Here is a 57351-nt window from a genome sequence, read left to right on the forward strand (position 1 = left end):
GTGTGTGGGGGTTTTTTTTGGCCCCCCCCAAACCCGCCTCTTGTGTGTGCCCCCCCGGGGGGCGGCGGCGGCGCTCCCGCGCCCCCGCCCCTCGGTCGTATTCGGTTGTGCGGCAGGTCAGACGCGGGCTCTGATCCACTTGTAGACGACCAGCACAACGATGGCGCCGATGATGGCGCCGAGGAAGGTGTGCTGGACCGGTGGATGGACGCTGAACTTGTGCGGGGCGAAGACCAGACTGCCCAGGGTGCCGCCGACGTAACCGCCGATGATGCCGAGAACGGCGGTCCAGATGATGCCGAAATCCTCCTTGCCCGGAACCAGAAGGCGGGCGATCGCGCCCGCGATGAGGCCGATGATGATCATCGTGATGATGCCCATGGCATGCTCCTTGCCTCGAGGTGGCGCATTCGAAGGTAGCAGGGCCGACGCCCGAAATGAGCGTGTCGCAATACACCGGCGTGCGCGTTTCGTCCCGTGGGCGGCGGCCGGACCGGCGTTCTCGGGCAGCGAAACCCTCGTCGACGCCAGGTTTTCCGGGCCATGATGGAGGCCGACGACGTCATGACGGCAGTGGCTCCTGCACGACGGCAGCGTGGCCGCGCGACGAGTCCGCCGATTCCGAAAGGCATGCGCATGAGTGCGAATGCGCCCGAAACTCCCTCTCTCACCGGCCGGGGCGCCCTGGCCCGGACCATCGCCGCCCGCGGCGGACTGGCGGCCCCGGAGTCGCCGTTCGTCATCGAACACCGCGAAGCGCTCATCTACATGCTCTGCCAGGCCGCCGAACTCGAACACGGCATCATGTGCCAGTACCTGTTCGCGGCTTTCTCGCTCAAGACCTCCGCCGCGGAGGGCCTGAGCGCCGCCGAGGTCGAGAAGGTCACGCGCTGGCGGAAACTGGTGTCGCACGTGGCCACCCAGGAGATGCTGCACCTGTCGCTGGTGCACAACCTGCTCTCCGCCATCGGCGCGGCGCCCCACATGACCCGGCCCAACCTGCCCTTGCCCGCCGCCCACTATCCGGCCGGGGTGCAGCTGGCGCTGCTGCCGTTCGGGGAGCAGGCGCTGCGGCACTTCATGTTCCTGGAACGCCCGGAGGGCATGGCCCTCGACGACGCCGAGGGCATCGCCATGGCCGGGCGCGCCGCCGCGCACATGGAGCAGGGCGAGATCGTGCCGCGAGTGCAGGACTTCGCCACCGTCGGCCACCTGTACCGCTCCATCGAACACGGCATCGAGCATCTGGCCGAGAAGTACGGCGAGCGCTGGCTGTTCGTCGGACCCCGCCGCGCCCAGGCCACCGAAAAGCATTTCCGCTGGCCGGAATTGGTGGCGGTGACCGATCTGGCCTCGGCCAAGCGGGCCATCGACACCATTCTCGAACAGGGCGAGGGCGCGCGCGGCGACTGGCGCGACGCCCACTTCGGCCAGTTCGTCAAGATCCTCGACGAGTACGAGCAGTGCCTGCGCGAGAACCCCGACTTCGACCCGGTGCGGCCGGTGCTGGCCGCCAATGTCCGTGCGCCCGAACGCGATATCCCGGTCCCGCTGATCAGTGACCCGGGCACCGCGCGCGTCACCGACCTGTTCAATGTCGGCTACGAGATCCTGCTGCAGATCTTCGAGCGGTTCTTCGCGCACACCGAGGAGACCGACGCCCAGCTGCAAACCCTCGCCGACGCCACGGTCTCGCTCATGTTCGGCGTCATCCGCCCCCTCGGCGAACTCATCACCACCCTGCCCGCCGGCCCGGACCACCCCGGCCGCACCGTAGGCCCCAGCTTCGAATTGTTTTATGAGACCGACTATTTGATGCCCCACCGGGAGGCGGCGTGGACGCTGCTGACCGAGCGTCTCGGTGAGGCGGTCGTGCTCAGCGAGGCCATTCGCGCCGATATTCCCGGGGCGGTGGGGGACGGGCTGGTCCCGGTGGCCAAGGCTTTCCGGGATATCCGGGACACGCTCGCTGCGCACTTCCCGAGTTGGAACGCCCACGCGCAGCCCGAGATCCTGGGCATCGATCCCGCCGTACAGGCCGCGGCACGCCAGCGGGCCGACGAATTCGCCGGGCGGGTGGCCGGAATCGGGGTCGGCGGGGAGCTTGCCGAGCTGTTCCACGCGGTGTACGCCCTGAGCCGGGAGCCTGCTCCGGCGATCGTGCTGCCGCGATTGGCCGACAGCGTGCTGCGTCCCTTGTCGGAGGCGCTGATTCGCCACGGCCTCGGCCCGAGCACGGCAGGTCTCGACGGTGCGGCGGAGCCAGTATCGAGCGATGGGGCGGAGCCAGTATCGAGCGATGCGGTTGGGACGGTGTCGAGCGATGCGGTGGAGACGGTGTCGAGCGATGGGGTGGAGACGGTGTCGAGCGATGGGGTGGAGACGGTGTCGAGCGATGGGGCGGGGACGGTGTCGAGCGATGGGGCGGGGACGGTGTCGAGCGATGGGGCGGAGCCAGTATCGAGCGATGCGGTGGGGACGGTGTCGAGCGATGGGATAGACGGGGCATCGCGCGACGCGGTGGAAACGGCACCCGGAAGCGTGACCCATGTCGGCGCAAGCGTGACTCATGTCGGCGCGGCTGCGGGTACAAGCGCTGAGCCCGAGCCTGATTCAGGGGTGGCGAAGCGGCTGCGCGCGCTGGCCCTCTCGGCGACCCGGTCGCGGGTCGGGGCCGACCTGCCGGAGCTCCTCGAGGCCACGGCTGCCCTCCAGGATCTCGCCTGCGCCGTCGCCGCCGTCGGCGAACGACCAAGGTTGCGTGCGGAATTCGCGCAACTGCAGTCCGGGTTGCCCCGCTCGATCCGTACGGCGAAGAACGGCCCTTACCTGGCCACGAACGCGACTCTGGTCGATCACCTCGGTCTTCCCATCGAGCTCGGCCCGACGGCCGCGCTGTGCCGGTGCGGCGCGTCCGCGCTCAAACCGCTGTGCGACGGCAGCCACACGCGCATCGGCTTCAATGACGCGAAAGATCCGGCGCGGGTGGCGGACCGGCGTGACACCTATGCGGGGCCGCAGGTCACCGTCTTCGACAATCGCGGCATCTGTCAGCACTCCGGACTCTGCACCGACCGCCTCGCCACGGTATTCCGCACCGGCGCTGAGCCTTTCGTCGCGCCGAACGGCGGCCGCATGGATGAGATCGTGCGTGCCGTGCGCGCCTGTCCGTCGGGCGCGCTCGGCATGGCCTTCGACGGTGTCGAGGCGCGCGAGGTCACCGATTGGCACGGCACCCGCGAGCCGGTCGTCGAGGTGACCGAGGACGGGCCCTACCGGATTCGCGGCGGGATCCCGCTGACCGGCCCCGAAGGGGGCGATATCGACCGTGCCGCAGGCGCTTCCGCCGAGCACTACGCGCTGTGCCGGTGCGGGAAGTCCCGCAACAAACCGTTCTGCAGCGGCATGCACTGGTATGCCGGCTTCCGGGATCCGGTGCCCGGTCCCGGCCAGGAGCCGACGCTGTTCGAATGGGCGGGCGGCTATCCGGCACTGCGGCGGATGACCGCGCTGCTCTACGAACAGCTGATCCCGGACGATACGGTCCTGGCAGCGGCTTTCAGCGATCCGGACACCGATTACGCACGCCGGGAGGCGGATTGGCTGGCGGTCGCGTTCGGCGCGCCCCGGGAGTCGGACGAACCGCGGTCCAGGCCCGACCTGACCGAGGAGCAGCAGCAGCGCTGGGGACAGCTGATCCTGCGCGCCGCACGCGAGTCCGGACTCCCAGACGATCCCGAATTCCGTTCCGCCTTCGCCGCTTTCGTGGCTTGGGCGGTCACCGCCGAAGGTCACGCGCCCGACTGGGATTGGGGCCCGGCCGGACCGCCGTCCTACGTGGCGCCGCAGCCGTCCGCCGAATCATCCGATCCCGCCCTGCCCCGACCCGAGGCGGCCGTCGGCTTCGCCGCCCACATCAAACCCCTGTTCCGGGACAAGGATCAGCGCTCCATGAGCTTCGTCTTCGACCTGTGGTCCCTCGACGACGTCACCAAGCACGCCGCCGAGATCCTCGACCGCCTGGCCGCCGGCACCATGCCCTGCGACGGCGCCTGGTCGACGGAGAAGGTGGACGTCTTCAGGAGGTGGACCGAGTCCGGCATGCGCCCGTGACCCGCCCGGGCCGCGATCACCGAGTCGTGATCGTGCGGCCCGGACGGCCGTCCGCGCGCCGAATCCCGGCTCAGCCCACGTGGATCGGCATGGCGGCGATGTCGTTCTGGGTCATGACCGGAAGGTTGACGATCTCCTCGACCGGGGTGGCCAGCCGCAGCTCCGGGAAGCGGTCGAACAGGGCGGGCAGCGCGATGCCCGCTTCGAGGCGGGCCAGCGCCGCGCCCGGGCAGATGTGCGGGCCGTATCCGAAGGAGATATTGCGGTGCGCGCTCGGCCGGGTGATGTCGAAATCGTCGGCGTCCTCGCCGAAGACCGCGGTGTCGCGGCCGATGGCACGGTAGGACATGACCACGCCCTCCCCCTGCTCGATCACGGTGTCGCCGACGGTGATGTCCGCGGTGGCGAAGCGCATGAGCAGATGGGTGACCGGGCCGTCCCAGCGCAGCGTCTCCTCGATCACCTGCTTCCACTCCACCTCCTCCGAGCGCACCCGGGCCAGCTGTTCGGGCCGGGTCAGCAAGGCCCGCACCGCATTCAGGATCAGGCTCACGGTGGTCTCGTGCCCGGCGGCGACGAGTGCCTTCAGGTTGCCGACCACCTCCTCCTCGGTGAGCGGCTCGCCGCCCTCGTCGGCCAGGATCAGCGCGCTGGTGAGGTCGTCGCCGGGCTCGGCGGTCTTGCGGCGGACCATCTCGGTGAAGTAGACGTCCATGTCCTCGATGATCTGCAGCCGCTCGTCCTGCGGGGTGACCATGGAGAAGAACTTCTTGTACCAGTCCAGCAGCATCGGGTGGTCCGCGCGCGGCACCCCCATGAGCTCGGAGATCACCCGCATGGGCAGCGGATAGGCGACGACCTGCTTGAGATCCACCGCCGCGCCGTCGTGACCCGCCTCGTCCAGATCGTCGAGCAGCTCCTTGGTGAGCCGTTCGATGGTGGGGCGCAAGGCCTCCAGGCGGCGCGGGGTCAGCGCCTGGGTGGTCTTGATGCGCAGGCGGCGGTGCTCCGGGCCGTCCACGGTGAACATGGAGCGGCCGGCGTCGATCATGCCGATCAGCGGCCACTGCCGGGTGACGACGCCGTCGCGCCACAGCTTCCAGGCATTGATGTCCTTGACCAGTCTGGTGTCGGTGAGCAGCTGGCGGGCGATGGTGTGGTCGGTGATCGTCCAGGCGGGGGCGCCGAGCAGATCGATCCGGGTAACCGCCCCGGCGGCGCGCAGGCGGGTGGTCTCGCCGGCGAGATCACCGACCATCGGATCTATCGAAATCGCATGCGGGCAGGGGGAACTCACTGGAAACCTCCGAGAGCGCGAACAGGAGTGAAAACAACAGGAAGGGAAGTCATTCCGCGCAGGAACGGCGACGGCCGCCGCACCAGGTTCTGCGCGGGCACCGCCAGATCGATGTCCGGCAGCCGGTCCAACAACACCTCGATGCCGGTGCGCGCCACCACCTCCGCGATCTGCTGCGCCGGGAACGGGCAGCGGTACTCGCCGTGGCTGAACGCGAAGTGCGCGTTGTTGCCGGTGTGGGTGGCGGCCTCGCCGACCGCCTGGCGCACGTGCGGATCGGTGTTCGCGGCGGCCAGCCCGAGCAGCAGCAGGTCGCCCGCGCGAATCGTCCGGTCCGCCAGGCGCGTATCGCGCGCGGCCCAGCGCCCGGCCAGGATCGAGGTGGGGGACTCCTCCCACAGCACCTCGTTCATCGCCTGATCCACACTGCGCCGCCCGCCGCCCAGCGCGGCCGCGAACCGGTCGTCGGTGAGCATCAGGCGCACCGAATTGACCAGCCAGTCCGCGGTCGGCAGGTGTCCCGCGGCCGTCACGGCCATCAGGTCGTTGACGTACTCCTCGTCGGTGAACGGCGCCGGGAAGGCCAGCATGCGCGAGACCAGATCATCGCCCGGCGCGGTCTTCTTCACCGCCAGCAGATGCTGGATGTACTGCATGAACTGCAGGTGCGCCGCCTGCGCGTCCGCGCCGCCGTCGGCCATCACCTTCATGGCCCGCGCCAGCCCGGGGCCCTCGGCGTCGGGAATGCCCAGCAGCCAGGCCAGGACGAGCACGGGCAGTGGCTCGGCGAACTCGCCCACCAGATCGGCCTGGCCGCGACCGCAGAAGGAGTCGATCAGCCGATCGGCCAAACCCTCACAGACCCGGCGCAATTCGAAGGGATCCACCGATTCCAGCGCGGGCTCGACCATGGCCAGGTGCCGCCGATGCTCCGCGCCCGCCGTGAAATAGATCGACGGCATGGGCGAGCCGACCATGGGCAGCAGCGGCCAGTCCGGCGGGATGTTCGGCCACTGATTCCACAGTCCGACATCGCGGGGGAACAGTTCGGGAGAGCTGGTGACCTGGTGCATCTCCCGATACCCCAGCACCAGCCAGGCCGGAATCCCGCCGGGCAGCTCGACCGCGGCCACCGGTCCGTGGTCGCGGCGCATCTCCCGGTAGAGCGAATGCGGGTCGGTGTGGAAGCGGGGGCCGCTCAACGGCACCACGCCGGGCTCGTGGGGCACGGGGCAGGAACCCGGCGCGGGCGATGTCATGCGGGATTCCTCCACAGCGCGGTCTCCGGGTGAGAGAGGTATTCGACGAGGGCGATCAGGACGTTCTTGCAGGAGTCGCGGTCGCGGGCGTCGCAGTCGAGCAGCGGGATGTGCGGGTCCAGATCCAGCGCCTCGCGCACCGCGGGCAGGGCCGGGCCGGGTCCGAAGTTGTTGCACGCCACGATGAACGGGGTGCGCTGGTGCTCGAGCCGGTCGATGGCGTACCAGGAGTCCGCGATCCGCCGCTGATCCACCAGCACGATGGCGCCCAGCGCGCCCGCGAACAGGCGGTCCCACAGGAACCAGAAGCGTTCCTGGCCGGGCGCGCCGAACAGGTACAGCACGTGCTCGGTGTCGATGGTGATGCGGCCGAAGTCGAAAGCCACCGTGGTGGTGGTCTTTCCGGGCACGCCCGCGAGATCGTCGACGCCCTGGCCGGCCTGGGTCATGGTGGCCTCGGTGTCCAGCGGGCGGATCTCGCTGATCGAGCGGACCATGGTGGTCTTGCCGACGCCGAAGCCGCCCACGATCACGATCTTCAGGCCCTGCCGGGCATCGGCGTGCAGCGGGGCGTCGGCGCGGGCCGGACGCGGGTCCTCGGTGCCGGCGCACCGGATGTCAGAGCTTACGGAGTCCAACGAGCACCTTTTCCAGCATGTCGGTATCGGGCAGCGAATTCCATTGCCGCGCGGCATGATCCGGATGACGCACCGTGATCTTGCCGGCGTGCAGCAGGTCCGACAGCAGGACGACGGTGATGCCGACCGGCAGCCGCAGCTCGGCCGCGATCTCCACCACCGCGGTCGGCGCGCGGCACATGTCGAGGATGGCGGCATGCTCGGACTGCATGCCGCGCACCGGATCGCATTCGCTGACCACCAGGGTCACCAGATCGAACGCGTCCGAATCCGGTTGGCTGCGACCGCCGGTCAGCGTGTACAGCCGATCCGGATCCTCGTCTGGCCTGGTCACGACACGCTCGCCCCCGGCACCCGCGGGGCAGCGGCCAGATGCTCGCCGAGTTGCTCGACCAGCTCGCGCATCGTGTGGCCGACCAGCCCGGCATCGGCGTCCTCCGCGGCCACCACCGCGATGTGCGCCCCCACCCCGGCCTCGACGATGAACAGGATGCCCCCGTAGAACTCGGTCATCGACTGGCGCACCCCGCCCCGCCCGTCCCCGAACTCCACCGAGGCACCGTGCGAAAGACTCTGGATCCCAGCGGCGATCGCCGCCAGCTGATCGGCGCTGTCGTTCCCCAGCCCGGCCGTATGACAGATCTTCAACCCGTCGCCGGACAGCAGTAGCGCATGGCGCGCCCGCGGCGTACGCGCCAGCAACTGCTCCAGCAGCCAACCCAGATGTGTGGCGGACGGTGTCATCGATCGGTCTCCGATGGGGACGTAGGGGCGGGGAACGAGTTCGCGGTGAAGGCGCGTTGGAAGGCAGCCATGGCCGAGGGCGCGGACGGCGCGCGTGGCGCCTCGGGCTGCGCCGGGCCCGACAGGCCGTCCGGGTGGACGGCGGCCAGCGTGCTGCCGCGACGACGCTTCGGCAGGCCGCTGGAAGTCGCTGTGTGCTGGTCGATTTCGGGCTGGGCCGGAAGAAGGTCCTGGACGGTGGAGGCGAAGGCGGGTTTCGGCGGCGGTGCCGTATCGGGCGCGGTGGGGACATCCGTCGCCGGGGTGCCGGGGTGCGGACGGGTGGTGACCGGGGTGAGGCGGCCGAAGGTGCCGGATTGGCGTTCCAGGCGGGTGGTGAGTTCACGGGGGATGACGACGACCACGGCGGTGCCGCCGATGGCGGAGGGGCGGTAGCTGACGGTGAGGTCGTGTTTGCGGGCCAGGTGACCGACCACGGCCAGGCCGAGGCGGGTGCCGGAAAGGGTGGAGAGGTCGGAGCCGGCGCGGGGGCCGGAGACGGCGGATTCGGCTCGCCGGAGAGCCGATTCGCTCATGACGAGACCGGAGTCCTCGATGGTGATCACCACACCGGCGGGGACCTCGGCGGCGTAGACGTGGACCTCGGTGGTGGGCGGGGAGAAGTTGCAGGCGTTGTCGAGCAGCTCGGCCAGGGCGTGCATGACGCCCTCCGCGGCATGGCCCGCGATGGCGATCTCGGTGATCGCGCGCAGGCGCACGCGCTGGTAGCCCGCGACCCGGCCCATGGCGCCGCGCAGGATCGATTCCATGGCAATGGGTTTCGCCCACCGGCGGCCCGAGCGCGCACCGCTGAGTACCGCGATGCTGTCGGCCAGCCGGCCCGCCTGCGCGGTCCGGTGGTCCAGTTCCAGCAGGTCGGCCAGCACCTTCGGGTCGGCGTGCCGGTGCTCCATCTCGCGCAACTCCGCCAGCATGCTGGTGCTCATGGCCTGCATGCGGCCCGCCGCGCCGGCGAACGCGGCCATCGCGGCGGCGCGGCGGCCCTCGCTCTCCTTGGCCGCCCGGGCCTCGGCCGCGACCTGTTCGCGGATGCCGTGAATTCTGGCCTCGGACTCGGTTATTCGCGCCTGAGCGGCGGAAACAGTCGCGGCCACATGGGCATCGGCCTGCGCGGTGTAGGCCAGCGCCTCCTGCCGCACCGCCTGCACCCGGCCCCGGTAGTAGGCGGCGGCCGTGAGGGCGGCGGTCAGCAACAGCGCCGCCACGCCCGCGCCGATGGCCAGCGGTACCCGGAAATCGTTGGGGGAGTAGAAGACCGCGACCGCCACCGCGGCCGCACCGAGCGCCAGCGATCCCGCCAGTGTGGACAGGGGCGGTCGCTGTCGCAGGACGGGTTGCTGCTCCCCGCCCGGCGGATTCACTGATTCCGACACGCTGCGCACTTCCGAACCGACGTCCACCAGGGCGAATACCCCGGTGCCCCCAACCGCACCCGCATGCGGGACCAGTGCCAAATGCCCGGACCGGCAAGCGGATTCGGATCTGCCGGACGCAGCATAAGCGCACCGGGCGGGCCGCGCTACCCGAGCGCGAACCCGCTGGCGATCACGAGTCCTGGTGAGCGGGAAGGCGGTTCAGACGCGGGCGAAGACCTGCGGGCGCGTACTCAGGTACCCGTAGCCCAGCACCGCCACCAGATACAGCAGCAACGCCGCCGCGGGCAGCACCAGCCCGATCGCCGCGATCAGGTCGAAGCCCACGAAGCCGATCACCGCCTGCCGGCCCTCTCGCCGCGCGTAGTCGGCATCGTAGCCCGGCTCGAACAGATCCGGGTTGCGGCGCAGGGCAATCCACATCACATACCAGGCCGCCGCCTGCACCGCACCCGCCAGCCCGTAGAAGGCCGTCGCCACCTTGGCATTCCAGCCCCCGTCCTCCAGATGATGGGCCAGCACGGTCGTCGGGAACGGCAGGAACGCCACCGCCAGGAGCAACAGCAGATTGCCGCAGTGCAGCAGTCCGTCCATCCGCCGGACCCGGCCGAAGAAGCGGTGATGGCACAGCCAGATCACACCGATGGTGAGAAACGATCCGGCATAGGCGAGGTAGCTGGGCCACAGCCCGGTCAGCTCATGCCACAGCGAGCCGTCATCGGTCTCCGGAATGCGAATCTCGAGTACGAGCAGGGTGATCGCGATGGCCATGACGCCATCGCTGAAGGCTTCCACGCGGGTGGTATCGGAAAGCCGCGATTCGGGGTACTGCATGCGGTCATTATCGAGTGAGCGTGCCGGGTTCGATGTTGCGACAGCAGCGCGGCCATCAGGGGCACGACGGTGTTCGCCGGAACGGCCTCACGCAGTTGCCATGTGGTGCGCTGCGGGATGGCGTTGCCCGATCCGGCGCGCTGCGCCTCGGCCTCGGTGATGATCCCGCCACCGCTCGATTCTCGCACGCGCTCACCCCGGCTCCGGGACATGACGCAGCCCCGGTTTCGGTATGCCTATGAATCACCCACTGTTCGCCCAGAGCGGAATCGCGGCCCGCGCACTTGACCTCAATATAAGTAGAGGTTTGATGCTGGAGTCATCGACATCCCGTCGAAAGCGAAAGGGAGGCAACGAGATGCGTGTAGTGCAGGCCGAGGAGTTCGGTGGACCCGAGGTGCTGACCGTGCGGCAGGTCGCGGATCCGGTCGCCGGTCCGGGTGAAGTGGTGGTGCGGGTCGCGGCCGCCGACGTCATGTTCCTCGACACGACATTGCGCAGCGGGTGGGCACGCGACTTCTTCCCCGTCGAGCCCCCGTTCGTACCGGGCGGCGCGGTCACGGGCACGGTCGAATCGGTCGGGCCCGACGTGGACCCCGGGTGGGTCGGCAAGCGGGTCGCCACCCCGACGGCGGCCAGCGGTATCGGTGGCGGCCTGCCCGTCGGCGGTTATGCCGAACTGGCATTGGCCAAGGCCGGCACCCTGGCCGTCATCCCCGACGAGCTGAGCTTCGAGCAGGCCGCCGCCCTCGTGCACGACGGACGGACCGTGCTCGCGGTCGCCGACCGGGCCGCGATCCAACCGGGTCAGTGGGTGCTGATCACCGCAGCCGCGGGCGGTCTGGGCACCCTGCTCATCCAGCTGGCCCGCGCGGCCGGCGCGCAGGTCGTCGCCGCCGCCCGCGGGGAGGCGAAACTCGCTCTGGCGCAACGGCTCGGCGCGCACGAGGTGGTCGACTACTCGAAACCCGGCTGGGCCGAGCAGGTCCGGGAACGGACCGGTGGCGTGCAGGTGGTGCTCGACGGCGCGGGCGGCGACATCGGCCGCGCGGCCCTGGCCGCCACCGCTCCCGGCGGGCTGCTCATCGCCTACGGCAACTCGGCCGGTGGCTTCGCCGCGGTCGACGCGGAATCCGCTGCCGCCCAGGGTATTACCATCGTCTCCCTGTTCGAGATCGCGACCCCCGAGACCGACTGGCTCACCCTCCACGACCGCGCCCAGGCAGAGGTCGCCGCCGGTCGCCTCGATGTCGTCATCGGCCAGACCTTCCCCCTGGATCAGGCCGCCGCCGCGCACACCGCCATCGGCTCCCGCGCCGCCGTCGGCCGGACCATCCTCACGGTCTGAGAGTCATCGGCGTGTCGTGAACCTCCGCCCGGCCTCGGAGAGCAAGGTGGCATCGGGCGGAACACGACGCGGAGGTGGTGATGGGTACGAGAGCCGGTGCGGTCGCGGCCGTGGTGGCGGGGGTCTGGATGGCCGTGGCGGGCGCCGCGTGCGCGCAACCGGGCTTCGACCCGGACATCCTGCAGCCCGTTCACATCCCGCCGCGCACCGCGCTCTCCGTGCGCACGCTGGTGCCGGGCGCGGGCTGGGGCACCGACAACGAGACCCAGGAGCGCGCTGCCTTGTCCATCGCCAAGCTGTTCTTGGCGGATTTCGCCCTGCGGCACGGCGACGGCTCGGCCGAGGATCGTGAGCTGGGCGAGCGCATGGTCTGCAAGTCCGACGACGCGGCCGCCGACCGGATCGCGGCGAAATATCCGTACGCCATCGACGCGGTCGCCCAGGAGTACGGCCTGCGCGCCACCCACGGCCGCGGCGGGTGGGAACTGTCGACCACCAGCGTCGCCGACGTGGCCGACTTCCTGGCCGCGAAACTCCGCGACGAACCCGACAGCCTGATCCTGGCCTGGATGGAACAGCCCAGCGAACGGGCGGCCGACGGCACCCGCCAGGACTGGGGCACCGCGCGACTGCCGCAGGTGTACGGAACCAAGTGGGGCTGGTCCGATGTCGGCGCTCCGGAAGTGGCATCGGTGTCCTTCGGCCCCGGATTCACCGTCGCCGCCCACACCTACGGCACCGCCGAGCAGCAGACCGAGGATGTGCTCGGCGCGTGGTCGGCGGTGACGGACCCGGTGACTCCCAAACACTGACACTCGGCGTTGTGCCGGCGGTGTCACCGTCCGTCGGGTGTCGCGGCACATGCTTCGTCCACCGGCACACCGCGCAATCGTTGATCCACCCAATCCATGGTCGCGCCATAGGAACTGACGTAGGCCGTCAGATGTTCACCGCCGACGATATTCTGCGTCGCCGCCACCCCCAGCGCTTCGCGCTTCGTGTCGGCCGGGATGGGCAATATCCCGAGTGCGCCGAAACGACCGCTGCAGTTGTCCTTGATGGGGGTGGTCGCGAGCCATTGCGGCGCCGGCGCTTCGTGTGATCTGTGCCATCGGAGGACCCCTTGCGCTCGGGACAGTTGTGTCTTCACAATCGTTGTGTGCTTACAACTGTCGACGAGCTGAGCTCGCGCCGGAAGACGATCATCCTGATCACCTGCTGTTTGAGCTTGCTGATCTCGTCCATGGACGCGACCATCGTGAATGTCGCCATACCCGCCATCCGCGACGACCTGGGCGCGCCGCTGTCGCGGCTGCAGTGGATCGTCGACGTCTACACGCTCACCCTCGCCAGCCTGCTCATGCTCTCCGGCGCGGCCGCCGACCGCTTCGGGCGCAAGCGGGTGTTCCGCATCGGGCTGCTCACCTTCGCGCTCGGCTCGCTGCTGTGCAGCCTCGCGCCCACCATCGGGGTCCTGATCGGCGCGCGGTTCGTGCAGGCCGTCGGCGGTTCCATGCTGAATCCCGTTGCCATGTCGATCATTACGACCACTTTCACCGGCCGGATCGAGCGGGCCCGGGCGGTCGGCGTGTGGGGCGCGGTGGTCGGCATCTCGACCGCGCTGGGGCCCATGGTCGGCGGCGTGCTCATCGACAGCCTGGGCTGGCAGTCGGTGTTCTGGATCAATCTGCCGATCGTGGCGGTCGCGCTGGCGCTCACCACCGTCTTTGTGCCGGAATCGAAATCGACCAGGCCGCGCGGCATGGATCCGATCGGGCAGGCGCTGGCGATCGTGGTCCTGTTCACCCTCGTGTACGGTCTGATCGAGCGCGAGCCCGCGGTCTTCGTGGTGTCCGCCCTGGCGCTGGCCGGATTCGTCTGGCACGAGGCGCGCCACCCGTCGCCGTTCATCGATCTGCGCTTCTTCCGCAGCTTCCCGTTCTCCTCGGCCACCGTCATCGCGGTCTGCTCGTTCGCCGCGCTGGGCGCGTTCCTGTTCGACATGTCGCTGTATCTGCAAGGGACCCGGCACTTCTCGGCCGTGCACACCGGTCTGCTGTACCTGCCGATGGCGCTGGGCATGCTGTTCTTCTCGCCCCTGTCGGGGCGGCTGGTGGGCCGCTACGGCACCCGCCCGTCGCTGCTGGTCTCCGGCATCCTGATGGCGGTGGCCGCGATCGGCCTCACCCTGCTGCATCCGGACACCCCGATCTGGCAACTGGTCATCACCTTCGCGCTGTTCGGCATCGGCTTCGGCATGGTGAACGCGCCCATCACCACCACCGCGGTGAGCGGCATGCCGCTCGATCGCGCGGGCGCGGCGGCCGCGGTCGCCTCCACCAGCCGCCAGGTCGGCGTGAGTCTCGGTGTGGCACTGTGTGGTGCGCTCACGGGCGCGGGATTGTGGTGGACCATCGCCGGTTTCGCCGCCGCGGTCACCGCGCTGGGCGTGGCCGCCAATACCGACTGGGCGTACCGTTCGCGAGATCGCGTCGCCCCCCTGCTCGAACAGAAGGTCCCCGCTCATGCCGGATGACACGCCCACGACCGACGAGGTCTGGCGGCAGCTCACCCACCTGGTGATGGACACCCGCGACACCTGGAAGCGCGCGGTGGTGGAGCGAACCGGCATGCCGTTCAGCCGGATTCGCATCCTGCGCCGGCTGCTGCCCGGCCCGCTCACCGCCAAGGAGCTGGCGCGGGCGGCCACCATGGATGCCCCCGCCACCACGGTCGTGGTCAATGATCTCGAGGAGCGCGGCCTGGTGATCCGCGAGATCGACCCGACCAATCGGCGCTGCAAACTCATCTCGCTCACCCGCGCGGGCCAGCAGGTGGTGGCCGAGGCCCTCGCCACGCCGGACCCGGCGCCCGCCGAATTGGCCGCCCTGACCCCCGCCGACCTGCGCACACTCCACGGACTCCTGCGCAAACTCGAACACTGACTTACCCGTTCGTGATTCAACCGTTATCGTTTGTCCCGTGCGACACCGAACCTGGAAGTCCCTCGCGGCTCTCTGCGGCGCCCTGCTGATCGCGGGCACCGGCCAGAGCCTCGCCGCCGCACCGGTTTCGGGGTCGCTCGCGCGCCCGGCACCGGAAGCTCCTGTCCGCCCGCTGTTTCCGATCGCCGGCCAGACCGTGGTCCTCGATCCGGGCCACAACGGCGGCGGCGCGGCCCACACCGACGAGATCAATGCCCAGGTGCCCGACGGCCGCGGCGGCGTGAAGCCCTGCAACACCACCGGCACCAGCGGTGACGACGGTTACACCGAGCACGAATTCAATTGGGATGTGGCCCAGCGCGTCCGCGACCTGCTCAGCGCCCGCGGCTACCAGGTGATCATGAGCCGCGACAGCGACACCGGCGTCGGTCCGTGCGTGAACGACCGCGGCACCCTCGGCAATCGGCTCGGCGCGGCGGCCGTGGTCTCGATCCACGCCGACGGCGCGCCCGCGGGCGCCCACGGCTTCCACGTCGCCTACTCCTCGCCCGCGCTGAACGACGCCCAGTCCGGGCCGTCGGTGCAGCTGGCCACCACCCTGCGCGACACCATGGTCGGCGCGGGCTTCACCACCTCCACCTATGTCGGCTCGGACGGGCTGAACCCGCGGGCCGATCTGGCCGGGCTGAATTTCTCCGAGCGCCCGACCGCCCTGGTCGAGTGCGGGAACATGCGAGATCCCGGCGACGCCGCGGTCATCGAATCACCGGATGGCCGCGCGCGATTCGCGCAGGCCATCGCCACCGCCATCGCGGCCTATCTGGGCTAGCACACCGGACGGAACGGCTCATGGCGCGGGCGCTGTCTGCGCCCGATTTGCCGTGAGTACATTCGTCACGTCATTTACCGACCGATTTCGGGAAACCGGACCCACAGAGTTCCGGGGAGGACTCCTTGACCACCACCGAGGCACAGCCGCGCTCGCGCTTTGCGAACTGGCTACTAGAGGACGCGGGTGAGCATCACTCGCAGATTCAGGGGCCGATGGCCAAGAAGGCGCCCAAGGAGCATCAGCATTCCTGGTGGAAGGTCATGTGCCTGACGGGTGTCGACTACTTCTCGACGCTCGGTTACCAGCCCGGCATCGCGGCCCTGGCCGCCGGCGTGCTGTCCCCGCTGGCGACCATCGTGCTGGTCGCGCTGACGCTGCTCGGCGCGCTCCCGGTATATCGCCGGGTGGCCAAGGAGAGCCACAACGGCGGCGGTTCGATCGCCATGTTCGCCAACTTCCTGCCGAACTGGTGGGGCAAGATCTTCATCCTGGTGCTGCTGGGCTTCGCGGCCACCGACTTCACCATCACCATGACGCTGTCGGCCGCCGACGGTGCGGCCCACATCGTCGAGAACCCGTACGTGCCCGGGTTCCTGCAGGACCAGAACATGACCATCACCCTGGTCCTGCTGGCACTGCTGGCGGCGGTGTTCCTCAGGGGCTTCAGTGAGGCCATCGGGATCGCGGTCGGTCTCGTCGGCGCGTATCTGGCGCTGAATCTGGTGGTCGCCGCGGTCGGCATCGTCAAGGTGCTGCAGGCGCCGCACCTGGTGACCGACTGGTCGCATCTGCTCACGGCCAAGCACGGCAATATCTTCGCCATGATCGGCGTGGCGCTGCTGGTGTTCCCGAAGCTGGCGCTGGGTCTGTCCGGCTTCGAGACCGGCGTCGCGGTCATGCCGCAGATCAAGGGCGATCCGGCCGACTCCAAGGACTACCCGCGCACCCGGATCAACGGCACCCGCAAGCTGCTGACCACCGCCGCGCTCATCATGAGCGGGTTCCTCATCGTCACCAGCTTCATCACCACCATCCTCATTCCGGAGAAGGAGTTCGAGGAGGGCGGGCAGGCCAACGGCCGTGCGCTGGCCTACCTGGCGCACGAGTACCTCGGCAATGCGTTCGGCACGGTCTACGACGTCAGCACCATCGCCATCCTGTGGTTCGCGGGTGCGTCGGCCATGGCGGGCCTGCTCAACCTGGTGCCGCGCTACCTGCCGCGCTTCGGTATGGCTCCCGAATGGGCGCGTCAGATCCGGCCGCTGGTCCTGGTCTTCGCGCTGGTGTCCTTCGGCATCACCTGGTACTTCGACGCGAGCGTCGACGCGCAGGGCGCGGCGTACGCGACCGGTGTGTTGGTGCTGATCACCTCCGCGGCCGTGGCAGTGACCATTTCGGCCTGGCGCAAGCAGCAGTACTCGCGGGTGCTGGGCTTCGGCGTGGTGTCGCTGATCTTCGTGTACACCACGATCGACAACATCATCGAGAAGCCGGCCGGTCTGCATCTGGCCATCCTGTTCGTGGTCGCGATCATGGTGGTGTCGTTCGCCTCGCGCATCCGCCGGGCCTTCGAGCTGCGGGCCGTCGAGGTGATCTTCGACGAGAAGGCCTGCCGGATGATCGACCAGCTGGCCGAGCGCGGCGAGATCCGCATCGTCACCCACGACATCACCGATGGGCGCTCGCCCGAGGAGTACGCGGAGAAGGAGGCCGATCAGCGGCGCGAGAGCCACATCCCGGAGTCGGAGCCCATCCTCTTCCTCGAGGTCATCGTGAAGGACCCGTCGGAGTTCAGCACCACGCTGCACGTGACCGAGGTGGATGTGGACGATTACCACATCCTCACCGTCGAGGCCGCGGCCGTGCCGAACTGCATCGCGTCCATCCTGATCGCGATCCGCGACCGCACCGGCGAGTGCCCGCACGTCTACTTCGAATGGACCGAGGGCAATCCGCTGGTCAACCTGGTGCGCTTCATGTTCTTCGGTGAGGGCGAGGTTGCCCCCGTAACCCGCGAGATCCTCCGCCGCGCCATCCCGCGCCGCTCCCAGCGGCCCCACGTCCACGTCGACAGCTAGCTCCGCACGAGGGAGCTCTCACCGCGGGAATCGGACGAATTTCCGCAGTGAGAGCTCCCTTGTCGTTTCGTACCGGGCAGGGCTCGCAAATTTAGGTGTAACTCAGGGTTTCATGCATGCGTAGAATATTGCTACGCTCACGCAGCAAACGCGATACGAGACCAGGAGTACCGATGAAGCTACTTCCGAAGCCGGGCCGCCGACCGGTGACCGAACCCGGAGAGGTAGCCCTCCACGCCCGGAATGTGCAGTTCGATTGGTCCCGGACCGAACCGGTCTGGATGAAGCAGGAACCGATCGCCTCTCACGTCCTCAACGCCCTGAGCATGCTGCTGCCCGAAGGCGAGCGCATGTTCCTGGTGACCTTCGGCGAAGCCCTCGAACTGGTCAAGGACGAGAAGCTGCGGGAGGCCATGATCGGCTTCATCGGGCAGGAGTCCATGCACGCCGAGAGTCACAACGGGGCGCTCGAGCAGGTGCTGTCCGCGCACGGGATCGATATCGAACCCTATGTGCGTCAGACGGAATTCCTGTTCCGCAAGACGCTGGGCCCGAAGGCGGCGGCCAGTGAGGCGGCGCGGCAGCAGCAACTGGTCGAGCGTCTCGGCGTCATCGCCGCGCTGGAGCACTTCTTCGCCTTCCTCGGCGACTGGATCATCAACGCCGACCTCGAACAGTTCGACACCGATCCGCAGATGGTGGACCTGTTCCGCTGGCACGGGGCCGAAGAGGTCGAGCACCGCATGGTCGCCCACGATGTGGCCGAGTACTTCGAGATCGGCTATGTGCGCCGCGGTGCGCTCATGCTGATGGTGTTCCCGATCTTCATCGCACTCATCCTGCGCGGCACCAAGTTCCTGGTGCAGGCCGATCCGTCGCTGCCCAACCACCGCTACCCGATGTTGATCGGGCGGATCTTCGCGGGCATGTGGCGGGGGTCGATTCCGGGCATTCCGTCGCTGCTGATCAGTGCGCTGTCCACCTTCAAGCCCGGCTACACCCCGGAGACCGTCGGCTCGACCGCGCAGGCCGTGGCGTACCTGGCGCAGTCCCCGGCCGCCCGGGCGCTGGCCTCGTGAGCGCGGTTCGTCCCGTCCCGGTCGCGCCGCCGCAGGATCTGTTCGGCAAGGGTCGTGCCGATCGCACCACGCGGGTGCTGGATTTCATCGCCGAGAGCCGTTTGCGCTGGACCACGTTCGTGAACCGGCGTGAGCCGGACGTGCGGGTGGACGACTGGCGGATTCCGCTGGTCGTGGTGCAGCGCCGGGTGGAGGCGCACGACACCGATGTGATCAGCCTGCTGATGACCGCGCCGGACGGACGCAAGCTGCCGGACTGGCGGCCGGGCGCGCACCTGGATCTGGAATTGCCCTCGGGGAAGGTGCGGCAGTACTCGCTGTGCGGCGACCCGGCCGATCGGCACGCGTATCGCGTTGCGGTGCGGCGCATTCCGGACGGCAACGGCGGTTCGCTCGAGGTGCACGAGAGGCTGGCGGTCGGTACCCCGGTCACCGTGCGGGGGCCGCGCAATGCCTTTCCGTTCGTGCTGCCCGGGTACGGATCCTCCGCCGCGCGAGTGCATTTCGTGGCGGGCGGCATCGGCATCACGCCGATCCTGCCGATGATCCGGATGGCCGAGCGGCTGGGCGTGGAGTGGAGCATGATGTACGCCGGGCGGTCCCGCGCCACCATTCCGTTCCTGTCGGAGGTGGAGTCGCTCGGCTCGCGGGTGACCGTGCGCACCGATGACGAGCACGGCATTCCCACGGCCGCGGAGCTGCTGCCGGGCGTCGGTCCCGACACCTCCGTCTACTGCTGCGGGCCGGTGGTGATGACCCAGCTCATCGCCGACGCCGTGCGCGAAATGCCCTGCGTGGAACTGTATTCCGAGCGTTTCTCGCCGCCGCCCGTGGTGAACGGCACCGCCTTCCAGGTGGAGCTGGCCCGCACCGGCGAGGTCCTCGACGTGCCCGCCGACAAGTCGGTGCTCGAGGAAGTGCTGAAGGCTCGTCCGGACTCGTCGTATTCGTGCCGGCAGGGCTTCTGCCGCACCTGTGTGGTGCGGGTGCGCTCCGGCGAGGTCGACCATCGCGACACCGTGCTCACCGATGCCGAGCGCGCGGCCGGCGACATGCTCATCTGTGTATCCCGTTGCGGCGGGGACCATTTGGTGCTGGACATCTAGCGCCGTCTCTCAACGAGGAGAAGATCGTGACCGATCAACCCACCGTCATCCCCGCCGCCGAACGCCTGGTGCGCAGCGGTGAATTCGACATCGCCGTCTACGAATACGGTGAGCCCTCCGCGACTGAAGCATCTAAAGACACCATTGTGCTGGTGCATGGCTGGCCCGACGACAACCATCTGTGGGACCGGGTGGTGCCGCTGCTGGCCGACCGCTTCCACGTGGTCACCTACGACACCCGCGGGCACGGTCGCTCCACCCGCACCGACCGCACCGAGGACTACCGGCTCGAGCACTTCGCGGCCGACTTCTTCGCCGTCGCCGATGCGGTGAGCCCCGATGCGCCCGTGCACATCCTGGCCCACGACTGGGGTTCGGTGGAGATGTGGGAAGCCGTCTGCGAGCCGCAGGCCGCCGGGCGGGTCGCCTCCTTCACCTCGGTGTCCGGGCCCAACCTGGACCACCTGGGCGCGTGGGTGCGGTCGAGCCTGTCGCGCGGCAAGGTGTGGGGGCCGTTCACGCAGCTGCTGTCGTCGATGTACACCGGGCTGTTCATGACCCCGGGTGTGCCGCGAGTGGTGCTCAAGCCGCTGGGCACCGAGAAGATGTGGTCGCGCTTCGTCGGGCTGATGAATGAGACCTCGCCGGAGAACATCAAGCTCGGACCGGAATTCCGGCGCGACTTCTTCGACGGCATGCGCATCTACCGCGCCAATATCCTGCAGCGCCTGGGCGATCCACGGGAACGCCGCACCGAGGTGCCGGTGCAGCTGATCATCGCGCGCCGCGATGTCGCGGTGCGGCCCGCCGGCTACGACGACACCAAGGACTGGGCGCCCAACCTGTACCGGCGCGAGGTCGGCGGCGGGCACTGGCTGCCGTTCTCGCACCCGGAACTGCTGGCCACCTCCACCGTCGAGCTCATCGACTCGCTGCGCACCGGGGAAACCCCGCGCACCCTGCGCCGTGCCGAAGTCGGCCGGGCGCAGCGGCCTTTCGAGCACCAGCTGCTGGTGATCACCGGCGGCGGCAGCGGCATCGGGCGCGAGACGGCGCTCGCCTTCGCCCGCAAGGGCGCGGATGTCGTGCTCTCCGATATCAACCTGGACTCGGCCAAGGAGACCGCGGATCTCATTGCCGCCGAAGGTGGTGTCGCATACGCCTACCAGCTCGACGTCTCGAATGACGAAGCGGTCGCCGAGCACGCGGCCGCGGTCATCGCCACGCACGGTGTCCCCGACATCCTGATCAACAATGCCGGTGTCGGCGCGGCGGGCGACTTCTTCGACACTCCCGCAAGCGAATTCGACCGGGTCCTCAATATCAACCTGCACGGCGTCATCAACGGGTGCCGCGCCTTCGGCAAGGCCATGGCCGATCGCGGCCTCGGCGGCAGCATCGTCAACCTCTCCTCGATGGCCGCCTACACCCCCCAGCGCGGTTTCGCCGCCTACTCGACCTCCAAGTCGGCGGTCTTCATGTTCTCCGACTGCCTGCGGGCCGAACTGGCGGGCAAGGGCATCGGCGTCCACACCATCTGCCCCGGCATCGTGCACACCAATATCGTTGCCACCACCCGCTTCTCGGGTGTCTCCGCCGAGGAGGAGGCCGCCAAGCAGCAGCGCTACGACAAGCTCTACGCCGCCCGCCGCTACGGCCCGGAGAAGGTCGCCGCGCAGATCGTCAAGGCCGTCGAGCAGGGCCGCGACGTCGTCCCGGTCACCCCCGAGGCCTGGCTCCAGTACCGCTTCAACCGCTTCGCCCCGGCCGTCGCCCGCTTCTTCGCGGCGCGGGTGAAGCTGACGTAGCGAGTACCCACGACGACGGGGGCTCACACCGAGGATGGGTCCCCCCAGAAGATGGGACTGTCGTGCGGATTCTCCCCGAGTAACTTTCGGCTATGGCGGTCTGTCAGAGCGGCCGTGAGCAGGGGAGGCCTCCGACCATGATTTTCGGAATCATCTGTGGCGTCATCTTTGTCGCCCTGATCGTCGCGGCGAGCGTCAACATCCGGAAGGCTTCCGTTCGTCCCACCGGAAGTCGCCGCACGAGTTGGGGACATGGCTCGGTCGGGAGCGCGGGGAGCGGCACCTCGACCGGTGGCGGCGGCGGATGGGCCGATGGGGGCGGTGGCCACGGCCATGGGTGCGGTGGCGGGCACAGTGGTTGCGGTGGTGGCAGTGGCTGTGGTGGCGGAGGTTGCGGCGGCGGGGGAGGAGGTTGCGGCGGCGGGGGAGGAGGCGGAGGTTGCGGCGGCGGCGGTGGCTAGCCCGCTCCCAGCGCCGCCTCGATGGAGTGGACCCGCTCCGATGGGATGCCCCACGGATGGTCCACTCCCACAACGGTATCCAGGTCCCACAGCACGCATTGCTCGCCCGGTAGCGCCACGAACGACCAGGCGACCACCGTGCGCCCCAACTGCTCCGCCATCGGGTCGCCCGAACCGGTGCCCTCGCCGTCGGGGAAGTGATGCAGAAACCGGCCATACGCGCTGTCGCACAACCGCGCGTACCGCTTCGTGCACAGGATGAGCCCGTGCCAAGCCTCGTCCACCGCATGCGAGGGCATGCCGATCACCCGATCGTCACGCATCGCCGCTCCGCAGCAGCGCAACCATTGCCGCAGCCCGGTTTCCACCAGCTCGCGCGGCTGCCACGGACAGGTCTTGAACACCGCCTCCGGAAGTTCCAGCGCATCCACGGCGCGATTGACCTGCTCGAGCCGAGGCGGCCGGGAACGGTGCAGCAGCATGGTTTCACGCTACGTCGATATCGGCGCGGTTCGCGAGCGATATTCGCCGTCCCTGCCGCACGGCTCACTGCATGTCGACCGCGGTCTCCTCAGCGTGTCCCTTGTCGCCGCGGGTAGAGCGGAGGCTGGTGAAGGTGACCGTCGCGAGCACCGCCACGATCACCAGTAGCGAGGCGGCCGTGGGGATCTGGGGGACACCGCTCCAGATGCCGTGCGCCCAGTGCAGGACCAGCTTCACGCCGATGAAGGCGAGGATGGCGGCCAGGCCGTAGGCCAGGTGCACCAGGAGGGAGAGCGCGGCGTGCAGGACGAAATACAGTGCGCGCAAACCGAGTAGCGCGAAGGCGTTGGTGGCGAACACCAGGAACGGGTCGCCGGTGACGCCGTACACCGCGGGCACCGAGTCGACGGCGAAGACGATATCGGTGGCCATGACCGCGCCGACCACCAGCGCCAGCGGGGTGAGGGCCCGGCGGAACCTGCCCGGCTGGGCCGGGTCGGCCTCGCGAACGACCATCTTGGTGCCGCGGTAGTCGTCGGTGACCGGCCAGATGCGGCGCAGCACGCGCACCGACTTCATGGTGGTGACATCGAGTTCCTGCTCGTGCCCGCCGGCCGCGTCGGCCAGCAGCTTCACCGCGGTCACCAGCAGGATCATGCCGAACAGCAGGAACGCCCAGTCCAGGGTGGCCAGGGCGGCCGCACCGAGCGCGATGAAGATGCCACGCAGCACCAGCGCGCCCGCGATGCCGTACAGCAGCACCCGCTGCGCCAGCGCCGCCGGGACCGCGAAGGCGGACAGCAGCAGCATGAAGATGAACAGGTTGTCCACCGACAGCGACTTCTCCAGCAGGTAGCCGGTGAAGAATTCCACGGCCGGGGTACCGCCGTTGTTGAACCACAGGAACACGCCGAAGGCGATGGGCAGGGCGATGTAGAAGACGGTCCAGGCGATGGCCTCGCGCATGGACACCTCGTGCGGGCGGCGGGTGAGCGCGAAGTCGACGATCAGCAGCGCCAGCACCGCGGCGATCGTCCCGCCCCACAGCCAGGGCGTCCCGACGCTGTTGATGGTGGTGGAACTCGCGAGAACGGACAGGGTAGGACTCATGGGACCTCCTCGGGCAGGGTAAACCAGCCGAGGTCTCCTTCACCTGCGTCGTCGAATGCCACAATCGCAGGCAACCATCCGGGGGACGCGTCGGCGCGGCCCGTACTGACCGGAGTGATTCTTGGGAAGTACTCCCCTCAGGTCAGGAAGGATAGTCGACCCTTACCCGCGAGGTCCACCCGGCGCCGGTGTCAGCGCGGTGTGAGCACCACCACGGCGATCGGACGCGAGGTCATCGTCTGGTACTGGGTGTAGCGGCCCTGGTTCACCTTGTCGACGAGCTGGAAGCGGCGCGCGTACTCCGGATCGTCCGGATAGGTGGCCTGTGCGGTGACCGGAATCCGCTTGGTGCCGATCTGAATGTCACAGTCCGCCTTGGCCTTCACATTGGCCAGCCAGCCCGGCGGCCTGGGCGAGCCGCCATTGGACGCGGTGACCAGATAGTCCTTGCCGTCCTGCGCGTAGGTGAGCGCATTGGTGCGCTCCTGGCCGGTCTTGCGGCCGACCGTGCGCAGCAGCAGCGTCGGGTTCCCGAACAGCAGCTTGTGCCCGACTCGGCCGTTGCTGTTCTCGTAAATCCACTGATGTGCCTTCAGCACGTTCGCGAACAGACTCGCCATCGTGATCCTCCCTGCGGTCGTGGACTGCCCCAGACTAACGCTTCACGATCCGGTCACGATCTTGCGGATACGTTTCTCGGGCCGGTTCGCCCCGGATTACGAAAACTGCACGACGACAAAAGGATTCATCGCATGACCACCGCTCTCGCCACGCCGATCAAGCCCCGCAACCCGGTGCTGGTGTGGCTGGTCTGGCCCCTCATCACCCTCGGCATCTACTTCTTCGTCTGGTACTACAAGATCCACAAGGAGATGGCCGAACTCCGCCGCGACCCCGAGGCCCCGGTCGCGGGCCCCCTCCTGATCATGCTCTTCCTCTCCTGGACCGGCATCGCCGCCATCATCAGCTTCTGGCGCACCGGCACCCGAATCCGCCAATCCCAGGAAGCCGCCGGCCTCGAAGGCACCTGCAACCCCATCCTCGGCTTCGTCCTGAACCTGATCCTCGGCCTCGGCATCCTCTACTACCAGCTCGAACTCAACAAGATCGCCGACCGTTACGGCGCATAGCGAGTCCAACTGGGCATCGACCCTCCCGAGGCGGTAGCATCTCGCGGAGCCCGCAGTGATCTCAAGCGGTCGGGGGCGGTAGCTCAGTCGGTTAGAGCCGTGGACTCATAATCCATTGGTCGCGGGTTCGAGCCCCGCCCGCCCCACAAACAACCGGAAGATCTCCGGGACTCGCCGCGGACCGTCATGCGCCATGTCGCCGTTGGCATTCGACCCGGCAATGTTGTTCGGGCAGCCTAGCTGAGAGCAGACCCGCTGGGCGATGCCAGCATCGAAAAGTGATGCCCGAGCGGGCTCGTCGGCGATACGGACACCCTCCCCGCCAGACCGGAAGCGCCTGTGTCGCAACCAGATCCGGCGTCACGACGGGATCGCTCCAGGCCACAGGCGCCAATCTCGTGAGATGGCACATCTAGACCCTGAGGGCGCGGGGTGTCGGTGTTCGAGGTCCTCGTCGTCGCGGGCGGGACCGCGACAGTGGAATCGATCGGCCCGGTGGGACACCGAGTCGCGAAGCAGGCGGGAACGGCGGATGCGGGAGCTGTCGGCGGTCTGTGGCTGCGCTGTACCGGATTGTCCACATGGATTCCCTATAACCCGGGCTGCCGGGCTATAGGGTTGCATGGTCATAGGTCACACATCGTGGGCGCGCGTCGGCGAGCCGGCTCGCTGCCGGATTTCACGGGAGGCGCGGCATGACATCGACGTATATGGGGAAGCCGTACTATCCAGCGTGGCTGGATAACCTGGCCGAGGACGTAGCCGGGGAAGGCGCCGCGTGGGACGGCGTCATAGAAGGCGCAGAGGCCGTCCATGAAGTCGTGGTCGCTGCCCGCGAAATCTACGAGTTCCAAGACTTTCATTACGCCGGTCCCTGCGGCGAGAACAGTTTCCTCGAGGACTACACCTCGTCGGTGCGCGGCGTCCCGATTCATGTCATCGTCCTGGTCACCTTCAACGCCGCCGGAGAGGCCCAGCGCCTCGTGGTGAACCACCGTCCACGCAGCTCGGTGCTGCTGTTGTCCCGCTTGATGCTCGAGAGGTTCGCCGACACCCCCCTTGCCAAGCATTGGGAAGACACACCTTGAGGAGCGACTATGAATGCGCCCTTGTACCTGATCACCGGGGCTGGTGGTGGCACCGGTGGCGTGAGCCGGCAGGTGATCGAGCAATTGCGGGAACGCGGGGATCGGGTTCGCGCGCTGGTACACCGCGACGACGCCCGAGCTGAGCCGTTACGTGCACTCGGCGCTGATGTCGTCGTCGGAGATTTGACCGATCCACGAGATGTGGTCGATGCGATAGCCGGTATCGATCGCATGTTCTTTTCGATGAGTGTCTCTCCGGACTACCTGCAGGCAACGGTTGTCGTCTGCGACGCCGCGTTGGAGTACGGCCACCTCGAGGTGGTCGTGAACATGTCCCAGATGACTGTTTCTCAAATGACGCTGACCAGCGAGGGGGAGTCTCGTCAACATCGACTGCATTATCTCGCCGAGCACGTCATGAACTGGTCGGGTGTCCCGGTCGTGCACATCAGGCCGACGGTGTTTCTGGACAATCCGATATTCACCGGACTCGCGGCACCGTTGCTGCGAGAGCAGAACCTGTTGGCCCTCCCCTTCGGAACGGGTCGAACATCACCGATAGCTGCCAGCGACGTGGCCCGCACGATTACAGCAGTGCTCGTGGATCCCACCCACCGCATCGGCGACGTCTACGAATTGACCGGCCCGGCGCGTTTGGACATCGATGGCCTGGCCGCCGAGTACACCCTGGGACTTCACCGGCAGATTCGCGGCACCGACATTCCCCACGAAACCTGGGTCCACGAGGTCCTCGAGCCCCGAGGTCTGCCCGCGCACGTCGAGCAGCATCTGACCACACTGGCACTGCTACACCGTGCCAACCGCTACGACCGAGCCACCGACGACGTCGAGAAGATCACGGGACAGCCGCCGTCCACAGTCGGTCAGTACATAGCCGAACACCCGGAACTGTTCTCATAGCGGACGCCAGACGATGTGGCCGCCCTCGGCAAAAGGCTGAACTCGATCGCCGGACCGAAAGTTCTTGTGGGCCATGCCTATACGGGCGCGGTGATCGGCGCAACACCTCGCATTCCGCATCCCCGAAGAGAGCGAGTCACCAAGTCATGTCCACGATCCGATATTTGCACGCCGACGTCGACGGATTCCGCGTGTCCTACCGCGAGGCGGGCGCGCCGGGAAAGCCCAAACTGCTTCTACTGCACGGCTTTCCGACGTCCAGCCATATGTTCCGCGACCTGATCCCCTTGCTCGCCGACGACTTGCACCTCATCGCCCCCGACCTGCCGGGCTTCGGCGGTTCGGACATGCCGCCACACGAGCAGTTCGCCTACACCTTCGACCACATCGCCGAGGTGATCGACCGCTTCACCGAAGTGGTGGGATTCGACCGGTACGCGATCTACGTCTTCGACTACGGCGCCCCGACCGGATTCCGGCTCGCCGTCGAACATCCCGACCGCATCACCGCGATCGTCTCCCAGAACGGCAACGCCTACGCCGAAGGGTTGAGCGAGGGCTGGAACCCGATCCGCGCCTATTGGGAGGACCCCTCGGACGCCAATCGCCAAGCGCTGCGGCAGTTCCTCGCACCGGAAACCACCCGCTGGCAGTACACCCACGGCGTCTCCGACGAAACCCTGGTTTCCCCGGACGGCATCGCCCTGGACAATCACTACCTGGCCCGCCCCGGCGCGGACGACGTGCAACTGGACCTGTTCCTCGACTACCGCAACAACGTCGCCCGCTACCCCGAATTCCAGTCCTACTTCCGCACTCACACACCACGACTCCTCGCAGTGTGGGGCAAGAACGATCCCTTCTTCCTCCCTGCCGGTGCCGAGGCTTTCCGACGCGACCTCCCCGAGGCCCAGATCCACTTCTACGACACCGGCCACTTCGCCCTCGAAACCCACGCCCACGACATAGCCCGAGCCATCCGGTCGTTCCTCTCCGTCTGAGCGGCAGCGGTCGTGCCAGGTCTCGCGACTGTGAAACATCGCCCCTACCCCGGCGGGAATCGGGTCAGCCGTTGAGGAAGGCGAGCAGATCGTTTCCAGCGCCGTGCACTAGGCGCCGAAAATGCCCTGGGGCGCGCCGGGATACACGCGCAGTTCGGAAACGTACCTATCAACAACAAGATTCGCTCGTGGAACCCGATCAATCCGCCCGCCGACTACCTGATCATGCTGCACCGCTTTGACACCGACCACGACATCCGCACCGCCGCTGTCGTTCCCGCCTTCCTGCTGGTCATCGCCGCGACCGCCCGCATGATCGGCACACCGACGCGCCAACCCGCCCCCGCCGCGGTTCGCACGCACTGACAACCGCCCCTCGGGGATGAGCAGGACTGGAGGACAGGACAATTGGAACGACGAGTCGTGTTGCGAGCGCTAATGGCCGCCAGCGGTGCCGCCACGTTCGCAACCACCTTGCCCAGGATCGGCGCACCGGAAGCGAAGGCGGACGGACAAGGCCCAGCCGGGCCTCTTCGCGTCCATATCGTCATGTTCGACGGTGTCGAAGAACAGGATTTCATCGGACCCTTCGAGGTGTTCTCGCTCGCCGCCATGCTCGCCGAGCGCGGCGTGGACCTGCGGTACGTGACTACCGGTCAACCCGGGACGATCCGCGCTTCCTACGGAACCGTCGTGCAAGTCACCGAACCGTGGGCACCCCAGAATGCCGATGTGCTCGTCGTACCCGGCGGCGGCTACACACACCGCGACGCCCCGGGCGTCTGGGCCGAGATCAATCGTGGCGTCCTACCCGAAGCCCTGGCTGCTGCGCCCCGCGCCGGACTGACGATCAGCTCATTGTGTACCGGCGCAATGCTTTTGGGTGCAGCCGGGCTGATCAACGGCCGACCCTGCACAACCCATCACGGTGCTCTCGACACACTGAAACAACAAGGTGGCGTCCTTACGCAGGCGCGCGTCGTCGACGACGGTGATCTGGTGACAGCGGGCGGTATAGCCTCGGGGATCGACCTGGCCCTGTGGCTGGTGCACCGCGAGCTGAGCGCCGACACCGCGACCCGCGTCGAGGAGATCCTGGAATACGAGGCACGCGGGCCGATCTGGACCCGATGACCCAATCTCGATCCACCCGTTGACCCCTCCCTGTCCTGGTGGGGGTTCAATTCGGGTTCGGAAATACGAGACGCGAAATCCTCGACGAGACAGAGGATTTCGCGTCTCAGTATGAGCGGGCAACGCGGACGTGATTGATGCGTACCTGCCAAAGGTTCTGATTGAAGCGTGGTTCTGAAAACTGCTGGTAGGGAACATGATTCGGTAGAAGCCCTTGGAACCTGGAAGTCGCCGGCCGACACGGGACGGCTGGCCACACCCGCAAGAATGATCGAGGCTAGGATGCTTGCGAGGGTAAGTGAGTCGACCACGTGAGGCGGCGAGCATATGGTGACCCAGGACAACGAAAACCGATCCCTGTACCTGTCTTATCTCGGATACTGTAATGAGCACAATTTTGATGGTATGGCGTCGTTTTATACATCGACCATCAAAGTCGATGACGTTCCTATGGATCCAGCCGCTGTTACGGCGCAATTCTCACCTCTTGTCTCCGGATTTCCTGATTGGCATTGGGAGATGCGGCACCTCGTCGTCGACGGCGACTATATCGCGGTGCACTTCACGGTAACCGGTACCCACCGGGGGACTTTCCAGGGAATTGAGGCGACCGGTCGTCGGGTGACTATTTCGGAGTTCACTCTCTATCACCTCGAAGACGGCAAGTTCGCCGAGGTCTGGGACTACACCGATATCGACGCGCTGATGAGGCAAATCGGGCAAGACGAGGCACCGCTGACGGCCCCCGCCGACCAAGCCGGTACCGAAGACAGCTGACTTCGCTCCCGTCCATTTGGTTTGACTCCACCTTCTGGAAGGCAGGCCGATGACCCCCACCACACCGTCGTTCTTCGAGGCACAACTTCCCGCCCTCTTGAGCAGCGGAAGAGACGCACCGGCGTTCTGGATGCTCGATCTGCTGTGGATTCCGCTGCTGGAGGCCCGTCAAACCGGGGGCGTGTTTTCGGTCACCGAGCAGTGGATGCCGAAAGACTCTGGCGCACATACCAAGCACGTGCACAATGTCGACGAGTGGTTTTTCGTCCTCGACGGCACCGTCGACTTCGAACTCGAGGGCGAAACGTCGTCGGGGCAAGATGGTGACTCGCTGTGGATTCCTCGGGGCACCGTGCACAGTTTCAATGTCACGAGCGATGTCTGCCGTGTGCTCAACGGCTACACCCCGGCCGGTTTCGAGCAAGTGATCAAGGGGCTCGCGCGACCGGCACCGAAGCGTGAGCTTCCCCCGAGAACTGAAGAGCCGGCGCCATCAGACATCGCGGCAGCACAGTTCCTGTTCAGCAACTACTGGACCGCACGAGCCGACGATCCCTGGGCGAAATTCTTCGTCCGCTGATCCCGCGCCCGCATGGATAGCACGCTCAATTGCCGACGCCCACCGGAGAAAGGGGCTGATCGATCATCATGGCCACGAAATCGTCCGTACAGAGCGTCACATACGATTTGCTGAGGTCGCTGCGCCTGACAACGATCTTCGGTAATCCGGGTTCGACCGAGGAGACATTTCTCAAGAACTTCCCGGATGATTTCACCTACGTTCTGGGGCTGCAGGAAGCGTCTGTCATCGCTATGGCGGACGGCTTCGCCCAGACCACGCGGCGTCCTGCGCTGGTGAACCTGCACTCTTCGGCGGGGCTGGGCAACAGCATCGGCAACCTGGTCGCGGCCTATCACGGACACACGCCGCTGATCGTCGTGGCCGGTCAGCAGCACCGCGAGCTGTTGATCGGCGACCCGTACCTGAGTAACCGCGACGCGGTGGCGATGCCGAGGCCGTGGGTGAAGTGGTCCTATGAGCCCGCACGCGCCGAGGCCGTGCCCGAAGCGTTCATGCGTGCCTACGCGATGGCCGTGCAGCCTCCTGCCGGACCTGTTTTCTTGTCCATTCCGCTCGACGACTGGAACCAGCCGCTGGAAGGGCCCGCGGTACTGCGGGATGTCAGCACGACCTACGCGCCCGACCCGGAGCGGCTGCGGCGCTTCGCCGAGCGCATCACGGTGAGTCGGCGGCCGGCCCTGATCCTCGGGCCCGACGTGGACCGGGCCCGAGGGTGGGACGCCGGCATCGCGCTGGCGGAGAAGTTGCGGGCTGCGGTGTACAGTCCTCCGCTTCCGGATCGTGCCTCCTTCCCCGAGGACCACCCGTTGTTCCAGGGGTTGGTCGGTATGTCGGTCAAGGCCATCGGCGAACGGCTGGCCGGACACGATCTCGTCGTGGTGATCGGGGCCGAGGTCTTCCGCTACTACCCCTACGTACCCGGCGACATCCTGCCCGCCGGAACCGAGTTGCTGCAGATCACCGACGATCCGGGGATTGCCGCGGCCGCCCGTGTCGGGGACAGCCTCCTCGGCGATGCCCGGCTGTCGATCGAGCTTCTCACCGAACTGGTGGGCGACGGCGCCGGCCGTGAGGTGCCCAAGCCCATGCCGCGCGACCGGAGGCTGCCGGAAACGTCGAACGGGACGCTCACGCCTGCCGAGGTCTACGCGGCTCTCAGCGAAGTCCGTCCCGAACACGCCGTCTTCGTCAACGAGTCCACCTCGACCATGGCCCAGCACGCCATTTGGCTGCCCGCCGTGGAGCCGGACTCGATGTTCGCCACTGCCAGTGGTGGTATCGGCTGGGCCGCACCGGCTGCGGTCGGTGTCGCACTGGGCGACCGCGACCGTGGCGTCACGCGCCCGGTGATCGGTCTGATCGGGGACGGCTCGTTCCAGTACTCGGTCCAATCGCTGTGGACCGCGGTACAACACAAGGTGCCGATCGTGTACGTCGTGATGCGCAACCACGAGTACTCCATCCTCAAATCCTTTGCCGCTCTGGAACAGACACCGGGTGTCCCCGGACTCGACCTCCCCGGTCTCGATATCGCCTCCGTGGCACGAGGATTGGGCTGCCATTCCGTCGACGTCACCTCCGCCGGAGACCTCGAGAAGGAGTTCCGCCTCGCGCTGGAATCCGGCACCACCACGGTCATCGTGGTGACCACCCAACCCGAGAAGGCCACACTCTGAGCGATCGGCAATTCCGATTCCGCTCAGGCTCGACCTCGTCCAGGTCGGCCGGTTGTTGCACTCGCACGTTGAGCTCGGTCTCGAAGTCGGCCGCGATTTCCCACAACGGACGGCCGACGGGGGTAGGCATGGCGATCACCGCTTGGTATGCCCCGGTGTGAGTGTCGTCCAGCGGCGGCGGCTATCAAGCGAACCTGGATGCGGAACGACGGCGTGCGGCCTGAGCGCAGTCGTGGGATCAGGCTGGATCTCGGGTCTACTGGTCGATGACGACCGCAATTAGCAGCGCCCTAGAAGATTGCCCAGGACGCGGAGCTGGGCAGTGGCGCCGCCGAGACTGAATTCGGCGCGTTTGGCCGCGACGAAGTACCGGTTCATCGGCCCGTCGGTGTCGATGCCTACACCGCCGTGAATATGAACTGCGGTGTGCGCCACCCGATGGCCCGCCTCTGCCGTCCAGAATTTCGCGGTAGCGATCTCTTGCTCGGCGGGCAGACCCGCGGCCTCGCGGGCGGCGGCTTGCCAGAGTGTCAACCGCACGGCCTCGACGTCGATGTAGGCGTCGGCAAGTCGCGTCCGCACCGCCTGGAAGGAGCCGATCGGCTTGTCGAATTGCATACGAGTGCGGGCGTATTCGGCGGTCAGCGCCAATGCCTTCTCCAACACCCCGAGCTGCCACGCGCACCACGCCAAGGTCGCACGGCGGCGCGCCCACTCGACACCTGCCGCCCGGCTCAGCACGATGGTGGCAACATTGTCCAGCTCCAGCAACGCGGCGTCGTCGGTATCGACGAGACGCTGCGCGGTCGTGGTGAGTCCGGCGGCAGCACGGTCGATCAGCACCAATGCCGGGCCGTTGGCGGTGGTGGCCTCGAGCAGGAAAGTGGTGGCGAAAGCGCCTGCGGTGACGACGGTTCGGCTGCCGCTCACCGTCCAGCCGGCGTCGGTTTCGGTGCAGCGCAAGGAGGCTCGGCTGGTGGAGCCGTCGCCGACCGAGACGGCGATGGTCGCGTCGCCGCGCAGCACCGGCGTGATGTAGCGCTCGATCAGGCTGTCGTCACCGAACTCGGCAATCGCGGAGGCACCGACGGCGATGCTGCTCGAGTACGGTGCGGGCGCGAGGGTCCGGCCGATCTCGATCAGCACCGACGCCTGCTCGAGTACGCCGAATCCGCTGCCGCCCACAGACTTCGGCAGCGCCGCGTCGAGCAGACCGGCACCGGCCAGCGTGCGCCACAGGTCCGCGTCGAAGCCGGGCGCGTCGCGGAGTCCGGAAGCGGATCGTACGCTGTTGTCGTTCTTGTCCGACCAGTCGCCGAGAATCTGCTTGGCGAGCCCGGCAAGGTCTTGCTGCGCCTCGGTGAGCGTGAAATCCATGTGATGTCCTTAACGAGTGACCGGCAGGCCGAGAGCGGTCGCGGCGATGATGTCGCGCTGCACCTCATTGGTGCCGCCGCCGAAGGTATTGATCAGCGACGCACGGTGGTACAGCTCGACGCGCCCGCGCAGCAGGGTGCCGGCCGAATCGAATCGCACGATCGAATCCGCGCCCAGCACTTCCATCAACAGCCGGTACCCCTCGGTGGCGAATTCGGTTCCGAATACCTTGGTGGCGGAGGCTTCGGCGGGGGCCAGTTCGCCGGTATCGGCGTCGGAGGCCATTTTCCAGCTGCGGAGCTTCTGATATTCGGTATTGGCGTGCACCCGCGCCAGGTGCAGCCGCACCCACTCCTGGTCGATGACCCGTGAGCCGTCGGCGAGTTCGGTGTCCTGCGCCCATACGTGAACCTGACGCAGTGCCTCTTGCATCGGTGCGGCGATCGAGAGGGCCACCCGCTCGTGGTTGAGCTGGTTGGTGATCAGGTTCCAGCCCCGGTTGAGCCCGCCCACCATCGACGTTGCGGGAACGCGGACGTCGGAGTAGTAAGTGGCGCTGGTGCCCGCGCCCGCCATCGTGTGCACCTTGGTCCAGGAGAAGCCATCGGCCGTGGTCGGCACGATGAACACGCTCAGACCCTTGTGCTTCGCGACATCGGGGTCGGTGCGCGTCGCGAGCCAGATGTAGTCGGCGTACTCGACCAGCGAGGTCCACATCTTCTGGCCGTTGATGATGTAGTCGTCGCCGTCGGGCACCGCCCGAGTCCGCAGCGAGGCGAGGTCGGTGCCGGCCTCGGGCTCGGAATAGCCGATGGAGAAGTGCAATTCGCCCGCGGCGATCTTCGGCAGGAAGAAGGCTTTCTGCTCTTCGGTGCCGAAACGCATGATCGTGGGGCCGACCGTGTTGACCGTCAGAAACGGTATCGGCACTCCGGCGACGGCAGCTTCCTCGGTGAAGATCATCTGGTCGATCATCGAAAGGCCTTGACCGCCGTATTCCTTCGGCCATCCCATCACGAGGTATCCGTCGCGGCCCAGCCGGCGGACGATCTCCTTGAAGGCGTCGCCGGGACCGTATTCGCCCTGGGGGCCGCCCGCGATCGCCTCGCGCCGCTCGTCGGTCATCAGGGTGGCGAAGTACTCTCGGAGTCCGGCTCGCAACTGTTGTTGTGCCGCAGTGAAATTGATGTCCATAGATCCTCAGAAGTTGGCCAGGTCGTCCGCGGTGAGGACAGAGGTCAATATGAGTGGCTCGGCGACGAGGCGCTGGGGCATCCCGGGTCCCAGCCCGATGGCCGACTCCGCGCCGAATCGGTTGACTTCGTCCAGGAGAAAGCGGACGCCGACCGGGTTGAGATAGTTGGTGAGGAAGAACTCGCGAACCTCGTCGGCGGTCTGGATGACGCCGGTCTGGTGGGGTGAGCAAAGGGTGATCTTCGGATCGTAGAAGGTCATCCCGGACACATGCTTCGCCATGAAGTCCGCGACGTGCTGCACCAGCGGGCTGTGGAAGGCGCCGACGTACTCCTCGAGCATGCGGATCCGACGCGGTTGCTCGGCCGCGAGAGCGGTCAACTCCGCTCGATATCCGGAGAGCACGAGAACCCGTTTGTCGCCGCCGGGCACGACGTCGTAGTCCGCGGCCAGGTAGATCCCGGGCCGGACGGGGCCGATGTACTTCTCGATCTCGTCACCTTCCGCCAGGGCGGCCACCGCCATCCCCTGCGGTGGCGAGTCGGCCGGCACCTCGGGAATGAGGCGTTGGTAGTGCAGCATCTCGAACAGTTGCTGTCGATCGAGTCCGCCTGCGAGACAGGCGCTCACCAAACCGCCGAGGCTGAGCCCGCCGATGGCATCCGGCCGGATGCCGCTTTCAGCCAGCACGTCGTGCATGCCGATGATCAGCGCCGCCTGGCGCACCGCACCGAAGCTCTGGACGAGCTCGCCTTCTCCGTCGAACGCACCGGCGATCAGATCGGACGCGTCCAAGCCGGTCCGGTCCGCGGCCTGCTCGAATACCTCACGGACAGCGGGGAATCGAACGCAGAAGTCGGTGACGAATGTCTTCTCCAGCGGAATTTGTCCGCCGAGTAAGTACGCGATGGTCATGCAACGTCCCCCTTGAATGAATGAAGTCCACGAAACGCCGACGTATGGCGAAATTCCCGAAGGCCGGTACATGACCGACTCGTGTGCTGAAAGAATCCCCACCCTTTGGGCGAGACCCGCCCAGAAGGAGAATGCCCGTGTCACCGGAGTGGGGCACGTTCCCACGGTAAGGCATGTTCCCCCACCTCGCAACGCGACCAGGCGACCAAAGTAGTTGCGACAGTGGGTAATAGGAACGTCGGCCGGCTGGGTGGCGCGCGGCCCCGATGGGGCGAAGATCACGGCGCCGGACGCGTCTCCCCGCTTGCGAAGTCGCGAAATCTATGTCAACTCCGTCGGCTTGCGAAATCGCGAAATCTATGTCAATCCTGTCGGCTTGCGAAATCGCAGAATCTGTGTCAACAACGTTGTCCTGCAACACTATTGACGAACCAAGCAAACGCTTGACCATGATCGGTTGTCATGTAAGACTGCTTGCGGGACATGGATTCATCACCCACTCGTCGGGTGCCATGAGATTCGGGGCGGTCGGAAGAAGGTTGGGGAAATGACTTCAGATCAACAGCGCGACAATGAAGTATCCGCGAGGAACACGCTGACAGATCTCCCTGGACTCATCGGAGTTATCGAAGTCCCAGTAATGTCGCTACCCGTAATTTCAACCCGCGTATATGTACTGGAAGGCACGCGGGGGCATATTCTCATCGATGCCGGATGGGATGACGACACGGCATGGCAGGCCCTCTCCGACGGCCTGGCCGCGCTGGGCCGGGAAATTAGTGAGACAGAAGGAATAGTTCTGACTCACCACCACCCCGATCATTCCGGCCTCGCCGGACGGGTGAAAGCCGAATCCGATGCGTGGGTCGCGATGCACGAGATCGACGCCGATCTCATGGATCAGCTACGCAGCCAGGAATCGGCGGAAGCCCATTTGTCGTGGGAATTGAACAATCTCGCGGCGGCCGGAGCGCCGACGCCGGCGCTGGAGGCCTACCGGCAAGGCGGGGGAAGTTTCTCGATGGCGTACATGTCGGCCGAGGTGGACCGCAAGCTCGGTGACGGTGATGTCATCACGCCTGCGGCCGGCGGTCTCACCGCACTGTGGCTGCCGGGCCACACCGGTGGCCACATGGGCGCGATCCTCGAGCGGCAGCGGGCGGTGTTCACCGGCGACCATGTGCTGTCCAAGACCAGCCCGCATGTCGGGGAATTCGTGTTCCCGGTCGACGAGCACGATCTACTGAACCGCTATCTGGAATCACTGGAGAAGCTTCGAACCCTGGCGGGTGACGGCTTCTCGATCTATCCGGCCCACGAGGTCGTCGACATCGACTGGCCACGCAGAATAGAAGAACTGGCCGTGCACCACCGGCTGCGGCTCGACGACGTGCGGCAGGTTCTGTCCGATGGTGAGCCGCGGACCCTCTGGGATATCGCGGTGGCAATGACCTGGGCCGTCAAATGGGCGGATATTCCGCCCATTTCCTGGCCGTTGGCCCTGTCGGAGTGCTCCGCGCACCTGACCTATCTGGTCAACCACGGCAATGCCAAATCGCTAGGGGCGAGCGATCAGCCGATGAAATTCGTAGCCAAAGGCTGAGCGCCTTTCGCACGCATCATAAATAAATGGGGGATTCACCATGGATCGATTGGCTGTCGGGTGCCCAATTCATCGCTATCCCACGGACGGGGCGCGATCATTGGGTTTGGACCCGGTACTGGATGACGCACTCGAACAGGACCAGCCCGTGCGGCTCGAATATCCGCACGGCGGCCAATGCTGGCTGGTGACGAGATACGACGACGTCCGGACCGTCTACTCCAGCAAGATTTTCAGCCGTTCCGGAAACGCGCCGCGAATCACCGCGAGCCCGCTCTTCGCGGGAGGACTCGCGACGATGGACGACGCTGTGCACCTCAAGGTGCGCAGGATCGTCACCGCGGAATTGAACAGGCGAATGGGATCGATCCGTTCCAGCGCTGAATCGATCATGACCGAACGGCTTTCCCCGCTGCGGGAAGGGGTCGGCATCGACTACGTGGCGGACGTGGCGAAGCCCTATTCCATTCGAGTCCTCGGGGAGCTGCTACGCATTCCCACCGAGGACGACGCGAACTTGATCGGATGGGTCTGCGCTCTCCTGGCCGACGACTTCGTTCCGAATGCGGAAGCGAACGCCGAGTCGGCCGTGAAGGACATGGGCCGATATGTCATGGAATTGGTCACCGCGCGCGGCGAGAACCTCGGGGACGATGTGGTCTCGGACTTCATCCGCCATGACGGATTGAGCTACCTGGACGTTGTCACGATCGTGTTCGGCCTGATTATCGCCGGATTCGAGTCCACCGCCCACATGTTGAGCAAGATGGTGTTCCAGCTCTTGATCCGTCCCGATCTGTGGAGCGCCTTGCAGGAGAATCCGGATCGTATTCCGGGCGCGGTCGAAGAGCTGCTCCGAACGATTTCACTCGGCGGCGGCGAAGCTATTCCCTGGCTGGTCCGGGAGCCCATCAGCCTCGGCGGGATGGACATGGCGGCCGGTGATTACGTGATGCCCTCGACAGGAGCCGCGAACCGTGACGGTCTCGTCTTCGAAGACCCTGATCAGATCGTATTCGGGCGCTCCCAGAAGCAGCATCTGACCTTCGGATACGGGACCAGCTACTGCCTGGGCTCCCAGGTGGCGAAGGTGGAACTGGAAGTGGGGCTGAGCACCATATTCCGCGAGTACCCCACACTGCAGCTCGCGGTGTCGCCCGAGGGCATTCGCTGGCCCAGTGGCTCAGCGGTCTGGCAATTGGCCGAACTCCCGGTATCTCTCGCATAGAAGGCATTCCCGTGCGCACCAGTCAACGAAACAATCCGTTCATCGAACCCACTCGCGACGAATTGGTGGCCATCAGCCGCCAGCATGTCGCGGCGATGGAAAACTCCACCGCGCCGGAGGTGTGGATCAGCTCCGCGATGGACTTCCTGCTCCTGCACACCGTCGGTCGCAAGACCGGAGAGATACGCAAGGCCGCCTTGCCGTTCTGGCGAGACCACGATGGATGCCGGGTCGTCATCGCTTCACTCGTCGGCTCGCCCCAGCATCCGGCATGGTTTTTGAACCTTGCCGATACCAACGTCAACCCGAATGTCCTTGTGCGCCTGCGTGATAGCGAATACCGATCCGTTCCGGAAGTCGTCGACGGGGTCGAGTACACGCGGATCTGGGAGGCGGTGACGACGGATCGCGATTTCTACCGGGTCTATCAGGAGCGCTGTGAGCGCCGCATCCCGATTATTCGATTGCCGGAAATTCAGCAAGGGTAGACATGTACAAGACACACACCGCCATGGGCGATCCTGCATGGATCGCGACCGGTCACGCCGAAGTGCGCAGCCTGCTCTGCGATGAGCGGCTGGGCCGAGCCCATCCGACGCCGGAGACCGCGGCCCGGGTCAGCGATGTCGCGCTGTTCGGGCCGGTAGGCAATTTCGAGACCGAGGTCGCCGATCACGCCCGGATGCGATCGCTGTTGCAGCCACAATTCTCCGCCAGGGCCATGCGTACACTGCGTCCCCGCATCAGTGCGCTCACAAGCGAGTTGCTGGACACGCTCGCAGATCAGGCGTTGCCGTTGGATCTGCACGCCGCGGTGTCGGTGCCATTGCCGATCCTCGTCCTGTGTGAATTGCTGGGCGTGCCTTTGGAAGATCGCGAGCGGTTCCGGGTGTGGACACAGCAGGCGTGGGACATTCGCGACAACGAACGGGCCCAGCAGGGGCAGTCCGCACTGTTCACGTACTCGTGTGAACTCGTCGCCACGAAGCGCGCGGACCCCGGCGACGATGTCATCTCCCGGCTGGCGACGACCCCGGGAGTGCATGCCGCGGAGGCGGCCGCGCTGGCGATGGCACTGCTGTTCGCCGGCCACGAGACGACGGTCAACGCCATCAGCAACGGGATGTTGACGCTCCTCGACACCCCGGATCGATGGCATCGGCTCGTCGCCGAACCCGCTCTGGTGCCGAGCGCGATCGAGGAACTGTTACGGATACCGTGCCAGGCCAGCCCCGAGCTGCCCCGCTACGCGCGCACCGACATGGAGGTCGACGGTGCCACGGTGTGTCAGGGCGATCTCGTGCTCATGGATGTCAGCGCCGCCAACCTCGACCCGGAGGCGTTTCCGGAGCCGGAACGATTCGATGTGACCCGCCGGTCGTCCGCGCACCTGACGTTCGGACACGGCCTGCGCTACTGCATCGGTGCACCGCTGGCGCGGATCGAGCTTCAGGAAGTGTTCTCCCAGTTGATATCTCGGTTCCCCAATATGCGGCTCGCGGTTCCGGCTGCCGAATTGCGCCGCCAGGAGAACATGCTGGCCGCCGAATTGGTCGAGCTGCCCGTGACCTGGTAGCCCGCCGCACCGCACCGCTCAGCACTGCTCGGAACAAGGAACAGAACAAAGAAAGGTCAATTGTGTCAACCGAACGCAACCCGTGGGCGGCGCTGGGTGCGCTGTGCGTGGGCTACTTCATGATCCTGCTGGACATGACCATCGTCGCGGTGGCGAATCCGGCGATCATGTCCGGCCTGCACACCGACTTGTCCAAGGTCATCTGGGTGACCAGCGCGTACCTGCTCACCTTCGCGGTGCCGCTGCTCATCACCGGCCGGCTCGGCGATCGGTTCGGGCCGAAATATCTGTATCTGGCGGGACTTTCGGTCTTCACGCTGGCCTCGCTGTGGTGCGGCCTCGCGGGCAGCATCGATTCGCTGATCGCCGCCCGGGCGGTTCAGGGCCTCGGCGCGGCCTTGATCGCGCCGCAGACGATGGCGGTGATCGGCCGAATCTTTCCGTGGGACAAGCGCGGTGCGGCCATGGGCGTGTGGGGCGGTGTCGCCGGCGTGGCGGCGCTGGTCGGCCCGGTGTTCGGCGGTGCGCTCGTGGACAGCGGTGGCTGGCAGTGGATCTTCTATGTCAACCTGCCGATCGGGGTGATCGCGTTGGTGTTGGGCGCGCGGCTGGTTCCGGTGCTTCCGACCAGCAAGCACCGATTCGACATCCCGGGCATGGTGATGGTCGCGATCGGCATGACCGCGTTGGTGATCGGCATCCAGGAGGGCAACGATCACCATTGGGCAGGCTGGGTCTGGGGCCTGATCCTCGGCGGCCTGGCCGTGCTCGCGCTGTTCCTGGTGAACCAGGGCCGCAACAAGATCGAGCCGCTGATACCGCTGAGCGTGTTCCGGAACCGCAATTTCTCGCTCGGCAATATCGCCACCAGCGGGCTGACCGCGGCAACCACCGCGCAGATGGTGCCGTCGTTCTTCTACCTGCAAGTTGTTCGCGAGCTGTCCCCGACCAAGGCCGCGTTGGTCGGCTCCCCGCTGGCACTGCTGTCCGCCTTGTTGTCGCCGGTGGTCGGCAGGCTGTCGGACAAGGTGCCGCCGCGGTATCTGTTGATGTTCGGCTTCGTAGCGTACGCGGCCGGGGTGTGGTGGTTCCTCGCCCTCGCGAACCCGCACGGGTCCATCCCGATGTTGGTCGTGACATCGGTGGTCTGCGGTGTCGGCAGCGCTTTCATCTGGGCACCGCTGCCCGCGGCCACGATGCGGAGCCTGCCGCTGGAGCAGATGGGGGCGGCGGCGGGCATCTACGCCACCACCCGCCAGCTCGGTTCGGCACTCGGCAGCGCATGCATTGCCGCACTGCTCGCCGCGCGCATGGCGGCACATGCGCTGCCCGGCGGTGGCTCGTCCGGCGCGGGCGGCCATCTCCCCGAATTTGTCAAAGCACCCTACAGTTCGGCACTGTCCGATTCGCTCTACCTCTCTGTCGGTCTGCTGGTGGTCTGCGCCATCGCTGCGGCGTTCTTCGTCTCCGCCGATCTGCCCTCTGCCGCGCCAACTCCGGCTGCGGGCAAGAAGGCCGGAGTCGGCGTGGCCGACTAGTGCGTGTCTTACAAGCGTCGGAACTGAACACAAGATCTTGATCATCGTGAATTGAGGACAGGGATGAGTAGAGGTTCATCGGTCGCCCAGCGGCCAACAGCCCAAAATCGGCCGCCGGGACCAAGTTTGGGCACTCTGTTGAAATTGGGTGTGGCCATGCGTCGGGAGACGTACGCGATCATGCCCGAAGTGGCGCGCCGCTACGGCGACGTGGTCACCTTGCCGGTACCGGGGCGCGACGCACCACCGATGACATTGGTCAGCCACCCGGATCACATCGACCACATCCTGGTCCGGCACCACCATCGTTACGTCAAAGGCGAGTCCTACGAGGAACTCATGGACGGTCAACCGCTGCCGTTGGCGTTCCTGGAGGGCGAGGAATGGAAACGGGTCCGCCGACCGCTCAACCCACACTTCACGGGGCAGGCGTTGGAGCGAGTCGCCCCCAAGCTGATCGCGGGGGTCACCGCCCGCGTCGATGCGTGGGCGAAGTACGTCGATACCGCGGAGTGGGTCGATCTCGAGCATGAACTCGGCACCGTCGTCATGGACGGGTTGATGCGCGCGGTATTCGGGGTGACCATGGCGACCGATGAATTGGACAGCTACATTCGGTCTGCACGGGATTACAGCCGCTACGCCGCCAATCGCGCGATGATGCACGATCTCCCGGCCTTTCTGCCGCGCCCTTTCCAGCGACGGGGACAAGCCGGACTCGCCGCCGTGCACTCCGATCTCGAGCGGTATATCGCGCAGCGGCGAGCGGATGGTCCCGGCGCAGAGCCGGATCTCCTGGACGCGATGTTGGAGATCAGCGCCGAGGAATGCCCGCATCTGCAACACGCCAAGCTCCTCTCAGAGGTGAGCGGCATGATTTTCGCCGGATTCGAAACGACGACCGAAGCCACAGCATGGACTCTCGCTCTGCTGCTTCGCCACCCGTCGGCGCTCGCGCGCGCGGTCGAGGAGGTCGACTCGCTGGCCGGCGCGCCGATCGAATACGCAAGCGTGGAGCGTCTCTCGTACCTCAAGGCATGCTTCGATGAGGGGCAGCGCATCCAGTCGGCGATGGCCAACGTCCGCACCGCGATCGAGGACGACGAAATTGGCGGATACTTCGTTCCCAAAGGCACGCGAGTGTTGTTCTCCCCGTACGGAATCCATCGCGATCCGCGATTCTGGAACGAACCGGACAAGTTCGATCCGACCCGCTTCCTCACGGACAAGATCAACAAGAGCGCCTACCTCCCGTTCAACCTCGGTCCGCGAAAATGCATCGGCTTCCGTATCGCCAACATCGAAGCCGTTGCAGCGTTGGCAGCGATATTGCAGCGGTACACATTCCAACTCCGCGCGGGCTGGGAACCCCGGCATCGGATGCGCATCATCACCTCGATGGTGGATGGGTTGCCTGTGCAGATCAAGAATCGCTGATCGACGGAGCTGGTTGTAGCGCAATGAGCGCGGACTGCCGCCGGGGTTCCAGGTCCTCGGCGGTGTGCGCCGGCGGTACGCCGCTGTCGGCTGGCGAAGTGCCGGCAGAAGGTTCGCGACCCGATCCACGCGGCCGCGTGGATCGGGTCGAACGTCGTTGCGGCGTAGCATTTTTCGGCGAACAGGTGGGATGGGTACACTTCACCCACCTCGAGAATTTCCTTGCACGATTGGCTATTTTCGGCATTTTGTGCCAAAAACAGGCCATAGGACGAAGAAGAGGTCCCCATGAACCGTCTCGAGCGGCGCCGCATCTTGGTGACCGGTGCCGGATCCGGTATCGGCCAGGCCACAGTCCTTCGCCTGTTGTCCGAGGGCGCGGTCGTCGTCGGCGCCGGCCTCGGTGCCGAGGGGCTGGCGCTGACTCGCAAGCAAGCCGCCGAAGCGGGCGTCGATGCCAGGTTCACCACGCTCGAGATGAACGTCGCCAACGAGACCGAGGTCATCGCGGGGGTCGAGAGCGCTGTCGAATTCCTCGGTGGCCTGGACGCTCTCGTCAATGCCGCGGGCATCCTTCGCGCCGGCCATACCCATGAGACGTCGCTGGAGCTGTGGAACCAGATCATGAACGTGAACCTGACCGGCACGTTCCTGGTGATCCGCGAGGCCCTGCCGGCCCTGCTCGCCAACTCCTGCAGCACGATCGTCAACTTCAGCTCCACCTCGGCGAGCTTCGCGCACCCGTATATGGCCGCGTACTCCGCCAGCAAGGGCGGCATCCAGAGCCTCACCCACACTCTGGCTCTCGAATACGGCAAGCAGGGTCTGCGCGCGGTGAGTGTCGCGCCCGGCGGCATCAAGTCCGGCATCACCGACGCCACCCCCGGCTACCTCCCGAAGGACTCCGACTGGTCGCTTTTCGGCCGCCTGGCTGCCGTTGTCCCGCAGGACAATCCGAAAGAGTTGGCAGGTCCAGAGAATGTCGCCGGTGTCATCGCCATGCTGGTCTCCGATGACGGCCGCTTCATCAGCGGCACAGAGATCCGCATCGACGGTGCCACCCACACCTGAGACCAATCACCCGCTTCTTGCGCGTTGACCCTTTGGTTCCGCTCGGTTTCAACAACTTCGTCGTCAACCAGAGAGACGACGCGAGCATCAGGTTCGAGATCACCGACGCCTCAAGTTCTCGCGCCCTGACCACCAACTTGGTCGGTAGTGGCTGGCGGGATGCGTCCTTGGTTGCTCAGCGCTTGATTTGCGACTGCCATGGCAAGGATTTCCGGTACGTCCTCGGCCAGCAGGAAACCTGCCGCCACCGCCCCGCCGGTTGCCGCTCGAAATGCCTCGAGGTAGTTGTCCGGAGTGGGGCCTGGGAGCGGTCGCGTGCAGCCGAACATGATCGCCGGGCCGCCGCCCTCCTGTCCGAGCCCGGACAGCACCGCCAACGGTACGTCCAGCCACGGTGTGCGGACGCCGCCCAGCGCGTTGCCATGTACGTCCAGCACCAGTTCCCCGGCAGACACGCTGAGCCGATCGGCGCGCGCGGGAGCAGGTCCGCCATCGGCCCACTCCGACAGCGCGGCGATTGCTCGCTGCAGGACGTAGTGATGCTGTGGCCCGGAATTGATCGGCTCGGGGAAGTCGACGCCCAGTGGATTGCGGCGAGGCGCCATCCGCTCGGCCAGTTCCGCTGCCGTCAAGGTGCCCGAGTCGGTGAAAGATGCTCCCACGCTGTAGGAGTCCACGTGCGCGGCGCCGGCCAGCTCCCAGAGCCGGAAATAGTCGGAGTCGGGCTGGCGGGAGTCGATCGAACGCATGAAGCCGACCACATCGGTCTCGGTCTGGAGTGCGAGCACCGGCGCGGTCGAATCCGCGCGCACTCGCGTACCTCCGTTCAGTGCAACGGCTCCCACCCGGCCGGTCAGCGTGGCAGGGCGGCCGGGCCGCCCGTCGATGAGGTACGCGTCGTAGGGCGAGCCGTGCGGCGCAATGGCATTCACATACGTCACGAGCATGGCCGCGGATTGCGACTGCCCGGCCGCGAGCACCTGCTGGGTCCCTGGCACCAGCCTGCGAACCAGTTCTCCCGCCTGCCGGTAAATGTCGTAGCAATAGGCGTCGCCAGGATGCGACAGATCGGCGTACCGCACCGGATCCGACTGCTTCAGCGGCGGCCTCCGGACCGAGTTCCAGGTGTCGTCCCTCTCTGCCATGCCGCCGCCGCCGTGAATCGGCGCGTACTGCGCGGAAACCCCGATCCAGGCCATCCGGGCACGGATGAGATGCCGGTGTGCCAGCAGCCAGATCGGCGGCGTATCCGCACCGGAGGACGCGTTGAGCCACTCCACGACAGCGGTTCCGCGGTAGCCTTCGATCGGCCGGTACACCACGAGTCTGGTCGTGAACGGTGCGACCCTGCCCGGCTCGGTCGCCCACTGCCCGTCATTACCGGCCGAGCCGGTCAGGCGGTAGGACGCGGCCGTGCCGGACAGGAAGTACTCCTCGGCGACGTAACCGACATCGGGCAGTGAGAAGAACGTCGAGATCAGGCTGAACGGACCAGCCACCGGACCAGAGAGTTCCATCTCGAAACCCTAACAAGTGCTTGGTTTTTCGGCAATTGCCGGACGTTCGCCGATACAGCGCCCGGCAGGTCACCCGGATCCCACGCGAGCGTCGACCCCATCCCTGCGGATGGACGGCGAAGACCCCGTCCGGATTGTCGATCCGGACGGGGTCGGTGTCCCCCAGGCGAACTCGCCGGTCGCCATCCGCTCGTCGTGGGAACCAAGGAGCATCTGTGCTGTTGCCGCCTTGGATTGGTCACCGCCTACCTGTGCAGGACGTGATTCACGTCGACCGAAATGGGCAGGTAAGCGGCCGTTCCATGTGGCAAATCGCCGGGTCGGATCAATGCCCCTGGAAAGGGGAATTGACCGTGGTGAAGTATTGGGCGGCGGCGAGGATGGCTACCGGGGCGGTGACGAGGAGCAGGCCGGCTACGGTGCCGAGGGGGGCGATGGCGGCGATGCCGCCGATGCAGCCGACGGCGGCGGCGGGGAGGAAAGGGCCGAAGAGGCCGACGATGGTGGCGGAGGCGGCGGCTGCGCCTGCTGCGCCGCCCAGGAGGCAGCCGACGGCGGCACCGCCCAGGCCACCTACCAGGGTGCCGATGGCGGCGCCGGTGACGAGGGTGGTGCCGAGCCGGGCCCAGGCGGCTTGTTCGCGGTCGTATTCGTTCTTCCAGGGCGCCTGGTTCTCGTAGGGGAGGGCGACGGGTTGGTAGACCGCGTGGTCGAGGTCGAAGCGGGGGGTGAGGACGGCGGTGCGGTTTGTGATGTCGGCGGTGATGGGAAAGACGAAATCGTCTACGCGGAAGGATAATTCGGTGCCGGCAAGGGTGGTGCCGTCGGCGGCTTCGATCTTGAAGGTGCCGTGGTCGTTCACCAGGGAGCCGGCGTCGGTGGTGATGGTCAGCGCGCTGTCGGTGCGGACGGCGGTGTAGTCGACTCGGCCGGTGGTGCCGGAATCCGCTTGTGTGGCGCCGGAGTCGGCGTGTGCGGCGGCGGGTAGGGCGGTCAGGGCGGTGGCCGTGAGCAGGGCGAGGCCGATGTTCTTGTGCAAGAGGATGACTTTCAATTCGGGGTGGTGAGGATGGGGTCGTGGGTGATGCTGCGTTCGCGGACCAGCCATGAGGTGCCGTGCGGAACGAGGTGATCGCGGATATCGGTGCTCAGGTGCAGCCGCGGCGACTGCCCGGGGCCGGCTTCGACGACCAGGGAGTAGAAGCGGGTGCGGATGATTCCTGTTGCCGCGCCGTCGTTTTCGATGGTCAGGTTGCCCAGCCAATGGCGGCGCACGAGGCCCGCGGCGCGGAGTCGCTCCGCGGTGCGGCGCAGCCCGTCGGCGATCTCGGCCCGCCCCGTGTGGGTGGCGGCCCGCTGCGGATGGATCAACAGCCCGTCGGGTTCGAACTCGGCCGCCCATTCGTCGACGCGCCCGTCGTCGAGCAGGCGCAGGTGCGCGGCATAGAACTGCTGGAGGTCGACATAGAGCTGTCGGGTGCGGTCAGCGTCGGACATCGGAGCCCCGTTCGGTGGATTCGGCCCATTTCTTCGCGTTCTCGAGGGTGGACAGGGAATTGCGGCCCAGGGCGTTTCGAATGAAGGCCGTGGCATCGGCGAGGGTCTTGCCCGTGCCGAGGATCGAGGGGATCGCCTCGGTGATGAGGGCGACGGTGTGCTCGGAGGTCGCGAGCGTCCCCCCGTCGCGCGGTGTGAAATTCCAGCGACCGCGGTGCAGGGAGAGCAGCGCGGGCAGCCGAGTCTGCTTGTAGACGATGTCGCCGGAGTCGAGGACCACGCGCCACGAGGCGGTGGTGTGGACGTCGCCGTCCGGTGTCCGGGTGTCCAGGCTCAGAAACTGGTGTCCGGGTACCGGTTCGGTGAGAGTGACGGCGTCGACGTGGGCGAGTCGCTCCGCCCACAGGTCAGCGCGGTCGATGAATTCCCGGACCCGCGCCGGTTCGGCGTCGATCCACAGCGAGTCCGCGAAGGTGACGGTGGCCTCGGGTCGCCGGGCCAGCGCCTCGGCCGCGGACTTGAGCGATTCGAGCTCCCGGGTCGAGTTGGTGTCGACCGCGGCCTCGATCCATTCCCGAGCTCCCGCGCTGTCGTCGGGAGAAAAGCTGTGCAGCAACAGGACTCGGCTGCTGTCGGCGTCGATCTCCTGCACCACCCATTCCCCGATCATGGCGGCGACCGGGGGAGCGGAGACCACCTGCCGGAAGGTGATCCGGCGCTGTTCGGGGTGGAAGGTGCGGCGCGAGGTCCAGGTCTTCAGCGACTCGTTCGCGGTGGCCCACAGCTGGATGTGGTCGCCGGAGGCGTCGTGCTCGAGGGTCTCGGCGTGGATGGTCGGGGGAAAGATGTCGGGCCAGTCGACGACCGAGCGCAGCGCGTCGTGCACGACCTGGGCCGGCGCTGCGATCGTGATGGTGTGTTCGGTGTGATGGAGGCTCATCCGAGCCACCTCCTGATCTCTCGGTGGCTCAGTAGTTGCCCAGTCCGCCACAGACATTGATGGCCTGCGCGGTGATCGGCGCGGCGGCGGGCGTGGTGAGATAGCCGACCAGTCCCGCGACCTCCAGCGGAGTCGAATATCGCCCCAGCGGGATCTTGGCCTCGAACTTCTCGAGCACGGCGGCCTCGGTGGTGTTCCACACCTCGGCGTAGCCGCGCCGGACCCGTTCGGCCAGTGGGGTTTCGACGTATCCTGGGCAAACGGCGTTCACCGTCACCCCGGTCTTGGCCAGTTCCAGTCCGAGTGCCTTGGTGAATCCGATGACGCCGTGTTTCGACGCGGAATAGGGCGCGCCGAGCACCACGCCCTGCTTGCCGCCCGTCGAGGCGATATTGATGATGCGGCCGTCCTGTGCGTCGAGAATTCCTCCGTGCGACAACACTTCTCGCGTCACCCGGAAGGTTCCGCTCAGGTTGATGTCGAGCACGTCCTGCCACAGCGAGTCGTCGATGTCCCGGGTGACGCCGCCGCCGTTGCGGCCCGCGTTGTTGACCAGCACCGTGACCGGTCCGAACCGCGCGACCGCCGCCGCGACGAAGGCCCGCACGTCGTCGGTCGATCGGACATCGGCGGCGATGCCGTCGATGGTGATGCCTTCGGCGCTCAGCTCCTCGACCGTGCTCTTGACCCTGCCCGCATCGCGGGCGTTGATGAAGACCTGATATCCGGCCAGGCCCAGCGTGCGGGCGATCTCGAGGCCGATTCCGCTGGTGGCGCCGGTGACAATGGCGTGCTTGCTCATGCGAGTGCTCCTGAGGATGGATCGGAGGCACCGGCGTCCTGGCCGGCGCCCTCCGTGAGGGTGGTGTTGACCAGCTCGAGAAAGTCTCGAACGGTCACGGCGTCGACTACCGAACTGTCGAGAAGCGTTATCCCGTAACGGATTTCAATTTGGTTGGACAGTTCCAGGACCGCGAGGGAGTCGTATCCCAGGTCCTCGAATGAGCGATCGGTGATGTCTCCGCTCAGGTCGATGGTCTCGTCTTCGCCGGCGACCCGCTGCAGTACCTCGCGCAGCTGATCGGTGGTCACGGCTGGGTTGGCAGACACCATGTGCCTCCCTTCTCGGTCGGGTGCTGTTGGGGGAGTGGGGTTTTCATCGGACGCCGCGCAGGACCACCGCCGAGGTGAACCCGCGCCCACCGCGGGCGAGCACCAGCGCGGCCGGCGTGGTCAGCTCACGCGGCTCCCGGACCAGGTCCAGGCGGGTGGGACAGGGATAGTGCTCGAGGCCGGGGGTGGGCGGGATGGTGCGGCTGTCCAGCGTGAGGGCGGCCGCGGCGATATCGAGCGCCCCGCCGCCCGCGAACAGTCGTCCGGTCCCGGTCTTGGGGGCGGTCACCGGGACCCTGTTCGCGCCGAATACCGTGTCGAGCGCGGCGATTTCGTGATCGTCCTGTTCGCGGACTCCGGCCGCGTCGGCGAACACCACCCCGATCTCGCCGGGCACAACGCGGGCGTCGGCGAGCGCGGCCCGGATGATCCGGGCCAGCGCCGGTGGCCGCGGTGAGCCGGGCCGAGGATCGAATCCGCTGGCATACCCGCTGATGTGGGCGTAGACGCGCGCACCGCGGTCGCGTGCCCGGTCCGGATGTTCGAGGACGGTCAAGGCGCCGCCTTCGCCGGGTACGAAACCCTCGGCGGTGTCGGCGAATGGCTGGTAGGCCCGTTTCGGGTCGGTGCTCGTGCTGACATTGCCCGCGGCGAGTGTGGCCAGCCAGCCCCACGGCGAGAGTACGGAATCGAAACCGCCGGTGAGCACCAGCGGGGTGCCCGCGCGCACCAGCCGGCGGGCCTTACCGACCGCGTCGAGGCTGCCCGCCTGGTCGGCCACCACGACACTCGAGGGTCCGCGCGCGCCGTGCCTGATCGCGAGCTGCCCGGTGTTCACGGCGTAGAACCAGGCGAAAGACTGATACCCGCTGACATGGCGACTGCCCTGGGCCCATAGTTTCTGCAGCTCCTTCTGCCCGAACTCGAAGCCGCCGCTGGTGCTGGCGGTGACCACTCCGAGTTCGAAGTCGTCCCGGTCGTCCGGGGTGATGCCGGCGTCGCGCAGCGCGGCGTCGGAGGACACCAGGGCGTGCCGGGTGGAAATGTCGGTTTGCGGAAGCAGGCGGCCGGACAGCGGCGAGGGGTCGAAGTCGCGAATCTCCCCGGCCAGGGTGGCGGTGTACGGACTGGGATCGAAGCGGGTGATCCGGTCGATCGCCGAGCGCCCCGCGAGGGTGTTGCGCCAGTAGTCCGCCACGGTGACTCCGGTCGGCGCGTGAACGCCGATGCCGGTGACGGCGGGCTCCACCGTGGCCGCGAGTCCGGTCATGGCGCGACCAGCACTGCGGCACTCTGGAATCCGCCGAATCCGCTGCCGACGCTCAGCACGGTGTCGGTGCGCTGGCCGCGCGCGGTCAGCGGCACGTAGTCGAGATCGCAGCCGGGGCCCGGGTTGTGCAGGTTGGCGGTCGGCGGGATGACGTCGGTGTCGATGGCCAGCGCCGAGGCGGCCAGCTCGAGGGAGCCGACGGCGCCGAGCGAATGCCCGATCATGGACTTGATGGAGCTCATGGGAACGCGCCGGGCATGATCGGCCAGCGCCCTTTTCACCGCGGCGGTCTCGTGCAGATCGTTCTGTTTGGTTCCGGAGCCGTGGGCGTTGACGTAGTCGACCGCGGTGGGGTCCACCCGGGCCTGGTTCAGCGCGGCGCCGATGGCCTCGGCCATCTCCACTCCGTCGGGCCGCAGGCCGGTCATGTGAAAGGCATTGCCGCGCGTGGCGAATCCGGCGAACTCGGCGTAGATGTGCGCGCCTCGGGCGCGGGCCCGGTCCCAGTCCTCGAGGATCAGGGTCGCGGAACCCTCGCCGAGGACGAAGCCGTCCCGATCCCGGTCGAACGGACGCGACGCGTGTTCCGGGTCGTCGTTGTTGGGGCTGGTGGCCTTGATGGCATCGAAGCAGGCCACCGTGATCGGTGAGATCGGGGCCTCGCTGGCGCCGGTCACGACGATATCGGCGGCGCCCTCGCGGATCAGATCGGCGCCGTGGCCGACCGCGTCCAGCCCGGACGTGCAACCGGTGGAGACCACCGAGGTGGGTCCTTCGGCGCCGATCGTCCAAGCCAGTTCCGCGGCAATGGAACTGGGCACCAGGTAGTCGAAGAGCTGCGCCACCGCCCAGGCCGGGTCCACCAGCCATTCCCGGCCCTGATCGCTGACCAGGGAGTACTCGCGCTCCAGGCCCGTCGTGCACCCGACCGCACTGCCGATGCTGATGCCGATCCGCGCGGGGTCCACACGGCCGAGATCGAATCCACTGTCCTGCAATGCTTCCCGGGCGGTGGTGACCGCGAACTGGGTGACCCGATCCCAGGCCCGCTCCTCGCGCCGGCTCAATCCGTGGTCGTAGGGCCGGAAGTCGATCTCGCCCGCGATCCGGGACCGGTAGCCGCCGGTGTCGAACGAGCTGATCCGGCGGGTGGCGGTGCGGCCCGCGGTGAGCAGGTCCCAGAACTGGCCGGTGCCGACCGCTCCGGGGGCCAGTATGCCGATTCCCGTGATCGCGACCCGGCGCGGTCCGTGCGTCTTTGTTGTCTTTGCTTGCGCCCCAACGTATGCCATGTTCCATCCTTTCGAGTTCGGAACAACTGCTGGCGATCGCCACGACTTCGTGTCAGTGGCGTCGACACTCGCATCGGCTGCTGGAGGCGACGCCGACGAATGCTGGAGGACCACTGGAATCGACTGCTCCAGCGATCCTGTAGGCGGTTGTCGGGCGGGTGTGGGCACAGTCGAGCGACGACTGTCCACCTGGAGGAGAAGTAATGACTGTGCAGCCGAATGGTCTGGCCGAACGCCGCATCGTGATCACCGGGGGTGGCCGCGGGCTGGGCCGAGTGGTGGCCGAGGATCTGCTCCGCCACGGCGCGCGCGTAGTGATCGTCGGCAGGGAATCGACTGCGACACAGTGGATTCAGGAGCATCCCGCCGGGAGCGCCGTGACAGCGGATGTCACCGACGCCGTGCAGCTGTCGGCGGCCTTCGCCGAGGCCGGCAGCAGGCTCGGCGGTGTCGATGTGGTGTTCGCGAACGCCGGCGTGAGCCGCCCCGGCCCCTTGGCGGTCACGCCGCCCGCGAATTTCACCACGGTGCTCGAAACCAATGTCGTCGGAACGTTTCTCACCCTGCAGGCGGCGGTGCCCTATCTGGCCGACTCCGGGTCCGCCCGGTTCATCGCCCTGTCGTCGGCCCTGGCGCAGCGGATCGCGCCGGGAGCGGGCGCGTACTCGATCAGCAAGGCGGCCATCGAGACCCTGGTTCGCATTGCGGCGATAGAGCTTGCGCCGCAATCCATCTTGGTGAACGCCCTGTCTCCCGGTTTCATCGACGAGGGGATGGGGCGCGATCTCATCGCGAATCCACCGGTGTGGGACCGGTACCTACCGACCATCGCGGCGGGTAGGCCGGGGCGGGCCGAGGAGATCGCCGGTGTGGCCCGGTTCCTTGCGGGTCCGGACTCGGACTACGTCAACGGCCATGTGCTCGAGGTGAACGGCGGCCTCGCGTTCTGAGGCCTGCTACCAGTGCAGGACCGCCTTGCCGTGAAAGGTCCGCTCCCGGAGCGCGGACAGTGTGTCGTCGAGCGTGTCCAGCGGCCCGGTTCGGTTCACGGCGAGGCTCAAATCCCCTGCGGCCCAGCGTCGTCCGAGCCAGAGCAGATCGTCGGCGGCCCCGGTCCCGGCGTCGAGTTCGTCGAACAGGTTCACATAGCTCAGACTCACCCCGGGCCGCCGATGTCCCCAATCGACCGGCAGCTCGAGCGGCGCGCGGACGGTATTGCCGAAACTCACCAGCACGCCTCGCGGTTTCAGCAGCTCGAACGCCGCCTGCAGCGTCGGTCCGCCGACGCTGTCGAACACGACGTCGACCGGCCGCGGTGCGGTCGGTTCGCCTTCGGGAGAGACGACATCGAGTCCGGCGCCGGTGAACCGGTGCCGGACCGACAGCACCTCGGCCCCGGCAGCGTGCGCGAGCTGCGCCAGCACCCCACCGACGCCGCCGCTCGTTCCGGTGACCAGCACGGTCCTGCCGATGATCGGCCCGGCTCGTCGGATGGCCGCGAGCGCGGTCAACCCGGCCACGGGCAGTGCGGCGAGATCGACGGCCGCGCCGGGGTCGTCGATGACCGCGACGTCGCGGCGCGGCACGGCGACCCGATCGGCCCACCCGTCGCCGCGCGCGAGCGCGACGACGGCCCGCGAGTGCGCCGGCCCGTCCGCGTCGGCGTCCTCGATCGTGCCGAGAATGTCCCAGCCGAGCCGGGATCCAGCCGGAAGTCGCTCCGCTCGAGTCAGCTCACCCCGGTTGATCCCGATGGCCCGCACTCGGACCAGCACCTCACCGGGCCCCGGCGTCGGCTCGTCGACCTCGATCAGCCGCGTCGGCGTCTGCCGGTCGCCGGTGGTCACTACCGCTCTCATCGCACACCCGTCCTGTCTCGCGTATTCACGCGATCCAGCAAAACGACTGCCGCGCAACGCTGTCCAGCAAGCGCCGGATGCCTTCCAGCGTTCCTCCAGCGGCGCCGGAGTGCGGCTGCATCGGCGGCGACAACACTGCGAACCATGATGGGTAGAACCGTGTGGCCGCTGGCCGCCCTGTTGACCGCTGCCGCGTTGGTCGCGGGCTGCTCCCCGGGTACGGATGGCGGGGGATCGGACGGGCCGCCGGTGGCCGGCGGCACGCTGCGTTTCGCGCTGCCCTCGGAGCCGAGTTGCCTGGACCCGGGGGTGAGTCCCGCCGACGCCACCGCCCTGATCGATCGCGGTGTGGTGGATTCCCTGGTGGCGCAGGGCAATGACAACACCTTCCACCCTTGGCTGGCGAAGAGCTGGACGATCAGCGATGACCTGACGCGGTACGTCTTCACCCTGCGCGACGATGTGGTGTTCCATGACGGCACCCGGCTCGATGCCGCCGCGGTCAAGGCGAACTTCGACCGGATCGTCGATCCGAACACCAAATCCCAATGGGCGGCAACGTTGCTGGGACCGTACAGCCGGTCGACCGTGATCGACGAGCACACCGTCGAAGTGGCGTTCACCGAGCCCTTCCAGCCGTTCCTCGCGTCGGCGAGCACCACCGCCCTGGGTATCCAGTCGCCGAAGAACTTCGCCGACAACGCCGGCAAGCTCTGCGATCACGTGGTCGGGTCGGGTCCGTTCACCTTTGCCGGGCATACCGCGCAGCAGCGCGTCAGCCTCGCCAAGTTCGCCGGATACGACTGGGCCCCTGCGACTTCGGCGCATGCGGGACCCGCGCACCTCGATGGTGTCGAGTTCCGTTTCGTGCCGGAGAACTCGACCCGCATCGGGGCGTTGACCAGCGGCCAGATCGACGGACTGCTGTCGGTGCCCGCGCAGAACGTCAGCGACCTGAAGGCGGATCCTTCGCTTCGGTACACCCGCTACGACGCACAGGGCACCGGCTACGGCGTCTACATCAATACGCGGCGGGGTCCCTGGCAGGACCCACGCGTCCGCCGGGCGTTGCAGCGATCGACCGATGTCGACGCGATCCTGTCCTCGATCTATTTCGGCGTCTACAGCCGGTCCTGGAGCATCCTGACCCCGGCCACCCAGTTCTACGATGCGGCACTGGAGAATTCGTGGAACTACAGCATCGACGAGGCCAACCGGCTGCTCGATGAGGCCGGGTGGAACCAGCGCGACGCCGAGGGCTACCGGGTCAAGGATGGCGTCCGGCTTTGCGCGACCTGGACGACCACCAGGGCACAGGACGAATCCAACTATCGGGGCCTGGTCGGGCTGGCCATCGTCGCCTCGGCCAAGAAGGTCGGCATCGAGATCGTCCGCACCAATGTCCAGACCGGTGAGCTCTTCCAGCTCGTCGCGCGCGGCGACTACGACCTCTTCGACACCAGCTGGTCATCCAACTCGCCGGACATCATGCGCAACTTCCTGCTCTCCACCGCCAAACCGATGGCGGGACAGAATATTTCGTGGGTCGACGACCCGCAGGTCGACGCGTGGGTCGGCAATGCGGCGCGCACGCTCGACGCGGGCGCGCAGCGCGCGGACTATGCCGCCGCCCAGCACTGGGCCATCGATCAGGCGGTGCTCGTTCCGATCTTCGTGCCCGCCAGCCAGGTCGCGACCCGGACCCGGGTGCACGGTATCGCCGCCGCCCCGGCGTCGTACCCGGTCTTCTACGATGCGTGGCTGAACTGATGGCCGTCCTGGTGACCGTCGCCGGCGCGATCCTGCGCCGGGTACTCGGAATCGCCGGAATCCTCACGGGGGTCGCGACCGTGACGTTCCTCGCCATGACACTCGTGCCCGGCGATCCGGCCTACGCCATGCTCGGGAATGCGCCCGCGACCCCGGCGACCCTGGCCGCCGTCCGTGCGCAGATGGGCCTGGACGAACCGCTGCCGCAGCGGTTCCTGCACTATCTGGGCCGCCTGGCCCGCGGTGATTTCGGCGAATCCTTCCAACGACAGCAGCCGGTACTGCAGGTGATCGGCGAACAGCTCACTCCGACACTGCAACTCGCCGCCGCGGCTATTATCCTCGGCGTCGCGGGTGCGCTGGTCACGGTGGTCGCGACCTCGGGGGCAGGCCGCGTGCCGCGGGCGATCGCCCATGCGCTGGAGCTGATCGCGGTATCCACGCCGACCTTCTGGACCGGCACCCTGCTGCTGGCGGGCCTCTCGTTCCGCCTGCATCTGTTCCCCTCGACCGGTTCCGGTCCGGCGGCCCTGGTGCTGCCCGCGACCACCCTGGCCGTGCCCATCGGCGCGCTGCTCGCCCAGGTGATGCGGGACGGTGTGGACGCGGTCATGCTATCCCCGTTCGTGCTCAGCGCCCGCGCCCGGGGGTTGGGTGAGCTGGACATCCGAATCCATCACGCCCTACGGCACACGCTGCTGTCCGCCGTCACGGTCAGCGGTTGGCTGGTCGGCGGTCTGCTCAGCGGCGCGGTGCTGGTCGAGACGGTGTTCGCGCGCCCCGGTCTGGGGCGAGTCTTGTTGTCGGCGGTCACTACTCACGATTTTCCGGTGGTCATCGCGCTGGTCATGTTCGGCTCGCTGCTGTTCATCGCCGTCAATTCCGTGGTGGACCTGGCCTATCGGGTCATCGATCCGCGCTCGGCGACGCCCTCGGGGGTGGCCCGGTGACCGTGACGCGTAACGCGCGACTGCTCCTGCCCGGCCTTGTCGCCGTCGTGCTGGCGGCCTGTGTCCTCGTGCCCGGCTGGATCGCGACGCGATCGCCCATCGAGGTCGATCTCGGTCAGGCGCTGGCGACGCCCGGCCGCCACCACTTCCTCGGCACCGATCAGCTCGGACGAGACATCTTCGCGCGCATCGTCTTCGGCGCCCGCTATTCGATCCTCGTCGGTCTCACCGCGACCCTGCTGGCCGTGCTCGGCGGCACGCTGATCGGGCTGTGCGCCGCGCTCGGCGGCCGGCTCATCGACACCGTCATCGCGCGGGGGCTGGACATCGTGCTGGCGTTTCCGGGCGTGCTGCTGACGCTGTTGGTGATCGCGATGCTCGGACAGGGGGCGGGCAGCCTGATCGCGGCGATCGCCATCGCCGAATCCGCCTCGTACGCCAGGCTGGTCAGGTCGCAGGCCCTGGTGGTGCGGAATGCCGACTACGTCCGGGCGTCGATCGCACTGGGTCGCTCGCCCGGATATCGGATTGCCCGCCACATCGTCCCGAACTCGCTGCGCCCGACCGTCGTGCTGGCGACCCTCGGCGTCGGCAGCTCGATCATGATCGGTTCGGCCTTGAGTTTCCTGGGGCTCGGCCCGAAAGAGCCCACCCCCGAATGGGGTTCGATGCTCGCGGCGGGTCGTGAACTGTTGTCCAAGTCGTGGTGGGTGGCCGTTCCGCCCGGAGCCGCCATCACCCTCACCGTCGTCACCGTCACTGTGCTCGGCCGGGCACTGCAACAACGTTGGGAGGGCGACCTTGCCCGTTCTGCACGTCGATGATCTGCACGTCTCCTTCGGCCGGGGCGGTGACCGGGTAGCGGCGGTGCGCGGCATCGGTTTCGAGCTCGCGGCCGGTGAATGCCTGGCGCTGGTGGGGGAATCCGGGTCCGGCAAGAGCGTCACCGCCCGCGCGCTGCTGGGCCTGACCGGACCGGGCTCGACGGTCGCCGCCCGGTCCCTGCGCCTGGGGGACATCGATCTGGATCAATTGTCCGCGCGGGAGTGGCGTTCCGTGCGCGGCCGGGAGATCGCGCTGATCCTGCAGGACGCGCTGATCTCGCTCGACCCGTTGCGGCCGGTCGCGGCCGAGGTGGGCGACACGCTTCGCGCGCACCGGCTCGCGCGCTCCGCGGCCGACCGCGCCCGCCGGGTCGACGAGTTGCTGCGATCAGCCGGCATCGACGATCCGGAACTGCGCAGAACTATGCGCCCACACCAGCTTTCGGGCGGGCAGCGCCAGCGGGTATTGATCGCATCCGCCCTCGCGGGCCGGCCGAAGGTG

Annotated in this window: 56 protein-coding genes and 1 tRNA gene (1 of these 57 only partly in view); 32 read left to right on the forward strand and 25 right to left on the reverse strand. The window is 67.2% G+C overall.

The annotated features are described in order from the left end of the window. Positions 1-117: 117 nt before the first annotated feature. Positions 118-381: a GlsB/YeaQ/YmgE family stress response membrane protein gene (locus ACWEQQ_RS18460; RefSeq protein ID WP_379404126.1), complete on the reverse strand. Its 264-nt coding sequence runs from the start codon at positions 379-381 to the stop codon at positions 118-120. A 255-nt stretch (positions 382-636) separates the two neighbouring features. Between ACWEQQ_RS18460 and ACWEQQ_RS18465 the strand changes: the two genes are divergently transcribed. Beyond that, positions 637-4113 (forward strand): ferritin-like domain-containing protein, encoded by a 3477-nt coding sequence (locus ACWEQQ_RS18465; RefSeq protein WP_452349018.1) that lies wholly within the window; start codon positions 637-639, stop codon positions 4111-4113. Positions 4114-4183: 70 nt separating this feature from the next. Here ACWEQQ_RS18465 and ACWEQQ_RS18470 read toward each other — a convergent pair whose 3' ends face one another. From ACWEQQ_RS18470 to ACWEQQ_RS18500, 7 genes are all read right to left on the reverse strand, one after another. Further along, complete coding sequence (locus ACWEQQ_RS18470) at positions 4184-5371, reverse strand: cytochrome P450 family protein (protein ID WP_452349019.1); 1188 nt, start codon at positions 5369-5371, stop codon at positions 4184-4186. Positions 5372-5406: 35 nt separating this feature from the next. After that, the gene (locus ACWEQQ_RS18475; RefSeq protein ID WP_452346322.1) at positions 5407-6669 is read right to left on the reverse strand and encodes a cytochrome P450; all 1263 of its coding nucleotides are present in this window, start codon (positions 6667-6669) and stop codon (positions 5407-5409) included. After that, positions 6666-7211 carry a GTP-binding protein gene (locus ACWEQQ_RS18480; protein ID WP_379427655.1) on the reverse strand — a complete coding sequence of 182 codons (546 nt, stop codon included), beginning with the start codon at positions 7209-7211 and terminating at the stop codon, positions 6666-6668. The genes ACWEQQ_RS18475 and ACWEQQ_RS18480 overlap by 4 nt, the downstream gene beginning before the upstream one ends. 76 nt (positions 7212-7287) lie before the next feature. Beyond that, positions 7288-7641, reverse strand: a complete 354-nt coding sequence (locus ACWEQQ_RS18485; protein WP_364615320.1) for a DUF742 domain-containing protein — start codon at positions 7639-7641, stop codon at positions 7288-7290. Then, positions 7638-8051, reverse strand: coding sequence for a roadblock/LC7 domain-containing protein (locus ACWEQQ_RS18490; RefSeq protein ID WP_354838000.1), 414 nt, complete (start codon positions 8049-8051; stop codon positions 7638-7640). The genes ACWEQQ_RS18485 and ACWEQQ_RS18490 overlap by 4 nt, the downstream gene beginning before the upstream one ends. Next, entirely contained in the window at positions 8048-9484 is a 1437-nt protein-coding gene (locus ACWEQQ_RS18495) for a sensor histidine kinase (protein WP_452349020.1), read from the reverse strand. Before ACWEQQ_RS18495 ends, ACWEQQ_RS18490 begins: the two co-directional genes overlap by 4 nt. A 201-nt stretch (positions 9485-9685) precedes the next feature. After that, positions 9686-10318, reverse strand: a complete 633-nt coding sequence (locus tag ACWEQQ_RS18500; RefSeq protein ID WP_452346320.1) for a TMEM175 family protein — start codon at positions 10316-10318, stop codon at positions 9686-9688. Positions 10319-10676: 358 nt separating this feature from the next. Here ACWEQQ_RS18500 and ACWEQQ_RS18505 point away from each other — a divergent pair, with 358 nt between their 5' ends. Further along, positions 10677-11666 (forward strand): zinc-binding dehydrogenase, encoded by a 990-nt coding sequence (locus ACWEQQ_RS18505; RefSeq protein ID WP_452346285.1) that lies wholly within the window; start codon positions 10677-10679, stop codon positions 11664-11666. Between the two features lie 80 nt (positions 11667-11746). Further along, positions 11747-12478: a hypothetical protein gene (locus ACWEQQ_RS18510; protein WP_452346286.1), complete on the forward strand. Its 732-nt coding sequence runs from the start codon at positions 11747-11749 to the stop codon at positions 12476-12478. 23 nt (positions 12479-12501) lie between these two features. Here ACWEQQ_RS18510 and ACWEQQ_RS18515 read toward each other — a convergent pair whose 3' ends face one another. Beyond that, positions 12502-12816, reverse strand: coding sequence for a hypothetical protein (locus tag ACWEQQ_RS18515; protein WP_452349021.1), 315 nt, complete (start codon positions 12814-12816; stop codon positions 12502-12504). Positions 12817-12825: 9 nt separating this feature from the next. Here ACWEQQ_RS18515 and ACWEQQ_RS18520 point away from each other — a divergent pair, with 9 nt between their 5' ends. The 7 genes from ACWEQQ_RS18520 to ACWEQQ_RS18550 all read left to right on the forward strand — a co-directional run bounded on the left by ACWEQQ_RS18520 (position 12826) and on the right by ACWEQQ_RS18550 (position 21514). After that, on the forward strand, positions 12826-14202 hold the full coding sequence (locus ACWEQQ_RS18520) for an MFS transporter (RefSeq protein ID WP_452349022.1): 1377 nt from the start codon (positions 12826-12828) through the stop codon (positions 14200-14202). Beyond that, complete coding sequence (locus ACWEQQ_RS18525) at positions 14192-14611, forward strand: MarR family winged helix-turn-helix transcriptional regulator (protein WP_452346289.1); 420 nt, start codon at positions 14192-14194, stop codon at positions 14609-14611. Before ACWEQQ_RS18520 ends, ACWEQQ_RS18525 begins: the two co-directional genes overlap by 11 nt. A gap of 37 nt (positions 14612-14648) precedes the next feature. Then, a complete protein-coding gene (locus tag ACWEQQ_RS18530; RefSeq protein WP_452349023.1) occupies positions 14649-15440 on the forward strand; it encodes an N-acetylmuramoyl-L-alanine amidase in 792 nt (263 codons plus the stop codon). Positions 15441-15565: 125 nt separating this feature from the next. Further along, positions 15566-17521, forward strand: a complete 1956-nt coding sequence (locus ACWEQQ_RS18535; protein ID WP_452349024.1) for an amino acid transporter — start codon at positions 15566-15568, stop codon at positions 17519-17521. 173 nt (positions 17522-17694) lie between these two features. Beyond that, positions 17695-18600 carry a metal-dependent hydrolase gene (locus ACWEQQ_RS18540; protein WP_452349025.1) on the forward strand — a complete coding sequence of 302 codons (906 nt, stop codon included), beginning with the start codon at positions 17695-17697 and terminating at the stop codon, positions 18598-18600. Continuing rightward, positions 18597-19706 carry a PDR/VanB family oxidoreductase gene (locus ACWEQQ_RS18545; protein WP_452349026.1) on the forward strand — a complete coding sequence of 370 codons (1110 nt, stop codon included), beginning with the start codon at positions 18597-18599 and terminating at the stop codon, positions 19704-19706. Before ACWEQQ_RS18540 ends, ACWEQQ_RS18545 begins: the two co-directional genes overlap by 4 nt. 23 nt (positions 19707-19729) lie before the next feature. Next, positions 19730-21514, forward strand: coding sequence for an SDR family oxidoreductase (locus ACWEQQ_RS18550; protein ID WP_452349183.1), 1785 nt, complete (start codon positions 19730-19732; stop codon positions 21512-21514). A 457-nt stretch (positions 21515-21971) separates the two neighbouring features. On the opposite strand, the gene ACWEQQ_RS18555 is transcribed toward ACWEQQ_RS18550, so the two are convergent. The 3 genes from ACWEQQ_RS18555 to ACWEQQ_RS18565 form a co-directional block, all read right to left on the reverse strand. Continuing rightward, entirely contained in the window at positions 21972-22457 is a 486-nt protein-coding gene (locus ACWEQQ_RS18555; RefSeq protein ID WP_452344953.1) for a hypothetical protein, read from the reverse strand. A gap of 64 nt (positions 22458-22521) precedes the next feature. Then, a complete protein-coding gene (locus tag ACWEQQ_RS18560; protein WP_452349027.1) occupies positions 22522-23568 on the reverse strand; it encodes a TerC/Alx family metal homeostasis membrane protein in 1047 nt (348 codons plus the stop codon). A gap of 191 nt (positions 23569-23759) precedes the next feature. Continuing rightward, on the reverse strand, positions 23760-24188 hold the full coding sequence (locus tag ACWEQQ_RS18565; protein ID WP_452344955.1) for a nitroreductase family deazaflavin-dependent oxidoreductase: 429 nt from the start codon (positions 24186-24188) through the stop codon (positions 23760-23762). Positions 24189-24320: 132 nt separating this feature from the next. Between ACWEQQ_RS18565 and ACWEQQ_RS18570 the strand changes: the two genes are divergently transcribed. The 10 genes from ACWEQQ_RS18570 to mdlC all read left to right on the forward strand — a co-directional run bounded on the left by ACWEQQ_RS18570 (position 24321) and on the right by mdlC (position 31878). Continuing rightward, the gene (locus ACWEQQ_RS18570; protein WP_452349028.1) at positions 24321-24698 is read left to right on the forward strand and encodes a DUF4234 domain-containing protein; all 378 of its coding nucleotides are present in this window, start codon (positions 24321-24323) and stop codon (positions 24696-24698) included. Between the two features lie 72 nt (positions 24699-24770). Next, positions 24771-24844 (forward strand) — tRNA-Ile (locus tag ACWEQQ_RS18575). A gap of 549 nt (positions 24845-25393) precedes the next feature. Continuing rightward, positions 25394-25786 (forward strand): hypothetical protein, encoded by a 393-nt coding sequence (locus ACWEQQ_RS18580; RefSeq protein WP_452349029.1) that lies wholly within the window; start codon positions 25394-25396, stop codon positions 25784-25786. Between the two features lie 21 nt (positions 25787-25807). Next, complete coding sequence (locus tag ACWEQQ_RS18585) at positions 25808-26707, forward strand: NAD(P)H-binding protein (protein WP_452349030.1); 900 nt, start codon at positions 25808-25810, stop codon at positions 26705-26707. A gap of 146 nt (positions 26708-26853) precedes the next feature. After that, a complete protein-coding gene (locus ACWEQQ_RS18590; RefSeq protein WP_452349031.1) occupies positions 26854-27708 on the forward strand; it encodes an alpha/beta fold hydrolase in 855 nt (284 codons plus the stop codon). A 225-nt stretch (positions 27709-27933) separates the two neighbouring features. Then, positions 27934-28074 (forward strand): hypothetical protein, encoded by a 141-nt coding sequence (locus ACWEQQ_RS18595; RefSeq protein ID WP_452339605.1) that lies wholly within the window; start codon positions 27934-27936, stop codon positions 28072-28074. 72 nt (positions 28075-28146) lie between these two features. After that, positions 28147-28842, forward strand: coding sequence for a DJ-1/PfpI family protein (locus ACWEQQ_RS18600; RefSeq protein WP_452349184.1), 696 nt, complete (start codon positions 28147-28149; stop codon positions 28840-28842). Between the two features lie 327 nt (positions 28843-29169). After that, positions 29170-29619, forward strand: a complete 450-nt coding sequence (locus ACWEQQ_RS18605; RefSeq protein ID WP_452349032.1) for an ester cyclase — start codon at positions 29170-29172, stop codon at positions 29617-29619. Positions 29620-29668: 49 nt separating this feature from the next. Then, positions 29669-30199, forward strand: a complete 531-nt coding sequence (locus tag ACWEQQ_RS18610) for a cupin domain-containing protein (RefSeq protein ID WP_452349033.1) — start codon at positions 29669-29671, stop codon at positions 30197-30199. 68 nt (positions 30200-30267) lie between these two features. Continuing rightward, entirely contained in the window at positions 30268-31878 is a 1611-nt protein-coding gene (gene mdlC / locus ACWEQQ_RS18615; protein WP_452349034.1) for a benzoylformate decarboxylase, read from the forward strand. A gap of 279 nt (positions 31879-32157) precedes the next feature. Here the strand turns inward: mdlC and ACWEQQ_RS18620 are convergent, their stop codons facing one another. The 3 genes from ACWEQQ_RS18620 to ACWEQQ_RS18630 are packed head-to-tail and all read right to left on the reverse strand — an operon-like array spanning position 32158 to position 35364. Then, on the reverse strand, positions 32158-33255 hold the full coding sequence (locus ACWEQQ_RS18620; RefSeq protein ID WP_452349035.1) for an acyl-CoA dehydrogenase family protein: 1098 nt from the start codon (positions 33253-33255) through the stop codon (positions 32158-32160). A gap of 9 nt (positions 33256-33264) precedes the next feature. Next, positions 33265-34449 carry an acyl-CoA dehydrogenase family protein gene (locus ACWEQQ_RS18625; RefSeq protein ID WP_452349036.1) on the reverse strand — a complete coding sequence of 395 codons (1185 nt, stop codon included), beginning with the start codon at positions 34447-34449 and terminating at the stop codon, positions 33265-33267. A gap of 6 nt (positions 34450-34455) precedes the next feature. Then, complete coding sequence (locus ACWEQQ_RS18630; protein WP_452349037.1) at positions 34456-35364, reverse strand: hypothetical protein; 909 nt, start codon at positions 35362-35364, stop codon at positions 34456-34458. Positions 35365-35821: 457 nt separating this feature from the next. Between ACWEQQ_RS18630 and ACWEQQ_RS18635 the strand changes: the two genes are divergently transcribed. Continuing rightward, positions 35822-36967 carry an MBL fold metallo-hydrolase gene (locus ACWEQQ_RS18635; protein ID WP_452349038.1) on the forward strand — a complete coding sequence of 382 codons (1146 nt, stop codon included), beginning with the start codon at positions 35822-35824 and terminating at the stop codon, positions 36965-36967. Positions 36968-37183: 216 nt separating this feature from the next. Here ACWEQQ_RS18635 and ACWEQQ_RS18640 read toward each other — a convergent pair whose 3' ends face one another. After that, the gene (locus ACWEQQ_RS18640) at positions 37184-37360 is read right to left on the reverse strand and encodes a hypothetical protein (protein WP_452349039.1); all 177 of its coding nucleotides are present in this window, start codon (positions 37358-37360) and stop codon (positions 37184-37186) included. On the opposite strand from ACWEQQ_RS18640, the gene ACWEQQ_RS18645 reads away from it, so the two are divergent. From ACWEQQ_RS18645 to ACWEQQ_RS18670, 6 genes are all read left to right on the forward strand, one after another. Then, positions 37359-38195, forward strand: a complete 837-nt coding sequence (locus ACWEQQ_RS18645) for a cytochrome P450 (protein ID WP_452349040.1) — start codon at positions 37359-37361, stop codon at positions 38193-38195. The two genes, ACWEQQ_RS18640 and ACWEQQ_RS18645, sit on opposite strands and share 2 nt — an antisense overlap. An 11-nt stretch (positions 38196-38206) precedes the next feature. Beyond that, a complete protein-coding gene (locus ACWEQQ_RS18650; protein ID WP_452349041.1) occupies positions 38207-38683 on the forward strand; it encodes a nitroreductase/quinone reductase family protein in 477 nt (158 codons plus the stop codon). Positions 38684-38685: 2 nt separating this feature from the next. Further along, positions 38686-39771: a cytochrome P450 gene (locus ACWEQQ_RS18655; protein ID WP_452349042.1), complete on the forward strand. Its 1086-nt coding sequence runs from the start codon at positions 38686-38688 to the stop codon at positions 39769-39771. 62 nt (positions 39772-39833) lie between these two features. Beyond that, the gene (locus ACWEQQ_RS18660; RefSeq protein WP_452349043.1) at positions 39834-41309 is read left to right on the forward strand and encodes a DHA2 family efflux MFS transporter permease subunit; all 1476 of its coding nucleotides are present in this window, start codon (positions 39834-39836) and stop codon (positions 41307-41309) included. A 63-nt stretch (positions 41310-41372) separates the two neighbouring features. After that, entirely contained in the window at positions 41373-42746 is a 1374-nt protein-coding gene (locus ACWEQQ_RS18665; RefSeq protein WP_452349044.1) for a cytochrome P450, read from the forward strand. A gap of 288 nt (positions 42747-43034) precedes the next feature. Further along, positions 43035-43817: an SDR family NAD(P)-dependent oxidoreductase gene (locus ACWEQQ_RS18670; protein ID WP_452349045.1), complete on the forward strand. Its 783-nt coding sequence runs from the start codon at positions 43035-43037 to the stop codon at positions 43815-43817. Between the two features lie 110 nt (positions 43818-43927). Here ACWEQQ_RS18670 and ACWEQQ_RS18675 read toward each other — a convergent pair whose 3' ends face one another. From ACWEQQ_RS18675 to ACWEQQ_RS18710, 8 genes are all read right to left on the reverse strand, one after another. Further along, complete coding sequence (locus ACWEQQ_RS18675; RefSeq protein WP_452349046.1) at positions 43928-45334, reverse strand: alpha/beta hydrolase domain-containing protein; 1407 nt, start codon at positions 45332-45334, stop codon at positions 43928-43930. A gap of 325 nt (positions 45335-45659) precedes the next feature. Then, positions 45660-46373 (reverse strand): hypothetical protein, encoded by a 714-nt coding sequence (locus ACWEQQ_RS18680; RefSeq protein ID WP_452349047.1) that lies wholly within the window; start codon positions 46371-46373, stop codon positions 45660-45662. An 11-nt stretch (positions 46374-46384) separates the two neighbouring features. Further along, positions 46385-46831 (reverse strand): nuclear transport factor 2 family protein, encoded by a 447-nt coding sequence (locus tag ACWEQQ_RS18685; RefSeq protein ID WP_452349048.1) that lies wholly within the window; start codon positions 46829-46831, stop codon positions 46385-46387. Next, on the reverse strand, positions 46818-47771 hold the full coding sequence (locus ACWEQQ_RS18690; RefSeq protein WP_452349049.1) for an aromatase/cyclase: 954 nt from the start codon (positions 47769-47771) through the stop codon (positions 46818-46820). The genes ACWEQQ_RS18685 and ACWEQQ_RS18690 overlap by 14 nt, the downstream gene beginning before the upstream one ends. A 28-nt stretch (positions 47772-47799) precedes the next feature. After that, the gene (locus ACWEQQ_RS18695) at positions 47800-48573 is read right to left on the reverse strand and encodes an SDR family NAD(P)-dependent oxidoreductase (protein WP_452349050.1); all 774 of its coding nucleotides are present in this window, start codon (positions 48571-48573) and stop codon (positions 47800-47802) included. Beyond that, the gene (locus ACWEQQ_RS18700) at positions 48570-48863 is read right to left on the reverse strand and encodes an acyl carrier protein (protein WP_452349051.1); all 294 of its coding nucleotides are present in this window, start codon (positions 48861-48863) and stop codon (positions 48570-48572) included. Before ACWEQQ_RS18700 ends, ACWEQQ_RS18695 begins: the two co-directional genes overlap by 4 nt. 64 nt (positions 48864-48927) lie before the next feature. Continuing rightward, positions 48928-50154, reverse strand: a complete 1227-nt coding sequence (locus ACWEQQ_RS18705; RefSeq protein WP_452349052.1) for a ketosynthase chain-length factor — start codon at positions 50152-50154, stop codon at positions 48928-48930. Further along, on the reverse strand, positions 50151-51446 hold the full coding sequence (locus ACWEQQ_RS18710; RefSeq protein ID WP_452339595.1) for a beta-ketoacyl-[acyl-carrier-protein] synthase family protein: 1296 nt from the start codon (positions 51444-51446) through the stop codon (positions 50151-50153). Before ACWEQQ_RS18710 ends, ACWEQQ_RS18705 begins: the two co-directional genes overlap by 4 nt. A gap of 203 nt (positions 51447-51649) precedes the next feature. On the opposite strand from ACWEQQ_RS18710, the gene ACWEQQ_RS18715 reads away from it, so the two are divergent. Beyond that, the gene (locus ACWEQQ_RS18715; RefSeq protein ID WP_452349053.1) at positions 51650-52396 is read left to right on the forward strand and encodes an SDR family NAD(P)-dependent oxidoreductase; all 747 of its coding nucleotides are present in this window, start codon (positions 51650-51652) and stop codon (positions 52394-52396) included. A 6-nt stretch (positions 52397-52402) separates the two neighbouring features. Here ACWEQQ_RS18715 and ACWEQQ_RS18720 read toward each other — a convergent pair whose 3' ends face one another. After that, complete coding sequence (locus ACWEQQ_RS18720) at positions 52403-53293, reverse strand: zinc-binding dehydrogenase (protein ID WP_452349054.1); 891 nt, start codon at positions 53291-53293, stop codon at positions 52403-52405. A gap of 156 nt (positions 53294-53449) precedes the next feature. Here ACWEQQ_RS18720 and ACWEQQ_RS18725 point away from each other — a divergent pair, with 156 nt between their 5' ends. The 4 genes in view from ACWEQQ_RS18725 to ACWEQQ_RS18740 are tightly spaced (each overlapping or abutting the next) and all read left to right on the forward strand, a layout consistent with a single transcriptional unit that may run on beyond the window. Further along, complete coding sequence (locus tag ACWEQQ_RS18725; RefSeq protein ID WP_452349055.1) at positions 53450-55075, forward strand: ABC transporter substrate-binding protein; 1626 nt, start codon at positions 53450-53452, stop codon at positions 55073-55075. Continuing rightward, positions 55063-56025, forward strand: a complete 963-nt coding sequence (locus ACWEQQ_RS18730) for an ABC transporter permease (protein WP_452349056.1) — start codon at positions 55063-55065, stop codon at positions 56023-56025. The genes ACWEQQ_RS18725 and ACWEQQ_RS18730 overlap by 13 nt, the downstream gene beginning before the upstream one ends. Then, positions 56022-56849: an ABC transporter permease gene (locus ACWEQQ_RS18735; RefSeq protein WP_452349057.1), complete on the forward strand. Its 828-nt coding sequence runs from the start codon at positions 56022-56024 to the stop codon at positions 56847-56849. Before ACWEQQ_RS18730 ends, ACWEQQ_RS18735 begins: the two co-directional genes overlap by 4 nt. Then, positions 56827-57351, forward strand: the 5' portion of a protein-coding gene (locus tag ACWEQQ_RS18740) for a dipeptide ABC transporter ATP-binding protein (protein WP_452349058.1). 1161 nt of this gene lie beyond the right edge of the window; only the first 525 of its 1686 coding nucleotides appear in the window; its start codon is at positions 56827-56829; its stop codon lies off the right edge, out of view. The genes ACWEQQ_RS18735 and ACWEQQ_RS18740 overlap by 23 nt, the downstream gene beginning before the upstream one ends.

It is taken from the genome of Nocardia sp. NPDC004123 (genome assembly GCF_053603795.1).

Coding starts and splice junctions, on each gene's coding strand:
- ACWEQQ_RS18540 (WP_452349025.1), top strand. CDS start 17,695: ATGAAGCTACTTCCGAAGCCGGGCCGCCGACCGGTGACCGAACCCGGA.
- ACWEQQ_RS18590 (WP_452349031.1), top strand. CDS start 26,854: ATGTCCACGATCCGATATTTGCACGCCGACGTCGACGGATTCCGCGTG.
- ACWEQQ_RS18620 (WP_452349035.1), bottom strand. CDS start 33,255: ATGGATTTCACGCTCACCGAGGCGCAGCAAGACCTTGCCGGGCTCGCC.
- ACWEQQ_RS18670 (WP_452349045.1), top strand. CDS start 43,035: ATGAACCGTCTCGAGCGGCGCCGCATCTTGGTGACCGGTGCCGGATCC.
- ACWEQQ_RS18595 (WP_452339605.1), top strand. CDS start 27,934: ATGCTGCACCGCTTTGACACCGACCACGACATCCGCACCGCCGCTGTC.
- ACWEQQ_RS18600 (WP_452349184.1), top strand. CDS start 28,147: ATGGCCGCCAGCGGTGCCGCCACGTTCGCAACCACCTTGCCCAGGATC.
- ACWEQQ_RS18580 (WP_452349029.1), top strand. CDS start 25,394: ATGACATCGACGTATATGGGGAAGCCGTACTATCCAGCGTGGCTGGAT.
- ACWEQQ_RS18500 (WP_452346320.1), bottom strand. CDS start 10,318: ATGCAGTACCCCGAATCGCGGCTTTCCGATACCACCCGCGTGGAAGCC.
- ACWEQQ_RS18465 (WP_452349018.1), top strand. CDS start 637: ATGAGTGCGAATGCGCCCGAAACTCCCTCTCTCACCGGCCGGGGCGCC.
- ACWEQQ_RS18490 (WP_354838000.1), bottom strand. CDS start 8,051: ATGACACCGTCCGCCACACATCTGGGTTGGCTGCTGGAGCAGTTGCTG.
- ACWEQQ_RS18645 (WP_452349040.1), top strand. CDS start 37,359: ATGACCGAACGGCTTTCCCCGCTGCGGGAAGGGGTCGGCATCGACTAC.
- ACWEQQ_RS18625 (WP_452349036.1), bottom strand. CDS start 34,449: ATGGACATCAATTTCACTGCGGCACAACAACAGTTGCGAGCCGGACTC.
- ACWEQQ_RS18695 (WP_452349050.1), bottom strand. CDS start 48,573: ATGAGCAAGCACGCCATTGTCACCGGCGCCACCAGCGGAATCGGCCTC.
- ACWEQQ_RS18570 (WP_452349028.1), top strand. CDS start 24,321: ATGACCACCGCTCTCGCCACGCCGATCAAGCCCCGCAACCCGGTGCTG.
- mdlC (WP_452349034.1), top strand. CDS start 30,268: ATGGCCACGAAATCGTCCGTACAGAGCGTCACATACGATTTGCTGAGG.
- ACWEQQ_RS18560 (WP_452349027.1), bottom strand. CDS start 23,568: ATGAGTCCTACCCTGTCCGTTCTCGCGAGTTCCACCACCATCAACAGC.
- ACWEQQ_RS18690 (WP_452349049.1), bottom strand. CDS start 47,771: ATGAGCCTCCATCACACCGAACACACCATCACGATCGCAGCGCCGGCC.
- ACWEQQ_RS18555 (WP_452344953.1), bottom strand. CDS start 22,457: ATGCTGCTGCACCGTTCCCGGCCGCCTCGGCTCGAGCAGGTCAATCGC.
- ACWEQQ_RS18525 (WP_452346289.1), top strand. CDS start 14,192: ATGCCGGATGACACGCCCACGACCGACGAGGTCTGGCGGCAGCTCACC.
- ACWEQQ_RS18460 (WP_379404126.1), bottom strand. CDS start 381: ATGGGCATCATCACGATGATCATCATCGGCCTCATCGCGGGCGCGATC.
- ACWEQQ_RS18510 (WP_452346286.1), top strand. CDS start 11,747: ATGGGTACGAGAGCCGGTGCGGTCGCGGCCGTGGTGGCGGGGGTCTGG.
- ACWEQQ_RS18565 (WP_452344955.1), bottom strand. CDS start 24,188: ATGGCGAGTCTGTTCGCGAACGTGCTGAAGGCACATCAGTGGATTTAC.
- ACWEQQ_RS18605 (WP_452349032.1), top strand. CDS start 29,170: ATGGTGACCCAGGACAACGAAAACCGATCCCTGTACCTGTCTTATCTC.
- ACWEQQ_RS18505 (WP_452346285.1), top strand. CDS start 10,677: ATGCGTGTAGTGCAGGCCGAGGAGTTCGGTGGACCCGAGGTGCTGACC.
- ACWEQQ_RS18640 (WP_452349039.1), bottom strand. CDS start 37,360: ATGATCGATTCAGCGCTGGAACGGATCGATCCCATTCGCCTGTTCAAT.
- ACWEQQ_RS18710 (WP_452339595.1), bottom strand. CDS start 51,446: ATGGCATACGTTGGGGCGCAAGCAAAGACAACAAAGACGCACGGACCG.
- ACWEQQ_RS18705 (WP_452349052.1), bottom strand. CDS start 50,154: ATGACCGGACTCGCGGCCACGGTGGAGCCCGCCGTCACCGGCATCGGC.
- ACWEQQ_RS18685 (WP_452349048.1), bottom strand. CDS start 46,831: ATGTCCGACGCTGACCGCACCCGACAGCTCTATGTCGACCTCCAGCAG.
- ACWEQQ_RS18475 (WP_452346322.1), bottom strand. CDS start 6,669: ATGACATCGCCCGCGCCGGGTTCCTGCCCCGTGCCCCACGAGCCCGGC.
- ACWEQQ_RS18665 (WP_452349044.1), top strand. CDS start 41,373: ATGAGTAGAGGTTCATCGGTCGCCCAGCGGCCAACAGCCCAAAATCGG.
- ACWEQQ_RS18655 (WP_452349042.1), top strand. CDS start 38,686: ATGTACAAGACACACACCGCCATGGGCGATCCTGCATGGATCGCGACC.
- ACWEQQ_RS18630 (WP_452349037.1), bottom strand. CDS start 35,364: ATGACCATCGCGTACTTACTCGGCGGACAAATTCCGCTGGAGAAGACA.
- ACWEQQ_RS18715 (WP_452349053.1), top strand. CDS start 51,650: ATGACTGTGCAGCCGAATGGTCTGGCCGAACGCCGCATCGTGATCACC.
- ACWEQQ_RS18725 (WP_452349055.1), top strand. CDS start 53,450: ATGATGGGTAGAACCGTGTGGCCGCTGGCCGCCCTGTTGACCGCTGCC.
- ACWEQQ_RS18610 (WP_452349033.1), top strand. CDS start 29,669: ATGACCCCCACCACACCGTCGTTCTTCGAGGCACAACTTCCCGCCCTC.
- ACWEQQ_RS18470 (WP_452349019.1), bottom strand. CDS start 5,371: ATGGTCGGTGATCTCGCCGGCGAGACCACCCGCCTGCGCGCCGCCGGG.
- ACWEQQ_RS18675 (WP_452349046.1), bottom strand. CDS start 45,334: ATGGAACTCTCTGGTCCGGTGGCTGGTCCGTTCAGCCTGATCTCGACG.